A 57671-nucleotide genomic window follows, 5' to 3' on the forward strand; every position below is an offset into this window, starting at 1 on the left:
ACAGACGCATATCTTACTGATATACAGCGAAGCTTCCCTGAAAGCGGGTTGAATATTAGCGAGTAGAGGAAGCGCACGCAAGCGTAAAACCTGACTTTTTTGCGCTTTCGTGTTTGTTTGATGCTTTGGTGCACAAATTGGTGTGAGTTCAGCCGTTTAATCGCGTTTTATTGGTTTTGCTACGCAACGATTTGTGTCATTGACCGATCTGGATGCCGCATCTTTTAAACAAAGATTGCCAATACGCGACATGGTTTTTTACCGCGTTCTGAAAATCCTCGTAGCGTTTGCCTGAAAAGTAAGCATCGTTGTATTCAGAAAAAGCCGGGATGCCATCGAACCGCATATGTAAATTAGTGAGCGAGGGTTGCACGTCAAGATACAGACCATTGAGTTTTGACAGATAAGGTTGAACACCACCAATGAAGAACTTGTTAAATACGTTTTGAAGGTACTTGAAGCGTGTTGTGTTTCTGTTTGGGCCACAAATGATCAGCGCATTATCCCGCTCAAGTTGCTCTGTAGCGGCGTTGAGCCATCGCGTGCTTTCATCCATGGAATAGAAAAGGGCACCGAGGTATCGCTGCTTTTCAATGGGCTCCTGAAGTGCAACAACGTCATTGTCTGCTGATGTAGAAAGTAGGTTTGAAAAACTTTCAATGGCCAGCAATGCTTCGCTATGCGGGAAAGGGGCATCGGGCAATATCATGTTAGTTGATGACGCGTGAGCTGACTTCGCCATGCATCACTGCCTGCAAATGTATTCCAGTAGACCTTGTTAATTTCGGCGCGCTTTTGCGTTTGAATACGCGCCAACTCTTTTGTCAGAGACTCACTGGTTACGTCATCAAGGCACTGCTCCAAGGTATTAAGCAATGCTATTTCGTAGTTAAGCTGCCTGAAGGCATCCTGCACTTTGCCCAAAATTGAGTTTCTGTCAGCGATTAGCTGGAACAAACCACATTGGCGCAGCTCATATGCATCTAACAGCCCCATGCGCACATCTTCTATGGGCAAAATCAAATCACGCTTTCGAGGAAGTTTAATGGCGTTGGACTCGGGCGGGGTGACTGGCTCGGTTTCAACGACGTTAGCGAGGCGTTGAGAATAATCAGAGAATAGCCCAGCCGCTTTGTCGTTATCAAAGCAGCCCTGAAGTGTTCCCAAGCTAAATAGAGCGATCAGCAGAGGTTTAACTTTCAAGGTCATTCTCTTAGAAAAGGTTAATGTAGGTGTTACGAAGTATACGAAAAGGAAGATCGAAAAGAAAAAGCCCCGCAGTGGCGAGGCTTTAAGAGAAGTATTATTTTTCAGCCATTGCGAGCTGGAATTCGTCGGGTTGCTTGCGAATCCAATAGAGGCGCATGCCTAGCATGATGGCCGCAGATGTCAGGCCGATAATGATGCCGATCCAGAAACCATAAGCACCCATTGGCTCAACAATCCAATCTGTCATACCTAAGATGTAACCCATCGGCACACCCAAGATCCAGTACGCCACAAACGTGCGCTCAAAAATAGCGCGCATGTCTTTGTAACCGCGAAGTGCACCAGCTGCCACTACCTGAATCGAGTCGGTACATTGATATACCGCCGCCAGCAACATTAGATTTGCGGCAATGCCGACCACTTCAGGGTTCTTGTTGTACAAGTGAATGATTGGCTCACGGAAAATCACCGTCAGTGCAGCCGTGATAAATGCAGCAATCAGACCGATGATGATACCAAGCTTAGCGGCACGCGCCGCGCCCTCAGTAGACTTCTCGCCCAATTGGTGGCTGACGCGAATACTTACCGCGGTGGCCAAGCTCATTGGAAGCATGAAGATCATTGAAGAGAAGTTGATTGCGATTTGGTGCGCAGCAACAACGATAGAACCCAACGGAGCGATAAGCAGCGCAATTACAGCAAACAGCGTCACTTCAAAGAAGAGTGCTGCTGCAACAGGGAAGCCCATTTTGAATAGGCGAACTAGTGCTTTTACGTCTGGTTTGGAAAACTCTGAAAACGCTTTGATGCGGTTTAGACGCTTGTTAACCATCACATAGATAAACATTGCGATCAGCATTAGCCAATACACCAATGCCGTTGCGACACCACAACCTACGCCGCCAAGTGCAGGTGCGCCAAACTTCCCGTAAACAAAAATCCAGTTCAGAGGAATGTTGGCTGCAAGGCCGATGAAACCAATGATCATGGCAGGTGTTGTGAGCGACATGCCTTCAGAAAGGTTACGCAGCACTTGGAAAAGCAGGTAAGCAGGCACAGCCCAAAGTACAGCGTGAAGATAACCGACGGTTTTTTCTGCAAGCGCAGGCTCTACGTCCATGTGATAGACGATATAACCAGCGTTAAACAGCACAAGACCAATAGGAATGGACAGCAAGATTGCCATGTACGCACCTTGCTGAAACTGAAACGGGATCTTGTGCTGACGACCAGAGCCGTTTAGCTGAGCGATGATAGGTACCATCGCAATCAAAATGCCGATACCGAATAGAATAGAAGGCAACCAGATGCTGGATGCAACTGCGACGGCAGCCATGTCAGTGGCACTGACACCACCCGCCATGACGGTATCAACGAAACCCATCGACGTCTGGGCAAGTTGGGCCATAAATACTGGGATACCCAACTTAATAATGGATTTGGCTTCTAGGCGATAGTTTTGCACCTAAGTGACTCCAACAACAAAATGAGGCAAGAAAAAGGACAGCGCATTATACGCTCAAAGGTTGTGTGAACAATCCATGTATTGGAGAAAATACAAGATCTTAAAATAAGTGTCTGACTCAGATGCGTAACTGGCGAAAATCATTCTCTATATAAATGAAACTATGGACGTTTTTTAACGAGGCTTTAAACTGACGGAAAGAGTGTTAGCAACAAGCAGGAATAAGAATGTTCACCGGAATTGTGCAAGCGACAGCGACAGTCACCGACATCGTCAAAAAAACGGATTTCCAAAGCCATGCCGTGGCATTTCCAGACGAGATGCTATCTGGACTCAGTTTGGGCGCATCTGTCGCGCACAATGGTTGCTGCCTAACGGTGACAAAAGTTGACGGTAATATCGTTTGGTTTGATTTGATGCAAGCAACGTTAAAGCTGACCAATCTAGGGCTGCTTGTAGAAGGTGATAAAGTTAATTTGGAGCGCGCGGCGAAGTTTGGTGACGAGATCGGGGGCCACTCCATGTCCGGCCATATCATGTGTGTTGCGGATGTGGTGGACGTGATTGACTCCGAAAACAATCGTCAAGTTTGGATTGAAGTGCCAGCAAACATCACTAAGTACGTGTTCGATAAAGGCTACATTGGCATTGACGGGATCAGTTTGACCATTGGTGAAGTCAGAGAAAACCGCTTCTGTGTAAATCTCATTCCCGAAACGCTTCAACGCACGAACATGGGATGGCGCAAAGTCGGCGATAAGGTCAACATCGAAGTCGACCCACAGACGCAAGCGGTTGTTGATACCGTTGAACGTGTCCTCGCAGCTAAACAATAAGTACGTCGCCCAAAAATAGAAAAGCCAGCATAAGCTGGCTTTTTTCTTCTGGTTCCGGTCGGTTAAAAAATTTGTTCGTCGTCCGCATCCACAAACAGATTGATGGTTTTGTGTAATGAATCGATTTTCAGGTTTAGATGAATAGCGTTACAACACGCCGGGCAATCGTCGTAAAACTCCTGATCGCCACCGCTTGTATCCAAAGTAATGCGAATCCTGTGTCCACAATGAGGACAATCGATTCCTCTCTCAGTGAAGTTTTGCATGTTCTACTCCCTTTCTGAACTGCGAGCCAGCAACATGACGGTGCAAAGATAGCTGTTTCCTCAACCATTCATGTGTATTCATTGTAAGAACTCAAGAAGCTTCGCTCAGTGAAATAAGGGAAAAACTTGAGTTCAGACAAAAAAATGTTGGGAAACATTCCGTTTGCTGATGGCTTGCAACGAAATCATTTGTCTCGTAATCATCAATACGTAACAAATGATTTCAATGGGTTAGAAAATATACAATTAACGTGACCTTGCTTCAGGGAACGAAGAGAGTGTGGATAAATTATCCGGAAAACTGCACAAATTTCACGCTCAGGATGTTAAATCTTGGACACTTAATTCGTTTAGCGTTCTAAGTTTAACATCGCTAATCACCCATTGTGGTTTATCTGCCACTTGGTGTTCAGGGACGACAACCGTTCGCATTTGAGCTGATTTCGCCGCGAGTAAGCCTGCGAATGAATCTTCGAATGCAATACATTCTCTAGGGTCGACACCCAGGCCTTTAGCCGCGTTGAGGTAGACTTCTGGATGCGGCTTGCCGTATTTAAGGTGCTCTGCCGAATAGCGTTGTTCAAACCAGTCTTCGATATCTAATGCTTCAAGCGTTGCATTGATGAGTCGCATCGGCGATGAAGATGCTAACGCGATTCTAAATCCCGCTTCTTTGCATAGGCTTAATGCATGCATGACACCCGGCATAATTGGCTTTTTGATACCAACCAATTCAATCACCTTATCCAAAATCATTTCGCACACGTCATCACATGAAGGGCCTTCCCAGCCTTGTGTCTTGTGGTAGTGCTTGACGATCTGATCGATGCGAATACCGGTGGTGTTAATGGTGTCTTGGCGAGTGATGTTGACACCCAGTTCTTTGAATACCAGCAGTTGAGCATCTTGCCAGAACGGTTCAGAGTCGACGAGAAGACCGTCCATATCGAAAATTGCAGCTTTGATCATGAAGATTGCGTCCCTTACATGCGCAGACGAAAAAAGAAGGGATGCCGAAGCATCCCCTGTATTTTGATTAAATTGTCAGTATTCGGCAATTCACTTTGCTTAAGCCAATTCCAGTTTGTTGATCAACGCAGCGGTTTTTTCGATGTACTGTCCACCGAAAAGATTGCTGTGGTTAAGCAAATGATAAAGGTTGTAAATGTCTTTACGGTCTTCGTAACCTTCATCTAACGGCCAAACTTCGTTGTAGCCTTGTAGAACTCTTCTGGGAAACCGCCAAAAAGCTGTGTCATCGCCACATCGACTTCTCTATCTCCCCAGTAACTTGCAGGGTCATATACGATAGGGCCGTTAATGGTCATGGATGCATTACCACTCCAAAGGTCGCCATGGACAAGGCTAGCTTTCGGTTGATGGCCGTGGAGTCTGACTTTCACCGTGTCGACAATGGATTCAATATCCCCAAAAGACATGCCTTTTTCTTCTGCCAGTTTGAGCTGCCAACCAATGCGGTGATCGGCAAAGAAGGAAGCCCATTTGCGGTGCCAGCTGTTTCTTTGTTCTGTGGCACCAATAAAGTTATCAATGTCGAAACCATACTCGAGTTGTTCTCCCCACTTATGAAGACGAGCAAGCTCTTTACCCAATACATAGGCATTTTCTTCGTTGAGGGGCTTCATGGGTATGTAATCGAGGACAAGAACGGCTTTTTCTTTGATTACACCGATATAGATAACCTGTGGGACAGAAACTTCGCCACTATTTGCTAAATGCCTGAGGCTTTCAGCTTCAGCTTCATAGATTGGCAGAGATTCTTTGGAGTTTATCTTCACAAAGAAGCGAATATCCCCGCTGCTAATGGCATAGCATTCGTTGATATCACCGCCTTCAACCGGCATTTTTTCCTCAACCTCGAACTGCTGTCCAAGGACTAGGGAAAGTTGCACAGAAAGGGAGTGCACATAGGTTTACCTCGACAATCTGATCAGCAAAATTGGCGTTATAACAAAATAGTAGCGTAATCTGACGATTCTGAGATGTGTTGAACGCCACAATACCGAAAGCCACTCAAAAATATTTTGTTAATCACGCCGCGTTGTCAGTAAAGAAAGCTTTCTTATGTCCTAGCTACTTGGAAGCAGCTTCCTCGGCATAAACTTTGTGTGTGATGCTGATGCCAAGTGATTGACGGCTTTTTCGATGTCTGGCGCAAAGTATCTGTCCTTATCATAGAACGGCACATGCCCGCGAAGCTCTGCTTTTATCTGTTCAAGCTTGTTAGAGGTTTTGAGCGGTGCGCGAAAATCCAATCCCTGACAAGCCGCAAGCATTTCAACCGCGAGAATACCTCTTGTGTTTTCAGCCATTTCGGCGAGTCGTCTTCCAGCAAATGTCGCCATAGAGACATGGTCTTCCTGATTGGCTGACGTCGGAAGGCTGTCAACCGACGCGGGATGAGCGAGTGTTTTGTTTTCGCTGGCAAGGGCTGCGGAGGTCACTTGTGCGATCATAAAGCCACTGTTCACACCGCCGTTATCAACCAAAAATGGAGGCAATTTGCTCAGAGAGCTGTCGATCAGAAGTGCCATTCGTCTTTCTGAAAGACTACCTATTTCAGCTATCGCAAGTGCGAGGTTATCTGCCGCCATGGCGACGGGGCTCTGCGTGGAAATTTCCACCAGAGAGAATGTCACCATCCTCAAAGAAGACCAGCGGATTGTCGGATACCGCATTCACTTCCGTTTCTAACACTTCTGCAGCAGCGCGGATTTGTTGGAGGCAGGCTCCCATTACTTGAGGCTGACAACGCAGCGAGTAGGGGTCTTGAACCTTTTCACAAGACTGGTGACTGTCACCAATTTCACTTTGCGGTTGCAGTAATTCTCGGAATGCGGCTGCGGCATCACATTGCGCCTTATGTCCTCGAAGGGCATGGATGCGCTCATCAAACGGTTTACGACTGCCAAGGGCCGCTTCAACGGAAAGGGCACCGACGGACACGCCAGAGGCAAATAAGTCTTCTGCGTGGAAGAGGCCTTCAAGTGCAAAGGCGGTGGATGCCTGTGTTCCGTTGAGCAACGCTAAACCCTCTTTAGGACCCAGAGTGATAGGTTCTAGTCCCGCAATTTTTAATGCCATGCTCCGGAGATTACTTCGTTTTTGTGTCGAGCATATCCCTCGCCAAGAAGGAGCGTGCTCATGTGCGCAAGTGGTGCCAGATCGCCAGATGCGCCTACGGAGCCTTTTTTCGGAATACAGGGGTATACGTCAGCGTTGATGAGAGAAAGCAACGCGTCGACGACCTCAAACCGAATACCGGAATAGCCACGCGCTAAGCTGTTGATCTTCAGCGCCATCATCAAGCGAACGGTGTTATCCGCCATGTACTCACCAATGCCAGCAGCATGAGAAAGCACGATGGATCGTTGAAGCGTTTCTAGATCTTTAAGATCAATACGCGTGTTTGCGAGTAAACCAAAGCCAGTATTGATGCCATAAACCACGCGGCCTTCCGACAGCACGTCTCCAACGGTTTTGACGCTTTTTGCCATGATGTTTTCTGTGTCAGGCGGCAAATTCAGCTTTATTGCTGACTCGCTGATCTGACGAAGGTCAGAAAGTGTTAGCGCGCCGGGAGTAATTGTGAGTGTTTGCATGGCGTCCCCTTACTTCTTGACCGGTGTGTTTGGAAGATCGAGCAATGGCAAATCCAGTTGCTGCTCTTTGGCACAGTTAATCGCAATTCCGTAGCCGGCATCTGCGTGACGCATTACGCCAGTTGCCGGGTCATTATGCAGAACACGCGCAATCCGTTTATCGGCATCCTCGGAGCCATCACACACAATGACAACCCCCGAATGTTGAGAGAAACCCATACCCACGCCGCCGCCATGGTGCAGTGAGACCCAAGTCGCTCCCGATGCGGTATTGAGCAATGCATTTAGCAGTGGCCAATCAGACACGGCATCGGAACCGTCCATCATGCCTTCGGTTTCACGGTTGGGGCTTGCAACGGAGCCAGAATCGAGATGGTCTCGGCCAATCACCAAAGGGGCTTTGAGTTCGCCATTTCTGACCATTTCGTTAAAGGCGAGCCCAAGTCTTGCACGGTCTTTCAAGCCTACCCAGCAGATCCGGCTGGTAACCCTTGAAATTGAATACGTTCACGTGCCATATCCAGCCAATTGTGTAAGTGTGGATTGTCAGGGATTAGCTCTTTGACTTTTTGGTCGGTTTTATAAATATCTTCGGGGTCGCCGGAAAGCGCGGCCCAACGGAACGGACCAATGCCCTGACAAAACAGAGGGCGAATGTACGCAGGTACAAAGCAGGGAAATCGAAGGCATTTTCTACGCCTTTTTCGAGGGCCATTTGGCGAATGTTGTTGCCGTAATCGAGGGTTGCTGAACCTCTTTCCTGTAGCGTCAACATAGCTTGCACTTGTTGCGCCATGGAAAGCTTGGCGGAATCGACCACATTCGCTTCATCGATTTTACGCTGTTCAGCCGCTTGTTCCATTGTCCAACCCTGAGGCAGATAACCGTTTAACGGGTCGTGTGCCGATGTTTGATCCGTTACTACGTCTGGTGTAATCCCGCGCTCAACAAATTCGTTAAATATGTCCGCTGCATTACCCAGAAGGCCAATGGACGTAGGCGTGTTTTGGTCGATAGCGTCTTGAAGCAGGAACAAAGCATCGTCTAAATTCGTGGCTTTTTTGTCGACATATCCTGTTCTCAAGCGATAGTCGATTCGGCTCTCATCACATTCCACCGCAATCATTGAGAAGCCCGCCATGGTAGCTGCGAGTGGCTGTGCACCGCCCATGCCGCCAAGACCACCCGTGAGAATCCAACGACCTTTTGCTTCACCATTGAAATGCTTTTTCGCGACAGAAACGAAAGTTTCATAGGTGCCTTGAACGATGCCTTGGGAACCAATGTAAATCCAACTGCCTGCTGTCATTTGGCCATACATCATCAAGCTTGGCGATCGAGCTCGTTGAAATGTTCCCAGTTTGCCCAATGAGGAACAAGATTGGAGTTAGCAATTAGCACTCTTGGTGCATCTTTGTGTGTGGGAAATACGCCCACGGGTTTGCCTGACTGCACCAGCAAGGTTTGGTCATCATCTAAACGCTTTAATACATCAACGATCTTATCGAAGCACTGCCAATTTCTGGCTGCTCGCCCAATACCACCATATACCACCAGCGCATGAGGATGTTCTGCAACATCGGGATGTAAGTTGTTCATGAGCATGCGAAGAGGAGCTTCAGTTAGCCAAGATTTTGCAGTTAGCTCGGTACCTGTTGGTGCGATGATTGTTTGGTCTAAGTCCGTTCTTGAATCAGTCATGGCTATGTTCCTTTTTAAATCGTCATGTCTTTCAAAGAGGGTGATGATGGAGTCCATTGGCGATAGTCCAGACCAATCGCGCAGCGATTCTCGCGGTTTGACTATCAATGTCGTATCTCGGATTCAGCTCCGCTATGTCCGCCAGTATTAACTTGCGGCTCCCGTTGCTGGTTTTGGCGTAGATAACGTCTCGCACGAGTTGCTCCAATAACGGGTAAGGCACACCATGAGTGGCTGGGGCACTTACACCGGGCGCGGAGCTTGCCGACAATACGTCTAAATCGATGGTGAGGTAGAGATGATCTACTTGTTCAATAAAGGCACGCAGTTTTTCTCTTGCCTCGAAAGCTGAGTCGGCATGCAGCGAAATGTCTTCAATTGTCAGAACAGAAAGTGCGTCGGCTTTATTGAAGAGAGCTTGCGTGTTGCTTGTTCTGCTAACACCGATGCACGCATAGTGAAATGGCCACTTTCGGTTTTGGCAGAAGTTAGCAATTTGAGAAAAGGGGGTGCCGGAAGACCCTTGAATACTTAAACCATGTGGCGTTCTGAGGTCGAAATGCGCATCAAAATTAATGATGCCAATGCGAGGCGCATTTTGTTGGTTCTTCTGTAAAAAGTGATTGGCGAGACCTTGATATGATCCCCAAGCCACTTCGTGACCGCCTCCGAGCACAATCGGAGCGTGTTTTTGTCTCAATGCTTCACTAATTGTGTCGGCCAACTGCTTCTGCGCTTTGGCTAAGTCATGGTCGTCGCAACAAAGATTGCCGAAATCATAAAGATGCCCCGAGTGATGCCAAGGCAAGTTTGCAAGTGCTCGGCGAATTTCATTGGGTGCGGCATAGGCACCAACGCGTCCTTTGTTTCGAGATACGCCCTCATCACATGCAAATCCGATCAACATGGTACCGGGCTCGTGTGCAGACGCTGCTGACTCCACAACTTGATGAATACGATACCAAGTTCACCGTCTACTTCGTCGACGCGGCCTTGCCAAATGCTCATATCAACTGTCATGTGCAAGCTCTCCTTTGAGGTATCGTGCGTGGAGTGGTTGCATGCCAATCATGTAGCTGAGTTGCGAAGGTGACGTTAAGTCCCACACCGAAAAATCGGCATCAAATCCGGCCTGTATTTGTCCTTTTTGGCGAAGGCCAAGTGCTTTTGCCGCATAATTGGTTACGCCATAAAACGTTTCTTGAGCCGTGAGTCCAAACAAGGTCGAGGCCATGTTCATCATTAGCGTGAGGCTGGCAAAAGGCGAAGTGCCGGGATTGAAGTCAGTGGCGACTGCCATGGGAACGCCATGCTTACGAAGAAGATTAACAGGCGGCAGTTGTTTTTCTTTCAGCGCATAAAAAGCACCCGGCAGCAGAGTGGCAATGGTGCCGTTTTCTGCGAGTGCTTCTACCCCTGACAGATTGATGTACTCGATATGGTCGACAGACAGCGCGCCCATCTTGGCTGCGCACTCACTGCCGCCAGAGTTTGACAGTTGTTCTGTGTGTCCTTTGATTGACAGTCCGTGAGACAAAGCACAGTCAAAAACACGTTCCATTTGGGCGGTGTTAAACGCGATATGCTCGCAAAACACATCGACGGCATCGGCTAGAGCATTTTCAGCTACGTGAGGTATCAGTTCATTACAGATCATGTCGACGTATTGATCGGGGGATGACGAATATTCAGGCGGGACTGTGTGAGCGGCTAACAGGGTGGTTACGATGTTGACGGGTAATATGCTCTCAAGTGCCTTTGCCACACGAAGCATTTTAAGTTCGTCCTTGGCCGTCAGCCATATCCACTTTTGACTTCTATTGTTGTGACGCCGTCACGCATAAGAGCTTCAGCGCGAGGAATAGCAAGAGCGAGTAGCTCATCTTCATCGGCTTTTCGTGTGGCGTTAACCGTGGAAAGTATGCCACCACCGTTAGCGAGGATGTCCTGATAGGGCACACCGCTTAACCGTTGTGCCATTTCATGCGACCGGTCGCCGGCAAAGACTAAATGTGTGTGACTATCGATTAGTCCAGGCGTGACGAGTCGGTTTTGAAGCGAGATGCATTCAAAACCTTTCGTAGGGAGTGTTTGGCCAATAGCTGTTATCACGCCATTTTCGACAGCAATCATCATGCCGTGCTGCACGTCGAAGCCGCTTGATTGACTTGAGCAATCTTCTGCCGTCGCGAGAAGGCAGTCAGTGAACATCCGTTTCATCACTTACCTTAAGATTAAATGTCTATACAAATGTATAGACAAATAAATGTGGTGATGCAAAAACGTGCGGCGATTTTATGAACGGACGGGTGTAAATTTCGTGGGACAGTTGTTTGGGATAGTCCTAAAGATGGGCGATTGCGCTGAGCTTGTAGCGATCACCAGGGTGGTATAGCAACGCAGAGCTGATCAATTGATTATCGCTCCACGTGCGTCTGTGAAGCAAAAGGCAGGGTTGTGCCGTATCCATTTGGAGCAGGTGCGCGATGGGCTCAGATGGCAACATCGCTTCAACGGTATGTTCAACTGTGCTCACCGGACATGCGCTAACAAGGTATTGATTCGGAGTGATTTTTGAAAAGTTCTGTTCTAGGTATTCAGGCGCGAATCTAGGGTTAACCCACCGGATTTCATATTGGATGGGATTATCATCAGCGAAGTGAACAATTTCGCTTTTAAATACATCACTTCCTAGCCTCAACCCTAAGCGCATGGCGACGTCTTCAGACGCGTTAATCCGGGCAAGACTAACAATTTCGCTATGGTGAACTTGTCCTCTTGCACGCACTTCTTCGGCGATGTTGCGTACATCCATTAACGGACTTTCTGCTTTGCGTTCACAGACGAAAGTGCCAAGACGCGGGGTTCTTTCTAACCAGCCCTCATTCACCATGTCTCGCACTGCTTTATTTACGGTCATCCGGCTTACCGAAAACTGTTCGCAGAGCTCCGCTTCTGTAGGAATACGGGTTCCCACAGGCCATTTCTCGGATTCAATTTGTTGTTCCAGAAATTGTTTTATTTGTTGAAAGCGAGGTGCTTTAGACATGAATAGATGAAGACTCAATAATTGTGTATACAAATACTATGGTGGAGTGGTCAGATTAAATCAAGTTACGCGGACAACTTACGCGCTTGAGAGCGAAATTGTGAGGGTGTGATTTGGTTTCTTAATGCAAAGGCACGAAAGAACGAGCTCTGCGCTTTGTAGCCTAATAAAAACGCGACCTCCGCAATATCGTGGTTGGAATGTGTTAGATAATACTTGGCGAGGTCGTCACGTAATTCCGCCACGACCTGACTAAATTGGGTACTTTCATCTTGAAGTCTGCGTTGTAGCGTCCGAGAGCTAATGGCTAGGTGTTTCGCGGCGGTCTCCATCGAGGGCAATCCCGCACTCAAATGGCCAGTGAGATAGGTTCTGAGTGCGCAAGTCGTTGGCGGAAAGCCGTTTAGCAGCATCAGTTTTCCAATGCTCGTTTCCAACAACTTCAACATGTCGCTGTTCTCAGTGAGAAAGGGTTTGATCGTATCTGAACGTTCAAACCAGATGGTGTTCTGTTTGCCGGTTTTGACCTCAGTGCCGAAAAAGCGGTTGTAGATGTCGATGTCTTCAATCTGAGCGGAGGTTTCTACATATCTGGGTACGATGTTGTCTCGCGTGCCCATTCGAATTAGATGAGCAAAGAATACAAGCTCCATCTCAATCAGTTCTGTTGGCAGAGGTGGCTCATTGGCAAGGCCGTCGATAGTGACTTTGATAGTCATGCCATCATCGACGACGTTTAGCGTCATCGGGCCAATAAGCGACTTATAAGCTTGAATGCGTGAAAGTGCCTGAGAAAAATCTTTACTGCAGAGCGCGGCAAAGATTGGAGGGCTGAACATTTCTGGCCGAAAGGCAGAGACAACATCAATCGCAAATCCGGGCTTGTCGATGGCGTTTCGAAGCGATTTCCAAAAACGATAATACTGCTCGACGGTAAAATAATAGTTTTCGTCATACGCCTGCGTTGGCAGTTTTGCATCAAGAACGATTTTATCTGGCGCGATAGACAAATCTTTTAAAAGCAGTATCCAGTTTAGGTTCAGCTTAAAGTGTTTCACGACTGCACTCTGTGATGTAAAAACACGTTATTCAAGTAAAGGTGAAATCTCTTTTTCATGCCACCACCCCAAACAAAAAGCGGCGAGGGTGATGATTACGCTCGCCGTTGCTTGGTTTAGGCATGGCTCAACAGAAATGCAGCGAGTTTTTCACTCGCGGGTGCGACGCACTCTGGCTGCCAATACAAATCAAAATGACCTTTCCCTTCGAAAAGAAGCAATTCTTTAGGGTCTGAGGCTTGCTCAAAGAACGACAGACTGTTGTCAGCCGTATAGGCTTCGCTACCTAATGCCATAAATAGCGGGATGTCATCCATCAGCGAAATGACATTGAAAGCGGAAAATGTGAGGATGGATTCCGCATTATAGAGGTTAAGCTCATTTTTCCATTTGCCGCATTCTGCCCCGGGATGTCCCGGGAGATAGTACTGCGTCATGCCCGCAGCAATAGGAAGAACTGACGCCTCTGCCTCTTTGGTTTCTGGTACGGGTGAAAAGTATGTGTCGTCTCCCGTATCAAAATGAAGCTGCCGAGCAGCACTCGTGCCAGATAGGTAGTAATCACGCAGATTTTTCACATTGCCAAAAGCAGCGATATTTTGTTCTGCTGCATTCAGATAAGGCTGATCATGCCGACCGCTTTTACTCGTGCATCCAGTGCAGTGGCATAGTAGGCATAGCCCGCCCCCATGCATATCCCCACATTAAAGAGCTTGCTGCTATCCACAATCGCCAGTGAATTTAAAAAAGACGTGCAGTTTTTAATGTCTTCGACCACAGAATATGGGTTTTCGACTTGTTTGTGCTGACCTTCACTGTCACCAAACCCTTTTGCATCAAAAGCCAGCGTCACAAAGCCCAATTTACACAGTGCTTCAGCGTAAACCGCCGCGGTTTGCTCCTTAACGCCCGTTCCGGGACGAGCGATAACGATGCCTGGTTTTGGTTGCTCAGCATCCGCGTTTTCTGGAACGAAAAGCAGTGCTGATAGCTTGAAGCCATCACTCGTAACGCCTATTTCGTTCATTCCTGTTTTAAATGCGTGGTTTGTCATGGTAATTCACTCCTTCAGGTAGCCATGATTGATAGCTGTGCTATTCAAAGGAGTATGCAAACCAAAAGATGCCGTGAGTTGCACAGGACGCCAAATTAGTTTCATAAGATGCCAACCAGATCATTGACGTTCTCAGCCCTTACTATTTAGCCACATTGATTAAAAATGAGAATGGAGTGATGGCGGCGAAAGGCCTGAGGTTGTTGGAATAGAATAAAAATCTAACCGTAAAGTATTTGCAAACTGAGCGACATACATGCTGACCATACTCCAGCTTTCCCTCTCACAGTTAAAGGAAGAGAAGATGAAAGGCGTACTCGCAGTTTCCGCAGTGGTGATGTTGGCCTCACCCGTTCTGTATTCAATCGAGCATCTGCCGCTGATTCGGAGATAACACTGGGGCCTCGACCCATGTTTCTCGTAGAGGATATGGATGATGGCGCGCTAAAGAAGAAGCTTCAGAGCTGCTTTAATAACACGCCCCAAAAGAGCACGTTTTCTATTGGTCATCGCGGGGCAGCATTGATGTTCCCAGAACACACCAAAGAGTCATACATGGCTGCCGCACAAATGGGGGCCGGGATTGTCGAGTGTGATGTTACCTTCACAAAAGACAAAGTACTGGTTTGCCGCCATTCCCAAAACGACCTTCATACAACAACGGATGTCCTCGCTCACCCTGAACTTGCAGCGAAGTGCACAGTTCCTTTCACGCCCGCCAATCCAGCTTTGGGACAACCGGCCAACGTAGAATGCCGAACCAGTGATTTCACACTGGCGGAATTTAAGCAGCTAAAAGGAAAAATGGATGGTGCCAACAAGATGGCAACCACGCCAGAAGCCTATATGCAAGGCACACCTGACTGGCGTACCGATTTGTATTCAAGTCGTGGAACCTTGATGACACATGCTGAAAGCATCGAGCTGTTCAAGGCACTCGATGTAAAAATGACGCCAGAGCTTAAAGCACCCAAAGTCGATATGCCGTTTGATGGTTATAGCCAGCAAGACTATGCGCAAGCACTTATCGATGAATATAAAAAGGCTGGCGTAAAGCCTGAAGATGTTTACCCGCAATCTTTCAACATTGATGATGTGAAGTATTGGATAGACGCAGAGCCTGAGTTTGGAAAGCAAGCAGTATACCTTGATGCCCGAATGTATAACGACAGAAGCTGGAAGCCGACACTCTCTGACATGAAGGCGTTAAAATCATCGGGTGTAGAGATTGTTGCTCCGCCTTTGTTTGCGCTTGTCACATTAAGTAAAGACGGGGAAATTGTACCGTCCGACTATGCCAAGTTGGCAAAAGAAGCGGAGCTGGACATGATTGCATGGACGCTAGAACGTTCAGGCTCGCTGACGAATGGTGGGGGTTGGTATTACCAAACAGTAAAAGATGCGATTAACAACGACGGGGATACATTGGTGATGCTAGATGTCCTTGCGCAAGACGTGGGTGTAATCGGCGTGTTCTCTGACTGGCCCGCAACGACGACTTACTATGCTAATTGCATGAACATTGACTAGAAAAGCTCGCAGAATTAATCCGAAATTCGCACAATAAAAAAGAGGCCTCATTGGGACACTCCTAAGGCCTCAAGCTACAGCATTGCAACATCAGACATTATTACGCGGGTGATTTCGATTCGGTTCACATTAGATTTGAATTAGTGATTCTCGATTTCAGAAAGCTTCATGGCGTATTGAATGTATGCGCGTCGTTCTTCACTTGGAATCTGCGTATTCACCGCTAGAAACGCGATGATACCGTCCATGACGTCAAGCAGAGGAGAAGCATTAATTTGCTCGCAGTCGACGTAACGCGGCAGCAATTTTTTCATTTGTTCCAAAAGCCCTTTTTCCAAAACGACGACTTTGTCCATCTGCTCTGCCTCTTCTAACGCTAACGCAACCTTGTTAACCGACACTGAGGAAAGGTCTTTGGTGTTTTCGATAGCAGGGCAGTGGTTAGCAAGGAGTTCTTGATAAAAAAGCTGGTGTTCTTTGATGTTGTGCTCTGAATCAGCCACATGTGTAAGCGCACTGTTTGAAAAGCAGAACATAGATAGTGAAGCGAAGTAAAAATAACGCAGCATGACAAAGTCTCAATAACAGCAAGTAGTTAATGAATAAATAAACGGCCGTTCTTTGCGGCTGTGATTGAAGATAATGCTAATAGGAACCTCAAACGCCAAGCTTTGCTTTGTAAAAGTGTGTTGTAAGTGGTTTGTAACCGGTTTGAGTGGTCAGTTGTTAAGCGTTGCGGTCGCAACCTGACGCGTTAAACCAATGTTGTGCTGGTGCCTTTTCATGGTTGTACAAGGATTTGAACAGAAGTGGGGCGTGCGGCGTGAATGTTTAACGCCTCAGTACACGACGAAGTGTGAGGGTTTGGTAGTGGAAAGGTGCTGAACGCTCTTATGAACTAAGCCGACCCGCCAAGCTATACAATGAGGGGGAGGCAAAAAACAACACCACACAGAATAGTACGAGTAATAATCCTGACTTTTTGCTTTGCGGCTCTCCCCAGATAAACAGAGCAATTGCCAACAGCACAGATACGATAAATAGCAGCAATAGCAACAAGTAAAGATAGAGGACGATGACATCAGAGATCCCAACGGGTTCGCCAGGGGCGATATACATGTCATTGTAGATAAATGCTCGGAAAGCCAACTTACCGATCATAAGTACAGAGCAAATTGCCCCCATCCAGAGCGCTGCTTTCGTTCCTTTTGTTAACATGAGGTTTGACCGATCTTCCTAATTCTGACTTGGCTTCTTGTTCGAGTGCTCGTCTAGCAAAAAGTCGGCATAGCTTAAGAGAGTAGGGGGAAGTGGTGCAAAACTATAATGGAAAATCGAGAACCAAATCCGAGTGATTGCTTCTCGGAGCATGACTTGATGAAGCAGTATGAGCAGAACAATGCAATCAATGGCTATCAGAAACACATACTAGACCGAGGCCGAGACCTGATGAGAGCATACTGGCTAGCGACTAAACAAGCCGATACAGCGTTGATGCTGGATGTGAAGAAACAGATTATGAAGTTTAACGTTGCCCATCGCGGTATTGCGATTGATGCAAAAGTACTGCGTCGGTCTATGAAAGCTAGGCATCGAGCGCGCCAGAAGAATCAGAAAGGGATACGTGTGACGGAGATTTTGCGTGATTTAACGTAACAGAAAAAGAAAAGCGCCTAGAGCATTGCTGATTAGGCGCTAAACGAAAAGGTTAATCAGGATAGTCTTCTGGTGTTACTCTTTTCTTCACGGTATGTATCTGCCCCATATACATTATCTTTAAATAGATAGGGAGGCCGTCAGAACCGTAAACACTATAGGTGTATTTCCGACCAGCGCCGACAATTGTCGGTATATTGCTAACCCAAACTCCATCGACAAATTCAGTCAGCACAACCCCAGTTTTACCATCTTCTTCAAATGTACATTTGCCAATAGAAAATGTACAACTCTCAGAAAGATACTCTTTATATTTGCCATCCTTTAGATAGTATTTCACACCTTGATCATACTTATAATAACTTTGTGCTTTTTGTAATTCCCCTTCATTGTTATAAATGGAAAAGTAATACGCTGTATCCTCTCTGTCATCCAATACAAGCCAAGTGTCTGGTTTCTCAGTTAAATATAAGTCAATGAATTGAAATTTATATCCTATGCCATGTGCTGGAACTAGCGATAACCTGTTTTCTGGTGTCATTAGTTTACCTTTATTGGCTTTGGCGATGCTAAGGACATCTTCCGGAATGTTATCTTTATTTATCTTTAGATCTACCGCACCTAGAACAGCACATTCATCGAGCTTTTCTTTGTTATTTTGCATGACTGCTAACATTTCAGTCATATAGGAGTCATCTTTAATCAACAGTTTTGTTTTTGAAGATTCAGGGGTATTCTCCGACATCACTTTCACAAAGCAACTGCAGTATGTTGGTTGACCTGAGTATCGCAAACTACACGCAAGGTGATTAGCTGAGTCAAAAGGGTCTGAGTACTTAGGCCCTTTTGATTTGTATGAAGGTATTGAACACGATGACAGCAATAGTATCGCTGAAAGTAGCAGTAATATTTTCCCTAATTTCATTTTTTCACTTTCCTTTTTGACGTCAACTTAGAGTCGGACTAACTAAGCAATCGCACAAGTCGCATCCCTCTGTGAACAATTACACACCAAACTCGCTGTATCCTGATATTTTTTTGAGTAGTGCGAGAGTAAAGGTAACTTATTTAGTCAGGGATGCCCACATGAGATCGGCAACTAAGATCATTGCTCTACTTCTTTTCTCTAGCTTTGCTTCCGCTAATATCTAGTCTCCGTTTTTCCCATTAGGTTGCCCGGAAGTAAGAGGCGGGAACAACCTAGTCTTTACTCATATTTACGCACTCTCGCAAATCCCCACAACCAAGTTTGCAGACTGGGCGGCCTATGAAGTTGATGTCGTTAACTTTGGCCCAATCCCTGGTCGAAAATGGGCAATAATCCGTGATGGATTGGGTTATGGAGAATCACTGTTTGTTATAAACGGGTCGTTATATGAGAAGACTATGGCCAATATCCCAAGAGATAAAGACCATTCAGTACCGTCTGGTTTTTATAAGGTTGTATATGATAAAAAAGGAGAGCTGCAGCATTTCGTGCGGAGCAGGAGATACTGCGCACTGCAACATACTGCGATAAGCACGTGCCCCTTGATGAGTTAATAAAGCGTGTTGGCTATCGACTTGCAGAGTTCAAGATAAACGACTCTATGCTTAAGCGTCTAGGGTGTTAAGAGCAGGGTAAGAGCGAAATATTGAATGGGGTTGTCAGTGATAATGCGTGTGTGATCGTCCCAATATCATATGAAGAAAAATTACGGGCTCTTACAGTTTAACCTTTATTAAATTCTTCGATTTCATCAAGACGGTCTTCTTGTCCCCAAATGGCGTCGGCTTGCTCTATGGGCGAATGAAGTTTCTTAAGTGCTGCATCTAGCATGATATCAAGCGTATCAACGGTTTTTGCTCTGTGGAAAAAGATTAGCCAGTCAGAACGGCTTTTCAGCTGGATTGTTACACACATTCCATTTGCAAATTTACTTCTGATTATAGCTACTCGTGCTTTACCAAGTTAGTGACATTGAATGCCTATCTGTCTTTTATCTCCTTACTTATCCGCACTTTTTCATAGAAATTACAGCGATCGCTCCACTGACGTTCGCCCAAAATCTGCGATAAACGCTGACAGTCATTGAATATCATTTATGTAAAAAGAGGGGAGTTATCGAGTGGTTCCAAAGTCTGGATAAGACGCACGCTCATGAGTGTGCTGAATGCGTTGGAAGTCCCCAGTCAATAGCAGTCAGTATTAAGGGAAACCAGGTGAAATGGCTTTTTGGATTTCACACGCCATATCGGGGTCTGGCAATGTAGGTATTTTGCCTATCGTTAAATGCGTCTCAAATCGCTAGAACGCAGTAAAAACGTGAAAGTAACTATGACTGGTTGCGTTATTAAATGATGAGGTTACAATTCATTCCGGCTTGCGTACGTTCATTTTGATTTGTACCAAAAAATGTACCAAAAAGCCTAACTCACTCAAACCCTTTACCTTAACGTATTGTTTTGTAAGGGGTAAATTCCAAACAAGTGTTACTGCGTGTGTAACACCACTGTAAAATAGGACGAAATAATGCCTGTAATTACCCTTCCTGACGGTAGTCAGCGTTCGTATGACAACCCAGTTTCAACTTATGACGTAGCTTCGGACATTGGTCCTGGTCTAGCGAAAGCATGTATTGCTGGTCGCGTAGACGGCGTACGTGTTGACGCATGTGATCTGATTGAAAACGATGCGAAACTGGAAATCATCACTGCAAAAGATGAAGACGGTCTTGAGATCATCCGCCACTCTTGTGCTCACCTGCTGGGTCATGCAATCAAGCAACTATTCCCAGATGTGAAAATGGCGATCGGTCCGACCATCGACAACGGTTTCTACTACGACGTTGACCTAGATCGTTCTCTGAGCCAAGAAGACCTAGACGCTATTGAAAAGCGTATGCAGGAACTGGCGAAAACCAAATATCAGGTCATCAAGAAGAACGTAAGCTGGCAGGAAGCACGTGACACGTTTGAGTCACGTGGTGAAACTTACAAGATGGAAATCTTGGATGAAAACGTTTCTCGCGATGATCGTCCAGGTCTTTACCATCACGAAGAATACATCGACATGTGTCGTGGTCCGCACGTACCAAACATGAGCTTCTGTCAGAACTTCAAAATTCTGAACGTAGCGGGTGCGTACTGGCGTGGTAACAGCGACAATAAGATGCTGCAACGTATCTACGGCACCGCGTTTTACGACAAGAAAGAGCTGAAAGCTCACCTTGTTCGTCTAGAAGAAGCGGCGAAACGTGACCACCGTAAACTGGGTAAGCAACTTGACCTGTACCACATGCAGCAAGAAGCACCAGGCATGGTATTTTGGCACCACAACGGCTGGACAGTATTCCGTGAACTGGAAGTGTTTATCCGTTCTAAGCTGAACGAATATGACTACCAAGAAGTAAAAGGTCCGTTGATCATGGACCGTGTACTGTGGGAACGTTCAGGTCACTGGGAAAAATACGCAGATTACATGTTCACGACCCAATCAGAGAGCCGTGAATATGCACTGAAGCCAATGAACTGTCCTGGTCACGTTCAGATCTTTAACCAAGGTCTGAAGTCATACCGCGACCTGCCATTGCGTATGGCGGAATTCGGTAGCTGTCACCGTAACGAGCCATCAGGTGCACTGCACGGTCTGATGCGCGTTCGTGGCTTTACTCAAGATGATGCTCACATCTTCTGTACTCCTGAACAGGTTCAGAAAGAAGTAACATCTTGTATTGAGATGGTTTACGACACTTACAAGACCTTCGGCTTTGAAGAGATCGTTGTAAAACTGTCTACACGCCCTGAAATGCGTGTAGGTTCTGATGAAATGTGGGACCGCGCGGAAACTGCACTGGCAGAAGCACTGGATTCAATGAACATCAAGTTCGAGATCTTGGAAGGCGAGGGTGCATTCTACGGTCCTAAGATTGAATTTACTTTGCATGATTGTTTGGATCGTGCGTGGCAGTGTGGTACTGTTCAGCTCGATTTCGCTCTGCCTGAACGTTTGGGCGCGACTTACGTTGGCGAAGACAACGAACGCCACACGCCAGTTATGATTCACCGTGCGATTCTGGGTTCACTAGAACGTTTCATCGGTATTTTGATTGAAGAATACGCTGGTCATTTCCCAACCTGGTTGGCTCCGCAACAAGCGGTTGTGATGAATATCACCGACAATCAGGCAGAATATGTTCAGGAAGTAGCGAAAAAACTGCAAAAAGCAGGATTTAGAGCGTCAGCGGACTTGAGAAACGAGAAGATTGGCTTTAAAATCCGCGAACATACTTTGAAGCGCGTACCATATATGCTGGTTTGCGGCGACCAAGAAATGGAAGCTGGTGAAATCGCAGTACGTACTCGCAAAGGTAAAGATTTGGGTAAGTTTAAGATTGATGAATTCATTTCTCTGCTCGAGAATGAAGTTCGTGCCCGAACGCTCAATATTTTGGAGGAATAAGGTATTAAAGGCGCAAGAAAAGCCCCGGTTAAACAAAATGCTCATCGTTTGAACGACGAAATTCGCGGTATCAGCGAAGTTCGTTTGACTGGTCTTGACGGTGAGGCTGTTGGTATTGTTTCAATCCAAGAAGCTCTGAAAGCCGCTGAAGATGCGGGAGTAGACTTGGTTGAAATCAGCCTAATGCCGAGCCGCCAGTTTGTCGTGTGATGGACTACGGCAAATTCCTCTATGAAAAGAGCAAGGCTACGAAAGAGCAGAAGAAAAAACAAAAGGTTATTCAGGTTAAGGAAATCAAATTCCGTCCTGGCACCGATATTGGCGACTATCAGGTAAAACTACGCAACCTGGTTCGCTTTATTGAAGAGGGTAACAAGGTCAAGGTCACTATCCGTTTCCGTGGTCGCGAAATGGCGCACCAGGATATCGGTGTTGACGTTTTGAATCGTCTGAAGGAAGACACTGCTGAAATCTGTTTGGTAGAAAGCTTCCCGACGCGAATCGAAGGTCGTCAAATGATCATGGTTCTTGCCCCTAAGAAGAAGTAATTTCGGCATACAAGTAACACAAGAGGCTATGCCCTTGGGCATAGCCTCTTTGTTCGCCAAATTACACTGTTATTAATTGCATACAATGCGGAGTTATTCATCATGCCTAAGATGAAAGCAAACAAAGGTGCTGCTAAGCGTTTCAAGAAAACTGCTGGTGGTTTCAAGTTTAAGCGTGCTACTAAGCGTCACATCCTGACTAAGCGTTCTACTAAGAACAAACGTCAACTGCGTCCAAACTCACTTCTGCCTAAGTGCGAAGTGGCAGCAGTTGCTCGTATGCTTCCATACGCATAATTTTTCTTAGTATTTTTAACAATTTAGTTTAGGAGAGACATAATGCCTCGCGTAAAACGTGGTGTACAAGCTCGTGCACGTCATAAGAAAGTTCTAAAACAAGCTAAAGGTTACTACGGTGCACGTTCACGTGTTTACCGCGTAGCTTTCCAAGCAGTTACTAAAGCTGGTCAATACGCTTACCGTGACCGTCGTCAGAAAAAACGTCAATTCCGTCAACTGTGGATTGCTCGTATCAATGCTGCGGCTCGTCAAAACGGTATGTCTTACAGTCGTTTCATCAACGGTCTGAAGAAAGCGTCTATCGAAATCGATCGTAAGATCTTGGCTGATATCGCAGTATTCGACAAAGCAACATTTGCTGTACTTGTTGAGAAAGCGAAAGCTGCTCTGTAATTAATTACAGATTAGAATTTGAAAGTTAAAAGGGGAGCTCAGGCTCCCCTTTTTCGTGGATAAAACCTAAACCGCTCGAATTTTCAAAGGTGTCGGCTCTTCCATCCAATCGATGAGCGTTTTTAAGCTAACAAAGCGCACTTCAGGTTTTGACAATGCATACTTTATGAAGCGCATTAGGGCAATGCGTCTATCCTCTACCGAAGACTCAGGTGTTGTGAAAAATGGCTCGTAACCAAAATAAGCATAATGCTCTGAGTGCAGGCCCAATATTAATGGCGCTCTGTTGCCTTTCAGGCGTAAATCTAAGTTATGTGCATAGATAGCGAAAACATCCCGACCAGTTAAACCGCTGCCACCCTCCGCAGGACTGTTATACAAATTACAGTCAAAATTCTCGCCCTTGCCCGTTTCTGTATCGAACCAGTCAACTCTGTCGGCGATTTTTTCTCTCAATGAATAATTGATGCCAAATTTTTCAAGCTCTTGGTTCGGCGGAACAATAAGACAATGCGTGGGAGCTTCCCAAAGGCCGGGGTATTTAGATATTTTGGTTTTCCAGCCACTTTCTACAGCGATGTCGTGTTCCGGGCTGCCGTTGTCTAACGTGTACGGCCAGTAATTGTTAGTACCGTCATGAGAAGGCGTGTTGCCAGCAGGCAAACTCGAATCGTATTTCATCCCATTTTCTAATAACACTTGTAATAAATTGTCGTCATAACGCATAAATGGGGCTCTAAAGCCTGAGATTGTGCCATGGTTTACTCCTCCCTTTTCTAAAGGAAGAGTGAGGAAGTCATTACATAATCCAATTTGATACCGCCAGAAGTTTTGAGAAACATCGCCTTCAAAAGGATCCCAAAAACTATGTGCGTCTGTGTGATTCCCTAAGTCATGTCCATACTCATGTGCGTTACGCCAAAGAGTTAACATGTCTTCTCTTTCCCATGAAGGGCCACTTTGAACGAAGAATGTCGCTGATAAAGGCTTACTTGAAAATACATCATAACCGCAGGGATTTTGAAAGAGCTCTAGCATCTGAAGTACCCAACTGAGCCCATTTGCGTCGTAGTTATCATCAAAAGACAAACAGACAAACATGGGGGTGTCTTCCACAGCGAGTGGGGAGGTTTGCAATGGTAAACGAGTTGTATGGTTGTTAATGCACGACTTTGTTGACATAGAAATAATGCGCCGTTTGAAAATGAGAAAAGTGTCGCTGATTAATTTATTAGACAACTCTGCCCAAAAGGTAGGTAAAGTTAATTGTCTAATTGATAATTTAGACCGCCAACAAATCTTATAGCGGTTTCTCTTGTCCAAAAGTCGATTAAGAACAAAGCTATAGAACAAATTGTAAAAAAGGAAGCCGAAGCTTCCCCTGCGAGATTTGCTCAAATAGGGCTTACCGTACACGCCTCAATCTCTTCCCACGGAGAATTTTCGTAAAGCCCCGGTATTTGTTGTGTAGTCCACCATTTAGCGACGTAGTCCTTTCCTTGATAGCTCACGCTGTCGCCTTTTTGATAGGTTTTATACACATCCCATTCGCTGCTTGGGCAGAGAGTCATCGGCTCTGGCGAATGCATCCAATCGACCAGTTCGATATGACTTACAAATCTGACGTCAGGCTTTGACAACGCATATTCAATAAAACGTTCCAACGCCGCGCGCCGTGTCTCGACGGTTGAGCCTGGCATGCCAATGGGCTCTTGACCATTAACCAAACCATAAAACGCAGAGTGAAGGCCAAGCGCTAACGGTGCTTTGTTGCCTGAAAGTCTTAAGTCAAGGTTATAGGCGTAAATCGCGAACACATCATCGCCGGACAGACCTGCTGCACCCCATGCTGGCTCTGAGTAGAGGTTCCAATCAAAGTTATCGCCTTTGCCTGAGACAAAGTCGAACCATGGCACATTTTTCGCTATTTTGTCGCGAAGGGAGTAGGGCAGCCCATACTTTTCCATCAACGCATCCGGCGGAACAATGAGAGTATGCATCGGGATTTGCCACAGAGGAAAAGCTGAGATAGCGGGCTTCCAGCCTTGATTAACAGCTAAGTCGTGTTCAGGGCTACCGTTGTGCAGAGTGTGTGGCCAGAAATTGTTTGTTCCGTCATGTTCAGCGGTGATGCCTGCTGGGAAACTCGCATCATAACGAATGCCATTTGCCACTAGGGCGTTGAGCGTGTCGTCGTCATAGGTCAGAAAAGGGGCGCGAAAACCATTCACACTAGAAGCCCCAACTCCTCCGTCATCGACGGACGCTTTCAACAGTTCATTGCAATGGGAAACTTCCTCTTGCCATTGCTCTGCGGTCATCCAGCTTTCTAGCGGATTCCAATTCACCTTGTCATCTGGGTGTGTCTCTGTGTGGTTGCCAATGTCGTGACCTGCTTGCGCTGCTTGTCGCCAAAGTGTTAACACCTCAGCGTTTCCACGAGATAGCCCGCAGAGCATGAAAAATGAGGCGGAAAGCGGCTTATTAGCATGCTTGTCTGCACCTTTTGGGTTTTGGTATTGGCTCAATGTTTCCAATACCCATTTCAAGCCATCGGCATCGTTATTGTCGTCAAACCCTAAGCTAACAAACATGGGTGTTTCTGCGGTATTGATTGGGGAGTGCTGAGAGGGAGGCTGAGACTGGTCATCAGCAAATGTAGGAGAGGCGAGAAGGAGAGGGACTAAGCACATCGATTTTCTTAACTCTTTGTTGGTGAGGCATCCGAATTGCCAATCTAATATTCTCATTTTTATACCCTGATTTTTGTTGTTTGTGCGGAATGTGTGCAGTGGCACACCTTTATCACAGTAGACATGCGTGGCTAGAAATCTCGGCATAACCAGTTGTGAATTCGAAGAATTTAGACGGCCTACAAATAGCGCAATGCAAGTTTCAAATGTGACGGTTTTGGGTTCGGTTGAAGTTCTCAATTCTGGGTTTGAAGCACGCACAAAAATCGCTCAGAAAGTCAGGAAAAAAGACACCAACATCCCTTGATTCTGTTCAAATTTCTTCAGCGACAAAAATGTGCATAAAAAATGGTGAGGAATTAGTCATGACGGGCACTTAGGTGACATTTCAGTTTGGCATTACGCCTCGCTTTATTTACTATGTATCGTTACGTCTTTATGCCAATTTTTGTGATGTGTTTTGTTTGAGCGACAAGGTCGCGTCGTGAATAAAATGCATGACGAGAAAGGATAGATACCCAAACAACCTCAAGATGTAGTGGGATTGTTATCTGCATCTTTAGGTAGTTTGGGTATATTAATTTACTCCCGTAGGACACTGCCCAAATGGGTAGATGAGGAAACGATGCAACAACTAGAAGAGATTCTATCCAACGCAACGTCAGCCATTGAAGCAGCTGACTCTGTTGCGGCACTGGATGAGGTACGAGTTAAGTACCTGGGTAAGAAAGGTGAGCTGACGCTTCAACTTCAGCAACTGGGTAAACTTCCACCGGAAGAACGCCGTGAAGCTGGTGCAAGCATCAACAAAGCGAAGCAAGCAGTTCAGCAAGCGTTGGCAGAGCGTAAGAACGCACTGGAAAGCGCAGAGCTGGAAGCGAAACTGTCTGCAGAAACTATCGATGTTACTCTACCAGGTCGTCGTATCGAGAACGGCGGTATTCACCCAGTTACTCGCACTATCGAACGCATTGAAACTTTCTTTGGCGAGTTGGGCTTTGAAGTAAAAACTGGTCCAGAGATCGAAGATGCATTCCATAACTTCGATGCACTGAACATCGCAGAAGATCACCCAGCGCGTACTGATCACGATACCTTCTTCTTTAACCCTGATTTGATGCTGCGTACGCACACCTCTGGTGTTCAGATCCGCACCATGGAACAAAATCAGCCGCCACTGCGCTTTATTGCACCTGGCCGTGTTTACCGTAACGATTACGACCAAACACATACCCCAATGTTCCATCAGGTTGAAGGCATGCTGGTTGACGAGAACGTTAACTTTGCACAGCTGAAAGGCATCCTGCACGACTTCCTGTGCAACTTCTTTGAAGAAGATCTGGAAGTGCGTTTCCGTCCTTCATACTTCCCATTCACTGAGCCTTCAGCGGAAGTTGACGTTCGTCGTAAAGACGGCAAATGGCTGGAAATCCTGGGCTGCGGTATGGTTCACCCGAACGTACTGCGTGCAGTTGGCATCGACCCTGAGAAATACTCTGGTTTCGCCTTCGGTATGGGTGTTGAGCGTCTGACCATGTTGCGTTACGGCGTGAACGACCTGCGTGCGTTCTTCGAGAACGATCTGCGTTTCCTGAAACAATTCAAGTAAGCATTGGGGTAATTGATAAATGAAATTCAGTGAATCCTGGCTTCGCGAGTGGGTTAATCCTGCTGTAAACAGCGAAGAACTGGCACACCAAATCACCATGGCTGGTCTGGAAGTAGACGACGTTGAAGCCGTAGCAGGTGAGTTCACCGGCGTTGTTGTTGGTGAAGTGGTTGAGTGTGGTCAACACCCTGATGCTGACAAACTGCGTGTAACCAAAGTAAACGTAGGTGGCGAAGAGCTGCTGGATATCGTTTGTGGTGCAGCAAACTGCCGTCTTGGCCTGAAAGTGGCTGTAGCAACTGTTGGTGCAGTGCTGCCAGGTGACTTCAAAATCAAGAAAGCAAAACTACGCGGTCAGCCTTCACATGGCATGCTGTGTTCGTTCTCTGAGCTGGGTATTGATGTTGAATCAAACGGCATCATGGAACTGCCAGAAGACGCAGTGATCGGCACTGACTTCCGCGAGTTTCTGAAACTGAACGACGTAACCATTGATGTTGATCTGACTGCAAACCGTGCAGACTGTCTGAGCATCAAAGGTCTGGCGCGTGAAGTAGGCGTTCTGAACCGTGCTGAAGTTTGTCAGCCAGTTATCACGCCAGTAGCAGCAACGATTGAAGACAAAATCTCTGTTGCTATCGAAGCACCAGCAGCGTGTCCTCGCTACCTAGGCCGTGTCGTTCGCAACGTTAACGTTAAAGCGGCAACGCCACTGTGGATGCAAGAAAAACTGCGCCGTAGCGGTATTCGTTCTATCGACCCAATCGTAGACATCACTAACTACGTGATGCTGGAGCAAGGTCAGCCAATGCACGCATTTGATCTGGCGAAGATCGAAGGCGGTATCGTGGCTCGCATGGCGAAACAAGGTGAGAAACTTGTTCTGCTGGACGGCAACGAAGCAGAACTGAACGACAACACACTGGTTATTGCTGACCACAACAAAGCACTGGCAATCGCAGGTATCTTCGGTGGTCAGGACTCTGGTGTTAGCATCGAAAGCACCACTGACGTATTGCTGGAAGCTGCATTCTTTGCACCAGACGCAATTCGTGGCCGCGCACGTAGCTACGGTCTGCACACTGACTCATCACACCGCTTCGAGCGTGGTGTTGACTCATCACTGCAAACTCAAGCGATGGAGCGTGCAACTGAGCTGTTGCTGGCTATCTGTGGCGGTGAAGCGGGTGAAATCGTTGGTCAGGAGTCTGAAGAGCACCTGCCAAAAGCGAAAACTATTTCTCTGCGTCGCACCAAGCTGGACAAACTGCTGGGTCATGCGATTCCAGATGCGGACGTTGTTGAGATCCTGACGCGTCTAGGCTGTGAAGTTGAAGCTAACGAAGCTGGCTGGACAGCGAAAGCACCAGCGTGGCGTTTCGATATGGCGATTGAGGAAGACCTGGTTGAAGAAGTTGGCCGTATCTTCGGTTACGACAACATTCCAAACCAAGCTCCTGCAGCGTCACTGACCATGAACGAATACAAAGAAGCAAACCTGCCTCTGAAACGCGTTCGTGATCTTCTGGTTGATCGTGGTTACCACGAAGCAATCACCTACAGCTTTGTTGAGCCAAACCAACAAAAACTGATCGTGCCAGACGTTGAGCCTCTGGTTCTGCCAAACCCAATCTCTGCAGATATGTCAGCAATGCGTCTGAGCCTGTGGACGGGTCTGCTGAACACAGTAGCGTACAACCAAAAACGCCAACAGCCACGCGTTCGCCTGTTTGAAGCAGGTCTGCGTTTCATCCCTGAGCAAACTGCTGAAAACGGCATGCGTCAGGAAATGATGCTGGCAGGTGTGATTGCGGGTCCTCGCTCAGAAGAGCATTGGGACATCGCGACTAACACTGTTGACTTCTTTGACCTGAAAGGCGATTTGGAAGCGATTCTGGAACTGACTGCTAACGAACTGTTTTACAGCTTCAAAGCAGCAAAACATCCAGCACTGCACCCAGGTCAATCAGCAGCGATTGAAGTTGATGGCAAAGTAGTAGGTCACATCGGTACTGTACACCCAGAACTAGAGCGCAAGTTCGGTCTGAACGGCCGCACTATCGTGTTCGAAATCGAGTGGGATGCAATCAACCAACGTGTTATCCCAGAAGCGGTAGTGATTTCTAAGTTCCCTGCGAACCGTCGTGATATCGCTGTGATCGTTGCTGACGACGTTGCGTCTGAAGACGTAGTACGTGCATGTCTGGATACTGACAATGCTCTGATCACTGGTTCTAAGCTGTTTGACCTGTACAAAGGTAAAGGCGTAGAGGATGGTAACAAGAGCTTGGCGATCGCGCTGACACTGCAATCTACTGAACGCACACTGGAAGAAAGCGATATTTCTGAAGCAGTTGCTTCAGTCGTTGCGCTTCTTGGTGAGAAATTCGGTGCATCGCTACGCGATTAATCGACAGTCTCTAAGAAAAAAGCAGCCTTAAGGCTGCTTTTTTTATGTCTAAAAGTTCTAACACCTAGTGCTCTGATAAATCTATGTTTTATCGAGGTCCAATGTGAAAGTCGTTAGTGTTCGCATAAAAAATGAATAAAAACATCACGTAAAGATGGTATCTAACTGAGCGTGTCTCAATTTTTATGCACGTCTTAAACATGGAAAACTCATTAACAGAGCACTATTCCAAATAATGATAAGGAAAAAAGTTGGCGCAAATCAGCCAGTTGGCTTACACTGTTCGTAAGTTGCTGATTGGAAATATGCTGCCCGACGAAGGAGCATGTGAATATTTCCAATGCAACGTAAAATCGTGATGTAGATACGACGTATCACATTTGTGTTAAACATTTTCTTTGAGGGAATGACCTATGGCGCTCACCAAGGCCGATTTGGCTGAGAACCTGTTTGAAAACGTCGGGATGAGCAAGCGGGACGCCAAGGAAACTGTCGAAGCGTTTTTCGAAGAAGTTCGAAAAGCACTAGAAAGTGGCGAACAAGTTAAATTGTCAGGTTTCGGTAACTTTGATCTTCGCGAGAAGAATGAACGTCCTGGCCGTAACCCAAAAACCGGTGAAGATATTCCAATCACTGCTCGTAGAGTCGTTACGTTCCGACCGGGACAAAAACTAAAAGCTCGCGTTGAAAACGCAAAAGTCGACAAATAAGTTTGTTCGCAATGACTATAGAACCGTGGCCTTCGCTGCGGTTTTTTATTGCCAAAATTTAGTGCGTTAGCGGTCAATATGACCAATTAGCGTTCCTTCTTGTCGGTTAAGTCACTCTTTCTCGTTCGGAAATGTTCAGCACTTCGGTCTTTTTGTAGTATCTAAATAGAACGAAAACAAAGAATACGATCACTACAAAACGAAGGATTGTTAGAAGTGCAAAAACAACTTTTCGAAAGCTTCCTCAAACACACCCTGTATCCACCAAAAGATTTCCAACCACAAAGCATCACACTGTCTAATGGCACTTTGGTAACCCATAAAGACATCGGTGTATTAGAAGTCTCACCCAACAACGCAAAGAACCATGTGGTGATTTCTTCGGGTATTCATGGTGATGAAACAGCACCGATAGAGCTTGTTGAAGACATAGTTCATGATGTACTTAACGAGCGTGTGGCCCCGTCAGAGCGCGTACTTTTTATTATTGGTCACCCTGATGCCATTCACGCGCATACGCGTTTTATTGAGGAAAACCTTAATCGTCTGTTCGCCAAAGAAAACCCTGAGAGAAACAAAGAGTGCTTGATAGCGAATCGACTTCAAGCGCATGTATCTGAGTTCTTCCATTCAGCCAAAGAAGGCGAGCAAAGGTGGCATTTTGATCTTCACAGTGCCATTCGAGATTCTAAACACTACATGTTTGGTGTTGTTCCCGCATCGACCCCGGCAACCGACATTCGTCCTTTGGTGTCCTTTATTCAGGCGGCTAAAATGGATGCTATCATGCTTAGCCGAACGCCATCATCAACGTTTAGTTGGTGGAGTGCAGAAAATTTCAGCGCGTTGGCCGCAACGTTCGAAATGGGAAGAGTGGCCAAATTGTATGAAAATGATATGAGCGAGTTTGAGCCGCTTAAATCTGCCTTAGTCGCATTGATCGCCGCACAGCCATTGCCTCAGATTGACGATGAGCATCCATTCTCTATCTACAAAGTAACGCGCACGATTACCAAAACGGATGCAAACTTTTCATTCACGTTTAGTAATGATGCCGCGAACTTTACCTACTTCGCGTCTGGCGAAAAGTTAGCGCACGAGAACGAGGTGTCGTACTGGGCGATAGAGGGCGGGGAAGCTGTCGTATTCCCAAATGCAAACGTGGCAATTGGTCAAAGAGCGTGCTTATTGGTGCAACCTTATACACCTGATTTGTCTCTTCCTCTTTTTGTGAACGTAGACAGCGAGCCGGGGCCTGTTGCGGCCAGTTAGTGCTTTTCATTTTTTGCTGTTCTCTGTATGGTTGGCGGCTATTGCGATTAGAACTCAAAAAACCATGCACTTACTTCAACTTGTCCAACGCCGGACTCGGCGTTGGCACACAGCTCTCGGCTTAGCGATTGCGCTTCTTATCGCCTGTGTGATGTTGTCTCTTTCTGCAGGGGAAATTTGGATTTCTCCGTTTTCGGCATTTTCGCCTTTAGAGCAAACACTATTAATGGAATTGCGCGTACCGCGCGTGATTGCTGCCATTCTAATTGGTGCGTCCTTAGCCGTGTCTGGCGGCGTACTTCAAGTCCTTCTCGGTAACCCGCTTGCCGAGCCAGGCGTTCTCGGCATATCTGGCGGCTCCAGCCTCGCATTGGTCATCGTTCTCTTTATTTTCCCTTCGCTAGCCAGTCCCTACGGGTTGATGGCCGCCGCGATGATGGGGGCTCTCGTCTTTACGGGCATCTTGGTGTGGTTAGCCAGAAAGCACACTATGTCGACTGCTAGGTTGCTTCTTATCGGTGTTGCGCTGGGTATCTTGTCAGGGGCGGTTGTCACTTGGGCGTTTTACTTCAGCTCTGATTTAAACCTGCGTCAGTTGATGTACTGGCTAATGGGAAGCCTCTCTGGCGTGCATTGGACGCAGCTGACTCTCTCTGTGGTTGTTTTACCTGCTGTGCTTTGGCTATGTACTCAAGGTAAAAATCTAGATTTGATGATGCTAGGGGAAACTCATGCCAGACAGTTGGGTTTGAATATTCAAACCTTGCGTTGGCAGCTCATTCTAATGGTGAGCATCCTTGTGGGTGCTTCCGTGGCAATGGCAGGGGTCATTGGTTTCGTTGGCCTTGTTGTCCCGCATTTCCTGAGACTCTGGCTAGGCACGGAGAACAAGTTTTTGCTGCCGCTATCCGCTTTGGCAGGTGCTTCGTTGATGTTGCTTGCTGACACCATTGGACGTTTGGCGATAGCAGAAGCGGAGCTGCCTGTGGGAGCGGTAACAACGACCATCGGTGCACCTCTGTTTATTTGGATGTTGATGAGGCGCGTATGATTGAAGCCAAGAACATTGCCTTAGGTACACGCCTTCTGCCTTTAAATCTGCATGCAGCGAAGGGGGAAATCGTCCACTTACTGGGCGCAAATGGTAGCGGAAAAAGTACCATGCTAGAGCTGCTTTCTGGGTTAACTGAAGGGCAGGGATGTACTACGTTAGACGGCAAGGATATTGCCACAATGTCTAGCGGAAACCTTGCACGCCAACGCGCTTACCTTAGCCAGCAGCAGAAACCCGCATTTGCAATTGGTGTTTATCAATACCTAAGTTTGAGCCTGTTTCCTCTGAGCGATACAAACAAAGACGCGTTAGAAAAAGCGGTTTTGGATATTTGTAAACTGCTTGGTATCGAAGACAAGCTGAATCGCAATACTGAACAGCTATCTGGAGGTGAATGGCAACGCGTGAGACTCGCCGGCGTGTGCCTCCAGATTTGGCCCGATATTAATCCAGATGGGAAACTGCTTCTTCTTGATGAGCCGGCTACAGCATTAGACATTGCACAGCAAAGTGCGATGTACAAAATGATCCGTTGTCTGGCGGAGAAAGGCATCACAGTGATCATGTCAAATCATGACATAAACAGAACACTGACAGATGCAGATAGGGTGGTATTGCTGAAAAATGGCCACATCGTAGCTCAAGGTGTTCCTACTGAGGTCATGGATGTAGAGACCTTAGAAAAAGCATTTGATACTCAGCTAAAACGCATCAATGTGGAAGGTCAGCCATTAATCCTAGCGTTATAGCGTTTGAATCTAAAAAAGTGTCAGGATTGCCCTGACACTTCAATTTTCGCTTTAATGAAAAGCGCATGGTCGACATAGAGAAGCTCTGCCGTTTTTCGAATAACAGATTCTTCTAATGGGTCGATACGCCCGTCTGCAAACGCCACTTCCCACATTGCTTTGATGAGCTCATAACGCTGTGATTGCTCAAGCTGGCGAAGCTTATCGGTGTAGTCATAAAGAGAAACGGATTGTTTAGAGCTGACTTGAGCGTCCTGCACCAGAGAGGTCGCTTGCTCGGTATCAATATCTAGCAGAGCACTCAGCATCTTGATCTTGGCAGCTTCTTCGCGCTCATCCAGATCATGGTCGGCACTGGCGACTTCACAAAGCAAGCCTGCCATCGCGTTTTGGTAGAGCATTTCATTTGCAGCAGCGTTTCCACCTTCCTCATTGAAGACTTCACGAAGAATCGAAGACAACTTTGAAAACATCTATAAACCTAACTTTTCCTTTAGCATTTACCCAAGTGTAACGCCTGACACTGACTTTTAAAGGCCTGTTTTGAAATCCAAGATTTCAAAAGAAAAAAAGACGCACATAAAGTGCGCCAAAAAGGACAAATGAAACACGGATGTTTCGATGAAGTCTTTAATTACCGTTGTTTGAAAACGTCAGCGATAAAGCTTGGGAAAGAGTTGATGGCGTATTGGATTTGCCATGCTATGACATCGAGGGTGTCATCTGTCCAATCGATATAGAACAGTGAACGGATACCATCGATATCGTTATCAATACTGTCGTGATCCCAGATGTTATGCCTGTAGAAAGGTTCAGACAGGAACTGAAGCTCCTCTTTCAATGGAACGGTGAAATGCAACGTCAGAGGATTTTTAACCAAAGGCAACGGCATAAAACGAGCTGAAGAGAGGTAAAAAATGGTGCCGTATTGTTGTGCATCTACGCCTGCTGTATCCGCATCTTGTTGTAAATCCATGTCAGAGACAAATTCGCCCACCAAATTGTAATTGGTAATGCCTTTGGCGTTATTACGCCACGTTTTTCGCTTGTCTCCGTCGTTGTAAATTGCGCTTTTTATGGCTTGGAGCACGGCTTTATTCACGCCTGTTGCATCAAAGACAGTGGCAGATTTACCCGTACGGATGGCTGCTGCGGTCGCTAATCCGCCGCCCAAACTGTGGCCAGTGAAATGCACGTTATATTCACTGTATTTGTCAGCGAGATATTCCGACTCGCGAATAACGGTGGCGAACTGGGGTGGCACGAGTCCGGCGGACAGCAAACCATCATTTACCCAATCAGCCGTGCCTAATTCGCTGCCTCGAAAGGCAATCACAGCTTGACTGCCACTGGTGTAGACAGCGGAGTGAAAGCCAATGCTGGTATCTTGCACGATCTCTCGTAGCTGCCAACCGTTAGGTGCGCCGTTCGCTCGGTAGACATATTCAGATAGTTCTAGATAAGGCAAAGCCGCTTTAGCATGGTTGACTGAAGGTGGCTTGTCAGATGAATAGATGATGCTGGTGTCATTCGTTGTGTAGGTGTAGTTGGGTTTTAAAACGGCTTCGAGAAATGCGCCAATACTTCCGAGTTCTTCTGCAGTGGTTGCTGATGCAATTGGCGCGGAAAACCCAATGCAGATTGCGATGCTGTAAGCGATGTGCTTTTTCATCTCGTTACGTCCTTTGCTCAAATTGAGTATCAAATCCAAACTGACGATTGATGGCGTTGCGATGCTCTTATGTTGCAAAAAGGTTAATATCGAGAAGGTCGCAGTATCTGTCTCAATGTCGTGACATCATCCTAAAGTCGTACAGGTGTCAGTCATTGCGATTTTAGGAGTTCTCATAAAATCATGTAGATAGGAAGGGAGGGTTAATCACTTTAAGATTTGACTAACCCTATTAAGGAGATAAGACGCTGTAAAATTATGCCAACAGATGCATGGTTTTGGCATGCATCCGCTATTACTTGATGTGCTCAGAAAAGGAGGATACTTCCCCAAGTGATGAGCACTAGAATTAGCGCAACAAAAACAGCCGCTGAACCAATATCTTTTGCTCTGCCGCTGAGGACGTGATGCTCAGGGCCAATACGATCGACAACCGCCTCAATTGCCGAGTTAATGAGCTCGACTATCACAACAAGAAAAAGGCTCGCAATCATAATGAGTTGTTCTAAATGAGAAACGGGCAAGAAGAGTGTTACCGCACTCATCACAATCAAGAGCACAACTTCTTGTCGAAAGGCCGCTTCGTTTTGCCAAGCGGCTTTCAATCCCTTCAGAGAGTATTTACCTGCATTAAAAATCCGCGTTAGCCCTTTAGGCTGTGTTTTTTTCATCTGAAACTCTGTCTATTTTTTCTTTAAATAAAGCTTGGTGTAACGGGTATTTGTTCTTTACTGCTTCTCACACTGACTAAGCATATCTAGCGTAGGTTGGTAGACTTTCGTCGATACTGATGCCATTCCCAACAAAGTGTGGAACAGGTTGTCTTGAGAATAAGGAACCTGTTTTGCATTCTCTTTAAGGCATGCTTCATTCACATTGTGTCCCTGTTGAAATGCAGGCGACATCCACAGGATCATAGGCACGGACTTTTGCTCTTTCGGCGCAATGCCATATGGGAGCCCGTGCAGATAGATACCGTCTTCACCCAAAGATTCTCCATGATCAGAAAGATACAACATCGCGGTTTGGTGAGCGTTGTCGTTGCTTCGTAATATGTCGATGACTTGGCTTAGCACGTAGTCGGTATACACGATGGTATTGTCATACGTGTTCACCACTTGCTGACGCGTACAGTTTTGAATATCTGCGGTATCACATGTCGGTGTGAACACACGAAACTCTGGTGGATAGCGCTCAAAGTATGTTGGACCGTGGCTACCAATGAGATGCAATACAATCACAGTATCGCTTTGGGCATTTTTAACTCGATCAGCGAGACCGTTGAGCAGAACACTGTCATAACACGTGCCGTGGGCACACTCCTTCGGAAAGTCTTTGGCTTCAATGTTTACATGTTCGATGCGGTCACAAACGCCTTTACATCCACCATCATTATCAATCCAGCTAACATCCACGTTCGCATGTTTGAGTACATCCAATACGCCTTCTTGGTGTCTGGCCGTTGTCGCCTTGTACGTACCGTGAGTCATGATGGAGAACATGCAAGGCACAGAGACTGCGGTTGCAGTACCACATGACGTGACATGCTGAAAACTGATCACACCTTCTTTCGAAAGGTGAGGGTTGGTATCTCTTTGGTAGCCGTTTAGCGAGTAATTCATCGCGCGGGATGTTTCGCCAACAACCAAGACGATAACGTTAGGCTTGTCGCCCTTGCGTTCATCTGTGGCATCTGTGCCTAGAGATTGGAAAGGGATGTTTTTCTCATACAGTCGGTATTTGGCATAACGGAAAGACGCACTTAAGTAATTCGTCGGGTTGATGAGTGCTTTGATCTCGCTGTTATTTCTGACCAAAGAGGCATAATCCTTGTAATAAACAGAGGCGATGGCACCCACAACAGCAACGGACACAAACAGCATCAGCACTTTTTGCAGCAATAATCCGCGAAATGTTGAGGGGAAACGCAGCTTAACCAGTAAAACAAAAATGCTTGGAATGAAAAACAAGAAAAAGAGCCACAGAAAAACGGAAACAGAAAGGTAGCTGCTGGCTTCGCTGGAATTGGTCTCGAAGATGTTAACGATCATGCTGTAGTTAAAGTACTGCCCATAGGAGACCATGGCGTAGGTTGCTAGTGTCGAGCATGCCAACAGAGCAATGACAACGGGCTTGTAGATAATCGGCCAAACAAGCAATGTGAAAATAGCAAAACACAAGGCCAGGATAAGCACTGGCAACGTTGCAACAAAGCAACGTCGAAACGCTGTGACGCTGAGAGAATTTGCCAAAGATGTTGCCACAATGCGGTGTTTTGCACTGAGGCAAAAAACAAGGCGATGCAGAAAATGAAAAAAGCGGAAGAGAGTTGACGCTTCATAGGGGGAACCAAACCTTGGGTTACATCACAGGCGGCGTATTCTTGCATACCACCAGTCAGAATGTAACTAAATGTAAATGAGGTAAAATAAGTTACCAAATTCGTCGATGTACTCACGGCGAGTTTCTGAGAATAACGAAACGATGAAATACGATCTTTTTACAGCGTAGCTGTTCGCGAGGATCTGAAACCGACTAGGGGATGAGAAGTGCCACTTATGAGAGACGATAGGTGTTGATATGGACGGAGAGGCAGAGCGAGAAGGTTTATTTGAAAGGGAGGCATTGCAGTTTGAAGGAAAGGGGTAAGGTTCAACGCCATTCTTCATCAAAATAAAAAGAAGAATGGCGCCAATAACCAGTTGTTTAGAACTCTTTTGGTGCAAAACCGGTAACAACTTCAAGGCGTAGTTCTTTACCCAACTTTGTCAGTGGGTGAACAACAACCAGACCTTTAACCGACTTTTTCAGTTTGCCCATGTCAGCTTGTTCTTGCTTTGTGATTTCGCGAGAAAATGGCATATCCAACAGTGCTTTACGCTCTTTGTTTAGCGCAAAGTTTTGCTTATGGGTCAGTTGGCTGATTTTCTTGTTTATATCTTCGATATCGTTGGTGAATTTAGTCACCATTGCGTCGTCGCCACGAGACTTAGCGGCATCCAGTTTTAGCTGGCTTTTATTCAGACGGTTTTTTTGTTGTTGTAGCTCTTGTTTCATGCTCATGGCGATCGAATACTCTGATTTGTAAGGTCGGCGAGTATATCACAAGCTAGTTGTGATGATAATCACATTGAAGGGGAGAAGGTTCTGCATTCGCTGTCATGTTCGAGGTCCTGATTTATTTTCTTCAATGACAGGCTGACTAGTATCTTTCTCGTGACTGAATTCAACGTCTCTCTGAATCTATAGCGAATTCTTGTGGTAGAATCGTCGCAATTTTTCAGACGTTATTGAGCCAAGCCGTGTAGGGCACTCGTAACGTGAATGGATTTTCATCACTAAAAGCATTTCCGGATACAGAATTGACCGCTTCAATCCATCAAAACAACGCTAAGACACTATTCAGTGCGCTTGATGATTGTATGCTGAAAGACAAGTTCCGTCTCAGCAAACGCATCAAGGGTGCACAGCGCATCAAGAAAGACGAAGCCCGTCAGGCTGTCTTTGACGAAATCGCGCTGGATATTGCCAAATCCATGCAAGTGCGCATGGCTCGCCAGAGCGCAACACCAAACATTACTTACCCAGAACTGCTACCCGTTAGCCATAAGAAAGACGACATCGCAGAAGCGATCGCGAACAATCAGGTTGTGATTGTTGCGGGTGAGACGGGTTCGGGTAAAACCACTCAGCTTCCGAAAATTTGTATGGAGTTGGGGCTAGGCGTATCGGGTGTTATTGGCCATACACAGCCTCGTCGTCTTGCTGCACGTTCGGTGGCAACGCGTATCGCCGAAGAACTGGAAACCGAGCTGGGTAAAACCGTCGGCTACAAAGTTCGCTTTAACGATCAGGTATCAGAAGAATCGCGCGTTAAGCTGATGACAGACGGTATCTTGCTGGCAGAGATCCAACATGATCGCTACTTGAATCAGTATGACTGCATCATTATCGATGAAGCGCACGAACGCAGCCTGAACATCGACTTTATTCTGGGCTACCTGAAACAGCTTCTGCCGAAGCGTCCCGACCTTAAGTTGATCATTACGTCTGCAACCATCGATCCTGAGCGATTCTCGAACCACTTCCGTGGTGCGCCAATCATTGAAGTGTCAGGCCGCACCTATCCTGTGGAAGTGCGTTATCGCCCGCTGGTAGAAGACAGTGACGACACCGATCGCGACCAGCTACAAGCCATTTTCGATGCTGTCGATGAACTGCATGATGAAGGTCCGGGAGACATCCTGATCTTCATGAACGGTGAGCGTGAAATTCGCGACACCGCTGATGCGCTGAATAAGCGAAACCTGCGTGATACGGAAATTTTGCCGTTATACGCGCGTTTGTCATCTGCAGAGCAAAACCGCGTATTCCAAACCCATACTGGACGTCGCATTGTACTCGCAACCAACGTGGCCGAGACATCGCTGACAGTTCCGGGCATCAAGTACGTTATCGACCCAGGTACAGCGCGTATTTCTCGATACAGCTATCGTACTAAGGTGCAGCGTCTACCGATCGAGCCTGTTTCTCAGGCGAGTGCAAACCAGCGCAAAGGCCGTTGTGGTCGTGTGTCTGACGGTATTTGTATTCGCTTGTACTCGGAAGATGACTTCTTGTCGCGCCCAGAGTTTACCGACCCAGAAATCCTGCGTACCAACTTGGCGTCCGTTATCTTACAAATGACCGCGATTGGTTTGGGTGACATTGCCGCATTCCCATTCGTACAGCCGCCAGATAGCCGCAATATTTCTGATGGTGTCCGCCTGCTGGAAGAACTGGGCGCGATGAAAGAAGGGAAGTCGAAGGACGATCCTAAACGCTTGACCGATATTGGTCGTGCGCTTGCCCGTTTGCCTATTGACCCGCGTCTTGCGCGTATGGTGTTGGAATCGGCCAAACTTGGTGCATTGCATGAAGTGATGGTGATTGCCTCTGCGTTGTCGATTCAGGACCCGCGTGAGCGCCTTCGGATAAGCAACAGCAATCGGATGAGAAGCATCGTCGTTTCAATGACAAAGAATCTGACTTCCTGTCTTATGTGAATCTTTGGGAATACATCAAAGAGCAGCAAAAAGAATTGTCAGGCAATCAGTTCCGCAAACAGTGTAAGAAAGATTACCTGAACTACCTGCGTGTGCGTGAATGGCAAGATGTGCATTACCAAATCCGTCAGGTAGTGAATGAGTTGGGGTACAAGATCAACCAAGAGCCTGCCGATTACCAATCAGTACACGTTGCTCTGTTGGCTGGTTTGCTCTCTCACATTGGTCTAAAAGACCAAGAGAAGAATGAATACCAAGGTGCACGTAATGCGCGCTTTGGCATCTTCCCAGGCTCAGGCATATTCAAGAAACAGCCAAAATGGGTGATGGTTGCAGAGCTGGTGGAAACCGCCAAGCTTTGGGGTCGCGTCGCTGCGAAGATTCAACCTGAATGGGTTGAGCCGCTAGCCAAGCATCTAATCAAGCGCAGTTACAGCGAACCACACTGGGAGAAGAAGCAAGCCGCTGTCTTCGCCTATGAAAAAATCATGCTTTACGGGATTCCGATCGTTCCTAAGCGAAAAGTAAATTACGGCAACATTGACCCTGTAGTCAGCCGTGAGATTTTCGTACGTTCTGCGTTGGTAGAAGGGGATTGGGAGACCAAGCATAAGTTCTATCATCAAACCGTAAGCTGTTGGCTGAAGTTGAAGAGCTTGAGAAGAAGTCACGACGCCGCGATATTCTGGTAGATGACGATACCTTGTATGAGTTTTACGATCAGCGTATCGACCATACCGTTGTCTCTGGGCGTCATTTCGATACCTGGTGGAAGAAGGTCAGCGAGAAACACCTGACATTCTGAACTTCGAAAAAGCCATGCTGTTGGCGGGTGACGCGAGCCATGTGACAGAACTCGATTACCCGAACTTCTGGTATCAAGGTAACTTGAAGCTCAAGCTGAGCTATCAGTTCGAGCCGGGTGAAGATCATGACGGTGTGACGGTACACATTCCATTACCTGTTTTGAACCAAGTTGAGCCGGAAGGCTTTGATTGGCAAATTCCGGGCTTACGTCATGAGTTGGTGGTTGCGCTGATTAAATCCCTGCCAAAAACGTTACGTCGTAACTTTGTGCCTGCGCCTAACTATGCGACAGCTTTCCTTCAGCGTGTAAAACCAATGGAAGCGCCATTGCTGGATGCGTTGGAAAAAGAACTGAAGCGCATGACAGGCACTACCGTGCTGCGTGAAAACTGGCAATTAGACCAACTGCCAGAGCACTTGAAGATCACTTACCGCGCGGTCGACCATAAGAACCGCAAGTTGAACGAGAGCTTTGACTTGTACGAGCTGAAAGATGGCTTGAAAGAGAAGGTTCAAGAGACCTTGTCTCAAGTAGCAGATGATGACATCGAACAACAAGGTCTGACAACGTGGAGCTTTGGTTCGCTGCCACAGATGTACCAGCAAAAACGTGGTGGCTTTGAAGTTCGAGCGTTCCCAGCGATCGTCGATAACAAAGACTCAGTGGGCATCAAGCTGTTCGAAACGGAAGAAGAACAGAATCAAGCCATGCAACAAGGTCAACGCCGTTTGATTTTGTTGAATGTACCTTCGCCGATTAAGTACTTGCACGACAATCTGCCGAATAAGTCTAAGTTGGGTCTGTACTTTAACCCGTACGGCCGCGTGTTGGATTTGATTGATGACTGTATTGCATGTGGTGTTGATAAGCTCATCGAATCACAAGGCGGCCTGAAATGGCAGCCGGAAGAGTTTGAAGGCCTGAAAGAGTATGTGCGTGCGGAGCTTGGCGATACCGTTGTGGAGATCGCCAAACAAGTCGAGCAAATTTTGACAACCGCGTTCAACATCAACAAGAAGCTGAAGGGCAAAATAGACTTCACCATGGCGTTCGCGCTGTCAGACATTAAAGCGCAGGTTGAAGGCTTATCTTCAAAGGTTTTGCCACTGAGTGCGGTTACAAGCGTCTTCCAGATATTCAACGCTATCTGGTTGCTGTGGAACGTCGTTTGGAAAAACTACCAATTGATCCAAACAAAGACCGTTTGCACATGCTAAAGATCGAGTCAGTGACGAACGACTACAAAGAGCTGCTGAATAAAATTCCTAAAGGGCAGAAAGTGCCAGTAGCTGTGAAAGAAATCCGTTGGATGATTGAAGAACTTCGCGTCAGCTATTTCGCGCAGCAATTGGGCACGCCATACCCAATTTCTGATAAGCGGATCAAGAACGCGATAGACACAATCTAATCGTTTTTACAGCGGCGTTTCAAAACAGAAACACATCAACTTAAAAACCTAAAGCCAGCCAAAGTGCTGGCTTTTTATTTATAACCGCTATGGCAATATTGTTCAGAAGCGGCAAAGAAAAGCCGCTTCTTTTGCGCTAACACTCGGGAAAGTTCGCCTCTAGTGCGTATTTCGATGAGTAAGAAAAAACAACTTATTGATACACAACACTTCTTCGTGACGGAACGCCAACTGGCACGAAACTTGGTATGTCACTCAAGAAAAGCGGCGCTTTTAAAGCCCATTTTACGGTTTTGTTGAATTACGTACCTTTTAGGGGACAACGATGTTTAAGGCGATTAGAGCGATTATCGCGCTGTGCTTGCTTTGTGTTTCAAGCATGGCTTTTGCGGCGGGTTATCCCGGCGCACACGTGATGTATAAAGAACTCGGTTTGACGCATCAAGTGGCTTATGACAAGTTTGAGAAGGCTTACGACAACTTCAAAGCGCACCCAACCAAAAAGCCAATTTTTACCATCATTGACTATGGAAAACCGTCTTCTCAGAAGCGTTTCTGGGTGATTGATGCACAAAAACAAAAAGTGCTTTATTCCTCGTATGTATCTCACGGTAAGAACAGCGGCAGTTTGTACGCCACGAAATTTTCCAACCGAGTCAGTTCCCACAAAACATCCGTTGGTGTTTTCCGTGCAGCAGAAACTTATTACGGCAAACACGGCTATTCACTTCGACTCGACGGACTTTCTAAAGGGATCAACGACAATGCACGCAAGCGTGCTATCGTTATTCACGGTGCATCCTATGCAAACCCGAAAGTGATTTCTAAAACGGGACAGCTAGGGAGAAGTTGGGGTTGCCCGGCATTGCCAACCTATTTATCGAAAGAAGTGATAAACACCATTAAAGACGGCACGTACATTTATGCCTTTGCATAAATGGGCAGAACAATAAAAGCGCGACTTTACCCGTCGCGCTTTTTTATTGAATGTTCAATGAGTCAATTTCAACGCACTCTGTTTTTGTTCAAACCCTTGCCACTGAAAGTGGACGTCTAACTCTCTCGGCGTTATTTCTCTAGCTTCACTTTTCTAGGGAAATCCAATGAACCTATCTGCATTGCCGCTGGCGATTACGCTTGCTCTTTCTGCTACTGTAAGTGCCTCTGAAAAAGAAACGCGAGTCATTTATCCTCAACTCGCGAAAGAGTACCAACCCGCAAAACATCATAACTGGGAACGCTTTCTCTACAGTGAAAAGCTCGATGGAATACGTGCTATATGGAATGGCGAGTCACTCCTCACTCGTTCAGGTAACCCAATCGCCGCGCCAGCTTGGTTTTTGGCAGCGCTGCCTAATGTGCCGATTGAAGGCGAGCTTTGGTCAGGCAGAGGCCAGTTTGAGCATGTCATGTCAGTGGTGATGGATGACGAGCCAGACGAAAAGGCATGGCAAAGCATACGCTTTATGATTTTCGACTTACCTTTATCCCCAGAGCCGTTTGCTGATCGCTATAAGAAAGCTATTCAGCTAGTCGAAAACCTTTCCGTAGAGCATGTTGACTACATCCCGCATTTTGCCGTTGTTTCTGAAAGTCAATTGGATGAGAAACTGAAGGAGATTAACAATAAGGGAGGGGAAGGGATCATGCTTCGGCTTAAAGAGCGCCTCTACGTTTCAGGTCGCAGTGACGGCACACTGAAGATGACAGTCGCGCAGGATGCTGAAGCAGAGGTGATTGGTTATGTTGACGGGAAAGGAAAACACGAAGGGCGAATGGGAGCATTAATTGTAAAGATGGAGAACGGGCAGACGTTCAAAATAGGCACTGGCTTTACCGATCAAGAGAGAGAAAACCCGCCTAAGGAAGGAACCAAAGTCACCTATCGCTACAATGGCTACACGGAGAGAGGCATACCCAAGTTTGCACGATTTGTGCGTGTTGATGAGACAAAACAATAGCGTAAGTCACAAATTGCATAATACCGTTGGCGAACCGTCGAGTTTGTTAAAAACTTATGGGATAGATTACCTTAGCCAGATGAGCTCATGTATATGCAAAAAAACCGTCGCCCTACACTGCAAGATGTTGCCGAGCTAGTAGGCGTCACCAAGATGACCGTGAGCCGTTACCTACGTAACCCCGAGAGGGTGGCGAAAGAAACAGGTAAACGTATTCAATTGGCGGTTAATGATCTTGGCTATGTTCCTAACCGTGTCCCCGACATTCTTTCCAATGGTGCCAGCCGGACGATTGGTGTTGTTGTTCCTTCGATGAAACATCCCGTGTTTCAATATGTCATCGAGGGGATAGAAGCAGCCGCAGAAGCGTCAGGATATGAAGTCATGCTGGCACACAGTGGGTTTGAACTGGATTCAGAAGAGCAACGGATCCAGACCTTGCTTTCATTCAATGTTGATGGGCTGATTCTCGCTGAAAGTCACCATTCTCAGCGTTCCCTTAGAATGATCGAAACTGCAGGTATTCCCTTTATCGACGTCCTTGATGCTGAGGAAGGAGAGGAAAGTCCCCGTGTTGGCATAGACAACGAACTGGCCGCGTTGTCTATGGTGGCGCTGATGATAGAGCGGGGATACAAGAAGATCGTATGCCTGAGTGCCAGAAAAGGCATTCAAACGGACACCAAGATAAAAGGCTATATCGCCGCTATGGAAGAAGAGGGCTTGGTACCCAAAAGCCTATCGGCGAAATCTGAATCGTCAGTGTCATTAGCCCGCAAAATGATGCGAAAAGTGTTAGATCGTTATCCTGAAACGGATGCCGTGTTTTGTACGGATGATGAATTAGCGGCGGGCGTTTTGCTGGAATGCCAGAATCAGGATATTTCGGTGCCAGAAGAAATGGGAATTGCAGGTGTCCATGCTTTAGATATCGGTCAGTCAATGATGCCCAGAGTGGCTAGCATCGTCACGCCAGACAGAGAAACAGGTGAAAAGGCCACTTACGCGTTGTTGGAGATGATTCAAGGGAATACAACGCAAAGTCTCTCCCTGGACTTTGAAATCGATGAAGGAGAGACCTTGGTTTCGCCTTAACGACATGATAGGTGGGGTAGAACGCCCGACGTAATTAGTTTCCCTGTCCAAGCTATTTTGCTTTGGTTGGCCTTCATCTTGAAAAGCGCCAGCCAGGGTTAACCGAATAGTGTCGTGGGAGACGTCTAGTCTGGCCCTGTCTCTAGAACAACAGGCAGCGGTGAGACCGCAATAAGAGTCGCTCTATATGTGTTGGCCGTAAGCAACGACTTAATGGCGGAAATGACAGAACGAAGTAGACGGCTTTGTTGTTCGAAATTTTTGGCTGCTGACGCAGCCAAAAGAATGCGATTGCCAATTGACGAATCCATTCGTTTAATGAGTGATTTAGTCATCAGACGTAATCAACTTCTTACCATGCAAATCATGGAGAAAAACCGCCTTTAAATCTTACCCAAGCACCTTCATGTATCCATGAAGGCGGTGCTGACCGTATTTAAAAACCAGTTTTCCAATGTAGAAAGCAAAATCCACAAGCTCATAGAAGAGTCCGATGATTATCAGACCAAAAGACTCAGCGAGTCGTTTACAAAGTCACGACGAAGCGCAAACACAGTGATGTAATAGTCGATAATTTGTTGAACCGGGACTTCAATCCAGTTGCTCCTAATCAGGTTTAGGCGGTTGATTTTACTTATCTGAAAACAGGTAAAGGCTGGATGGAGTTAGCCATCGTCATGGACTTGTACTCGCGGCGAGTTGTTGGTAGGCATATTGATAGGCGAATGACCACCGACTTGTTTAGCAAGGCACTAATAAAGGCATATAAATTGAGGCAACTATGAAAGGGGCTCGCGTTCCACAGCGATAAGGCTCCCAGTATACGAGCAGACAATATCGCGAACAGCTACAGGGTTATGGCATGCGTGCGAGCGGTTCTTCGGAAGCTTAAAGCACGACTGGTCGTTTAGAGTGCACCAGCCAACCAGAGAGCATATGAAGGAAGATGTCTTAGCCTACATGAGGTATTACAACCTCGAAAGGTTGCATTCGGCGAACAATGATATGTCGTTAAGTATTTAAGAAAGGTCTCTAAAGAAAGTGTCAGGCTGGAGTTGACCAGAACAGGTGTTATAGGTATGAAAATCAGTACAGTCGTTATATGTTCGCGATCTTCTGGTCGGCATTTGGCTTAGATATATACGCAAGTCATCTATAATATAAGACTGATAACCAATTTTATAAACAGCTGATTAACCATCAAACCTCTAGCAGTATCCTCTTTAGTAGACTGGTGACGAATACGGGAGTGTTGCACGATTGGTCATGAGTAGTTTCAAGTTCTTTACCCAAATCGCTGACTTTTTTGGTATAAAGAATTTAATGTCACACCCACAGAAGATGTATTGAGCATTCAACTAACTAACGACTTCTACGTGAGTAATAGAGTGACATGTTAATTGACCACTTAGTTTGAATCAAGTCGCATATAACTTTAAATGCATAATTATTATCTTTTCATTAAACTCTACTCAAGTATATTTCCATAATAGTAGTGTGGTTATTGAAATTGAGGCTTGCATTTTGAATATTGTAATTTTGGGTTACTTTTACTTTGCTGACAATTATATCAGGGTAGCGCACAATAATGGGCACAAAGTAGTTGTAATAGAGAGTGACTGTGAAAAAGCTGAGAATGATTCTCGTGTAGATAGAGTTATTAATGTCAACTTAACTGGTGAAAATGCTTATAGAGAAATACTCGACTCACTTGATGGTATTCAGGTAGGTGCTATTCTTCCAGGGCATGTATTCCATGTGGCACTTGTGTCCAAAATCTGTGAAACCCTTTCACTTCCATCCATTTCATACGAGGCAGCTTTAAAATGTCTTAGTAAGATTGAAATGCGAAAGGAACTAAATAGACATAGCATTGATCAACCGGGATTTGTTGTATTTCAAGATGGCGTATCACTGGATAAATTATCCCAAGACCTGATAGTTAAACCCGAAAAAGGATTTGCCAGCATTGGCGTTGTTCGTGCTTATGATCATGAACAAGCGTTAGATTATGCGAAGAAAGCTAATGGTGCATTGTCTTATTCCTCTAATGTTAATTTTGATTCAGAAGTATTAATTGAAGAGTGCCTGACTGGAACGGAATACTCAGCGGAGGTTCTGTGTGAAGCGGGTACGATTACTGTATTAGGCATTACTGGAAAACACTTTAATAAAGAGGAATCTAGCTTCGAAACCGGATTTTTTATTCCGACGTCACTTTCAGAGGATGACAAAAAGAAGATCGGAGACTACATCCATTCCGTGTATGGTTGCCTCAATATCGATCATGGCCTCAGTCATTGCGAATTTGTTTTGACTGACAGTGGCCCAAAAGTGATTGAAATCAATCCGAGAATTGGTGGGGCCCACCTTTCGGACCTTTATGACCTTGCCACAGGTGTCGATTTGTTCGAAGTATCAATGAATAACGCTCTCGGACGTCCATCTGGCCTCAACTCGCTTTCACCAAAAGGCTATACTTCCACTGGGTGGCTACTCGGGGCGAAAGGAACAATCAAGAACGTCACGGTTCCAGAAATTAATGATGACAATGTTAGAATTTTTGTACGCAAAGATCAGGGTAGTGTTGTTCCAGGGTTGGGAGACAATCGCGATAGAGTGCTTAGCATTATTGCTACCGATACAACTAATGACCAAGTAACCCGAACGATCAACGATATTAAGAATCAGTGCACCGTTTTGTATTATGACTGAGTTAAGTTTTGGAAGTAGTTCCTTATCATTTTCGACTTTATCCCCGTTAAGTCTGTATATCAATAAGGATGAAACAGATGTCTTAACAAAAAGTGACTTAACGAGATGGCTTGACAATAACACGTTCGACAAATCTGTTGTGTGGTGGAAAACATCGGGAACGACGGGATTACCGGCAAACATCGCTTTCCCAGAAGATTATCACAAGATTCTGATTGAACGTTATTATCGTGAAATACTTGGTGTTGAAATTGATGATCTTATGTACTTGCATTTAGCATCGCCTTCACTGAGACCCAAAGGTATTGTTCTTGAAGATGACATAGAAGCAAGGAAGTTAAAAAATAATGAATATTTCTTATCGCCTCCTCGCTCCTGTGAACAGTGGTCAGAAGAAGACTTAAAACGTATATATAGAGAGCTGCACGACCTAAAGCCCGATATACTTAGAGTAGACCCATTCTATCTGCTGCGTTTTATTGTTTGGGCTGAAGAATTTGGATTGACTGTTCCTAAAATTGACGTCGTAGTCTGTTCTTATAGTTTGCTAATGAAAAATACGGCTCTACGAATTCAAAGTTTCTTTAACTGTAAAGTATATGAATTGTATGGAATGTCAGAAGTAGGCCCAGTTTGGCTTAGAGAATACGGCAGTAACAAGAAACCTACTTATTCCGATATTTACTTAGAGTTAAGGCCAATAGAAAGCTATGGGTCTTGTTATGAGGTTTTAGTGACGACTTCTAGGAACACACTTTATAATCTTTATCGTTATCAAAGCAACGATGTAGTAAAGGTTAAAGGTAGTGATATCGAATTTATCGGAAGAAGGTTTCATGGATTTGCATTCGATAACGGCACTACCTACAAGGAATTAATAAATGACCTCGAATCAAACTACAAAAACATATTGTGCAGTCAGATTGAAATAAATGACAATCGATATCTATTAAAACTTGTAGTTAGCGGAAAATTAATTAGAGGAAAATCCATACTTCGTTTTCTTAAGAAAAAGACAGGTTTGGATTTTGAAATTAGTATAGTTGACTGGTTAACACCTGAATCCTCAGGAAAGTTTTCTATTATTTCTTAGTTAAAAACTAAAATTTATTATTGCGTAATCCGATTAGGGAGAATAACGTGCGCCTTTCTGTTTCTACAAATATGGATAATAGTTTGATCGATGGTTTACAAGATACCAATGTAGTTCAAGTCTTTGGGAAGATGACGAACGATTGTATAGGGGGTGGACTTGAAAATCACTTGATCAGTAAAAATACTCAAAGTAGGGATGTTTTTGAACAACACGTCAAGCATGTCAGAGAGAAAGGCCTGACCTTTAATTATACCTTTAATGCACCTTCCTTAATGAATAAAGAATATACATTATCGGGTAAGCGAGAAATAAGGGAACTGCTTGACTATATTACAGAGGTGGGTGTCAACGAAGTCACAGTAGCAAATTATTTTCTGATTGATTCAATTAAAAAGCACTATCCCGAACTCGATGTAAAAATATCTGCGACCATGCAGGTTGATAATCTCTCTAAAGCCCGAAAGTTTGAGGACATGGGCGTAGACTGCATCGTACTTGATCCGATGCAGGTCAACCGCGATTTCGAGACTTTATCAGCGATTAGAGAAGGTACGGACTGCGATTTAGAACTGATAGTTAACAACAATTGCTTGTGGCAATGCCCTGTATTATCAGCCCACCAAACTTTCTTGGGTCATAGTTCTCAACTGGGCGAAAACAAGGAAGTTTCCCATGATTACATCTACATCAAAAGATGTGCTCAAGAGCGAATCTACAACAAAGAAGCCTGGATCATTGCCGATTGGATCAGGCCTGAAGACCTCCATTATTACGAAAAAATCGGTTATGACTTTTTCAAGATCATTGACAGAGCGACACCGCAAGATGTCATGATCAAGCGTGCCAAGGCTTACTCTGAGCGCCATTTTGACGGAAACCTATTGGAACTGATTCAGCATTGGGGATACAGAGATTTAGTCAAGCCAGAAGAATACTTAGATAACATCTACGTCGATAACCGGAAATTGGACAAATTCTTAAAATTTATTACTCGAATGAACTGCCGAGATATTGGTTGTGGAACCGAGTGTAAGCATTGTTTCAAGTTTGCCGAAAAGTCAGTTTCGATTAAACAGAAAATCGTAGATAAGTTTAGTGCCGCTCACTCGAGTGCAATTAAAGAAATTGAGTATCTTAATGTTGAATAGATAGGGGTTTAGTATGAGCAGTTTTCGTTTGGAGTTAAATAAGTGTCGAAAAGAAATTGATTTAATCGATAACCAAATTATCGAATTACTGAAAAACCGATTTGATGTTGTTAAAACTGTTGGTGAATTAAAAGTTAGCCATTCAGAACCTATGATGCAATCAAGTAGAGTGGAAGAAATACTAAATAAACGAGAGGTACTCTCTACCTCTATAGGTCTACCAGCTAATCTAGCCAAAGATATTTTCAAAGCCCTGATAGAGCATGCGTGCACTTATCAAACGAAGGTAATGGACGAAATTGAGTGCGAAGATGAAAACATCTAATTTAAATTGGGCTTCTGTTCAACAAGATGATCTGGTTGAAATCTCTACTTGGTTGACTTCACGGAGAAACGAAGATTTTACGTTCTTTTTGGATTCAAGTTATTCTGCAGACGGGAACGATCACCTATCAAGTAAGTGTCGATACAGCTATATAGGCATCAACCCGATATTCGGTCTGCTCGCCTATCGTGACCATGTTACGTTAATTAATGTAGCACTTGGAAATAAAGTTACTGTGCCCGTCGCCGGCCCTCAAGAAGCGCTAGAGCAACTAGAGGCCCTGTTTCAAGAGTACGAGCAAGCTTGTAACCCTCATTTCCCAGAGCGTGAACCTCAATGGTTTACGGGGTTTTCTTACGAGTTTGGTCGAAACATTGTTGGCAGTGGTGACGACAGTCCTCAAGGGAAGAAGCCGCTATTTTTTGCATGGTTGACCGCAGATCAGGTTGTGATTGATTGGCATCGGAAGCAATCGACTTACTGGTCTGTACATGCAGAAGGTAAAGCATTGAAAGAAAGGTATCGGCGACTGTTTGTTCATACCGAATGTAGCACTCACGATACTATCAACTCCTTTGATGCTAAGTATCTGGTTAGTAAAGATGACTTCATTTCATCGGTAGAAAAGATCCGAACTTCAATCTTTGAAGGGGATGTATATCTGACTAACATGACACACCCGTTTTATTTCAAATCAAACGAGAACAAAGTCGACATCTACCAGAAGTTACGTCGTAAAAACCCAGCGCCCTTTGGAGCCATGGTGATCACACCGGATGTCTCGATTCTGTCGTCTTCTCCAGAACGATTCATTTATGTCAATGACGGTTCAATTTCTACAGAGCCGATCAAAGGGACTCGGCCAAGAGGTGTTACGCCGGAACAGGACAAGAAAAACTACCTTGATCTGCTCGACTCAGTAAAAGAGATGGCCGAACACACCATGGTTGTCGACTTGCTGCGAAACGAAATTGGCAAAATCTGTAAGTATGGTAGCGTCAATGTTGAAGAGTCATTTTATATCGAAAAATACAAGACGGTTTTTCAACTGGTGTCGCGAGTGGCAGGAAAATTATTACCAGAGACCAGACTTAAGGACATTATTGTCGAAACGTTTCCGGGTGGTTCGATTACGGGGTCGCCCAAGTATAGCGCGATGAACATTATCGATTCACTTGAAGGCTATAACCGTGAGTACTACACAGGGTGTTTGGGCAGGCGGAGTGTCAGTGGTGAGAGTATTGACTTGTCAATTCTAATTCGCTCGATTTTCTTTGATGGGAATGACGCATGATTGGTGTAGGTGGCGGTATTGTCGCTGACTCTGTCCCTGCCGAGGAATATCAAGAAACTTTGGATAAGGGAAAGGGCATCGTATCGCTGTTTAATAGCGAGTTAAGTCAGGTCTTTCTCACTGAGGAGGAAATGTCATGATTGTTATCATCGATAATTACGATTCATACGTTCATAATTTAGCGCAAGCGTTTGGTATTCACTGCGACTCTATTAAGATTTTCAAAAACGACCAAGTCTCGATTGAAGAGCTAGAACAATTGCCAATCAAGCTGCTCGTTATCTCCCCAGGGCCTGGAAAGCCTGAGGATGCCGGTATTTCTTTAGATTTAGTTCAACATTTTTCCGGTAAGCTGCCCATTTTTGGCGTCTGTTTAGGGTTGCAATGCATCGGCGTTTCCCATGGCGGATTACTAACACACGCAAAAAGACCCATGCACGGGAAGTTGAGCCGGATAGTACATAACGCTAAAGGAGTCTTTGAAAAACTCAAGAATGAGTTGTTCGTCGTTAGATATAACTCTCTAATCATATCGAATGACATTGATGCACAGCCAGATATTGATGTGACTGCGGTGTCGGACGATGGTGAAGTGATGGCTATTAGTGTCGTCGGTCAACCCACGCATGCTGTTCAGTTCCACCCTGAGTCGTTTAATACCGAGGCCGGCAAGCAACTTATCGATAATATGTACCAAATAACCAAGGCGTTTTGGACTCAGCATGCTGACTGAACAGGGCTGCTGTTTGTGCGGGTTGTGCGTCGGAATGTGTGGTCAAATATCCGCTTACCAAGACCAAATTGCAGTGACAGGTGGATGTAAACGTCAAGGTGGCTTTTGTCAGACACTTTGTCCGAAAATCACACCCGATGCCGGCCGAGAGCATGCGACGATTTTGACTTATCGGTACGACTCTGGACAACGTCAGCTAAAGTCCCTGTTGCAAACGATCGCCCGACATCTGCTCAGTTCTCCAGACGACAAGTTGGTGGCCGCAATATCCACTGAGGACGCGCTAACGCCAATGTCCACTACATTGGATAATGACTCTGACATTGAAGGGTTGAGGTTTACTCACCCTTGCCGAAGTCCGACCCTAGCAAGTGTGTTTTCGCTACTGAAAAGCAACAGCACTATCCACTTGATAGGTACGCCCTGCGAAGCACTCGCGTTAAAGGGTGAGCGCCGCAAGTATGGCCCAATTTCAGCCAAGCTTGGTCTGACAGTCTCCGTGGCGTGTGATGTCATTCTCGACCGAAATCAGTTACTTCGCTGGATGCGAGAAATGGGCGTTTCTCGTCCAATAAAAAACGCTCGATATCAGGGCGGCGAATGGAGCTTCAAAGATGCAAAGGACAAACACATCTGCCTAGATTATCAACAGGCAAAGAATATGGCCTTTCCTAGTTGCGTAGCGTGTGAATTTGATTCTCAGTACTGTGAAGACATAAAGATACGTCGAATTACACCTTATGAATATGAAGTCTCCGGACGAACAGACGCAGGAGCAAGTTTTCTATCCAGAAATCACCACTCCCTCGGTTTATCAGTTTAATCCTATTTCAAAAATCAAATAACAGGTTTGTATATAATGAGTTTGCGTGAAGAAAGGCGCTTCGATGTGGAGAAGTTTAGGCAGGAGTTTCCAATTTTAAATGGCGAACAGCCGATACTGTATTTCGATAATGCAGCAACGAGTCTGAAGCCTGAGGTTGTTGTTAGAACGGTTTGTGATTTTTACCATTCTCACACCGCTAATATCCATCGCGGGGCACATTCGCTCTCCGAAATCACTTCGAGCAAGTATGAAGACGTCCGTTCCACAATTGCTCGCTACTACGACGTTTTGCCGAAAGAAATTGTCTTCACCTATGGCGTTACCCACGGTGCGAACTTGCTGGCAAAATCATTACATCTCACCAAAAACGATACTGTCATCGCCAGTGAACTTGAACATCACTCCAATATCCTGCCTTGGACAGACGCTGAGGTCGTTCTATGCCCAATAGACGATAACGGGTTGATTGATTTGAATAAACTGAGAGACCTATTGCAAAAAAAACGGGTCAGGCTCGTGGCAATTCAACAAGCGTCAAATGTCACTGGTGTGGTGCAACCGATCAAGCAAATTTCAGAACTTGTGCATGAATACAATGCGCTATTGGTGATTGACGCAGCCCAATCCGCGCCCCACTTACTTCCTGGTCCAGGCGATATTGATTGTGATGTATACCTTGTCTCGGGACACAAGATGCTGGCCCCTAGTGGTACTGGTTTTATGTTTATTAAACAATCAGTTATAGAAAACCTTGATGTCGGGTACCTTGGGGGCGGAGCCATTAACCGAGTCAATGGTGTTAACTATGAACTGCGCCCAGCCCCTTGGCGATTCGAGTCAGGGACACCGAACATCGAGGGCGTTTTAGGTTTGGGGGCTGCGTTTAACATGCTTACTGAGATAAAAGACTCCGGCAAGTTATATCTGGAGCAACTCGGGGGCTACTTGGAAGAGAAACTGTCGGCCATTCCGGGTGTCATTCCAATTGGCATTGATAATCCAGATCGAATCAAAACGATATTCAGTTTTACTTTGGCTAAAGATACGGTCGATATCGATCAATTTGCCAAGTTATTAAGCACCACAGAAAGCATCATGTGTCGCTCTGGATCGCTTTGCGCTCACCCTTTTTTCGACAAAGTAGATTCGAAAGGGGCAATCAGAATTTCTGCCTATCTCTACAACACGAAAGCCGAGATAGACATCATGGCACGCGTTATTAAAAGACTGTCCACTTTTCTTATGGGCTAATGAGGGAATATTATGAAACTAAGATACGCAGGGACGGACACGAAAAAGCCGATTGTTCACTTTGTTAATTGCATTGGTAAAGATGTCGGCTCTCTTATTGTTTCACATCTGTCTGCATCTTTTCCTGACTATCAATTTGTCGATATCAATGCGCATGAAGGGATCGACGTAGAAGGGTACTTTTCTGAAATCGAGGATTTCGGATCTCCGCTTGCTGTAATTATCTCTGGCAGCATGTCTTCTGTGAATGATGATGAACACTGGATCGCCGCTGTCAAAGAGCTGGCAAGAACTGCGATGGATCCTAGTCATTTTGTCCCTTTACTTGGTGTTTGTTTTGGTCATCAGATCATTGCACAAGTTGCTGGGGCAAAAGTTGAGTCAGATAGTCGCCACCATGAAGGAATGGTAACGTTAGAGTTACAGCAAGACATAGAGGGACTGGCACCAAAAGCCGCCAAGATTGCATGTTACGCATATCATCAAGATATTGTCCTCGGTTGTCCAAGTTCGTTCCATACATTATTGAGCGGCGATGGTGTCATCAATCAAGGAATGACTCATAACACCTTGCCGATTATGACCCATCAGGCCACCCTGAAGTTAGCCTAAACATCGTGAACTTGTTTAATTCATCGATTACTGACGCTCAGTTCAGTGACGACGGCATGAAGTTTGTGGGAAGTTTCATCAAGCAAGCGCAAGATTTTTGGAGTCAATCGTGATCGAAGGTAAACATTTGCAGACCTTTTTTGAAGCTAACTTCGAAAAACTAAACAAGGCGATCAAGGATACGCCGATATATATGAACTATCCGAACTGCCAACCAAGTGAGGATAAGGTTTCATGGTTCAACTCACTGCCACTGTTAGATAAAACACAGATTATTGAAAAGTTTCCATTTAACTTTTTCTCTGAAGACTCTGATGCGATCTTTGATCCCAGTCAGAATGAAATCGTCGAATCATCAGGCACTTCTGAGCATAAGATACAAGTCATTCGACCGTTAGACTTTAAGAAAATCTGGACTTCAGCCGCACATCGTTATCATAAGGTTTATGAGTCACCTGACGTCAAAGAAGCGATTTTAACCACCTTAAATTGCTCTCGCTCCCAGTGCAATCTTCCTTTTTCGGATTACGAGGAGCGTATCCAAGGACATCGTTTACTTCTCAATCGTTCCATCTCTCCTGTGCATTGGAATGATGAAGAATGCCAGCGAATGTTAGATGAACTTGTGCGTTTCAAACCGACAGTCTTGACGGCGCATCCTCTCTACTTCATTCATTTTGACCGTTGGTTGCAACGAAATGGGAAGTCGGCACCTCATGTCCCGGTGATATTCTTCTCTTATGATTTTGTCTCTGATATCTGTATAGACCGAGCAAAACATTGGGATGCCGACGATATAAGTGTCCAATATGGATTAACGGAGGTATTTACCGCGTTCACCCGATGCTCTCAAGGGCACTATCACCTTATTGAGGAAGGCCTCTATGCTGAAGTATTGAATGACGGACAGCCGACATTACCAGGTGAAGTAGGTGAGTTGGTTCTAACTTCGGTACGAAATCCGCTGATGCCATTAGTGCGCTACCGAACCGGAGATTTAGTCAAGGTTTCTAATCAGGGTTTATGCAGTTGCGACTTTAGTTCATTTCATATCGAAAGCCTTGAAGGACGCCAGCGTGAACGCATCGTTGGAAAGGAAGAGGCTCTTTCACTACGCACTTTAGACCGGTTGCTCAGTCAATATCCGGAGGTAGATTATTACCAATTGGATCAAACTGATAACTCAAGGCCGAAACTGTTGTTGGTCTGTCCAAGCGATGAGAAAGAATCCTTGCCCGAGATTATTGATGCGAAAGTCTCGGCATTAATCGGATTGCCAGTGGAGGTGCTGGTAGTCCGAGAGATACCCATGCAACGGAATGGTAAATACGCTTATGTGATTGGGCAGGCCGTTGATACATTGGCACCCCCTGCAGAGATTGCCATGCAATGAAGACCGTCCCCAAATTGATTTCCGGTGCAGAGCGAGTAGCGAATGCTCTGCACTGTGCTCGCACAGTCTGTGCTCGTGCTTACCCAGGTACTCCAGCTACCGCTATTTTTGAATCGTTCCGATCTATGGCTTCAGAGGTATTAGATGTCGAATGGGCGATTAATGAAAAAGTAGCTTTAGAGGAAGCGGGCGCGTCAGCAATGCTCGGTTTACGCTCAGTCTGTGTCATGAAACATTATGGGTTAAATGTCTGTGCTGACTTCTTAGCGGCGATTGCGTTAACCGACTACTTACCAGGGGGGCTATTAATCTTAGTTGGAGATGACCCATCAGGCACTCCTCTCGAAGCGAGCAGGACTCTCGCCACTATGGTGCATTGTTTGGGGTTCCTGTCATAGAACTTTCCCTAGACGCTAATTTCCACGACGTAATTGAGAGCGCTTTTAAGCTTTCATCGAATTTTTCGCTGCCGGTGATTATCCGCACTACAACTCGGCTATTGCAAAGCTATTACGCTTCAACTCCACAGAACACAGTCGAACTAGGTGATGTTAAAGTTGAAAAAGCCGCTCCAAAGCTAACCCCTCTTCCAGGAAAGATATTCTCATCACCCGCTGACCAATATCATTTGAAGCAAAAAGAAAAACTGGGCCAAATCGAAAG

The 57671-nt window shown here is 45.8% G+C and carries 49 protein-coding genes and 10 pseudogenes (1 of these 59 running past the window's edge); 34 read left to right on the top strand and 25 right to left on the bottom strand.

Annotated elements, in window-relative coordinates; all coding sequences use genetic code 11:
* Nucleotides 1-196: 196 nt before the first annotated feature.
* From ATN88_RS28355 to ATN88_RS17960, 3 genes are all read right to left on the bottom strand, one after another.
* The gene (locus tag ATN88_RS28355; protein WP_269748191.1) at nucleotides 197-742 is read right to left on the bottom strand and encodes a DUF3080 family protein; all 546 of its coding nucleotides are present in this window, start codon (nucleotides 740-742) and stop codon (nucleotides 197-199) included.
* Nucleotides 706-1203, bottom strand: a complete 498-nt coding sequence (locus tag ATN88_RS28360) for a DUF3080 family protein (protein ID WP_269748192.1) — start codon at nucleotides 1201-1203, stop codon at nucleotides 706-708. The genes ATN88_RS28355 and ATN88_RS28360 overlap by 37 nt, the downstream gene beginning before the upstream one ends.
* Nucleotides 1204-1303: 100 nt before the next feature.
* Nucleotides 1304-2674 (bottom strand): MATE family efflux transporter, encoded by a 1371-nt coding sequence (locus ATN88_RS17960; RefSeq protein WP_067418943.1) that lies wholly within the window; start codon nucleotides 2672-2674, stop codon nucleotides 1304-1306.
* A 227-nt stretch (nucleotides 2675-2901) separates the two neighbouring features.
* Between ATN88_RS17960 and ATN88_RS17965 the strand changes: the two genes are divergently transcribed.
* Nucleotides 2902-3510 (top strand): riboflavin synthase, encoded by a 609-nt coding sequence (locus ATN88_RS17965; protein WP_067418946.1) that lies wholly within the window; start codon nucleotides 2902-2904, stop codon nucleotides 3508-3510.
* Between the two features lie 62 nt (nucleotides 3511-3572).
* On the opposite strand, the gene ATN88_RS17970 is transcribed toward ATN88_RS17965, so the two are convergent.
* From ATN88_RS17970 to ATN88_RS18020, 11 genes and pseudogenes are all read right to left on the bottom strand, one after another.
* Nucleotides 3573-3776 (bottom strand): CPXCG motif-containing cysteine-rich protein, encoded by a 204-nt coding sequence (locus tag ATN88_RS17970; RefSeq protein ID WP_067418948.1) that lies wholly within the window; start codon nucleotides 3774-3776, stop codon nucleotides 3573-3575.
* A 318-nt stretch (nucleotides 3777-4094) separates the two neighbouring features.
* Nucleotides 4095-4745, bottom strand: a complete 651-nt coding sequence (gene hxpB / locus ATN88_RS17975) for a hexitol phosphatase HxpB (protein ID WP_067418952.1) — start codon at nucleotides 4743-4745, stop codon at nucleotides 4095-4097.
* 99 nt (nucleotides 4746-4844) lie between these two features.
* Nucleotides 4845-5704: pseudogene (locus ATN88_RS17980) on the bottom strand (fructosamine kinase family protein).
* A gap of 162 nt (nucleotides 5705-5866) precedes the next feature.
* Nucleotides 5867-7399, bottom strand: a pseudogene (gene hutH, locus ATN88_RS17985) (histidine ammonia-lyase).
* A gap of 9 nt (nucleotides 7400-7408) precedes the next feature.
* Nucleotides 7409-9100: pseudogene (gene hutU / locus ATN88_RS17990) on the bottom strand (urocanate hydratase).
* Nucleotides 9101-9131: 31 nt separating this feature from the next.
* Nucleotides 9132-10120 (bottom strand): annotated as a pseudogene (hutG, locus tag ATN88_RS17995) (formimidoylglutamase).
* Nucleotides 10110-11320 (bottom strand): annotated as a pseudogene (gene hutI, locus ATN88_RS18000) (imidazolonepropionase). The pseudogenes hutG and hutI overlap by 11 nt, the downstream one beginning before the upstream one ends.
* 124 nt (nucleotides 11321-11444) lie before the next feature.
* Nucleotides 11445-12149, bottom strand: a complete 705-nt coding sequence (gene hutC / locus ATN88_RS18005) for a histidine utilization repressor (protein ID WP_067418956.1) — start codon at nucleotides 12147-12149, stop codon at nucleotides 11445-11447.
* Between the two features lie 65 nt (nucleotides 12150-12214).
* Nucleotides 12215-13207 carry an AraC family transcriptional regulator gene (locus tag ATN88_RS18010; RefSeq protein ID WP_067418958.1) on the bottom strand — a complete coding sequence of 331 codons (993 nt, stop codon included), beginning with the start codon at nucleotides 13205-13207 and terminating at the stop codon, nucleotides 12215-12217.
* A gap of 116 nt (nucleotides 13208-13323) precedes the next feature.
* On the bottom strand, nucleotides 13324-13785 hold the full coding sequence (locus ATN88_RS18015; RefSeq protein WP_067418960.1) for an alpha/beta hydrolase family protein: 462 nt from the start codon (nucleotides 13783-13785) through the stop codon (nucleotides 13324-13326).
* A gap of 35 nt (nucleotides 13786-13820) precedes the next feature.
* Entirely contained in the window at nucleotides 13821-14261 is a 441-nt protein-coding gene (locus ATN88_RS18020; protein ID WP_067418963.1) for an alpha/beta hydrolase, read from the bottom strand.
* A gap of 369 nt (nucleotides 14262-14630) precedes the next feature.
* On the opposite strand from ATN88_RS18020, the pseudogene ATN88_RS18025 reads away from it, so the two are divergent.
* A pseudogene (locus ATN88_RS18025) lies at nucleotides 14631-15791 on the top strand (glycerophosphodiester phosphodiesterase family protein); the annotation flags it as partial.
* Between the two features lie 140 nt (nucleotides 15792-15931).
* Here the strand turns inward: ATN88_RS18025 and ATN88_RS18030 are convergent.
* The gene (locus tag ATN88_RS18030) at nucleotides 15932-16360 is read right to left on the bottom strand and encodes a hypothetical protein (RefSeq protein WP_067418965.1); all 429 of its coding nucleotides are present in this window, start codon (nucleotides 16358-16360) and stop codon (nucleotides 15932-15934) included.
* Nucleotides 16361-16574: 214 nt separating this feature from the next.
* Here ATN88_RS18030 and ATN88_RS25600 point away from each other — a divergent pair, with 214 nt between their 5' ends.
* A complete protein-coding gene (locus ATN88_RS25600) occupies nucleotides 16575-16676 on the top strand; it encodes a DUF4113 domain-containing protein (protein WP_232313379.1) in 102 nt (33 codons plus the stop codon).
* A 6-nt stretch (nucleotides 16677-16682) separates the two neighbouring features.
* Here the strand turns inward: ATN88_RS25600 and ATN88_RS18035 are convergent, their stop codons facing one another.
* The gene (locus ATN88_RS18035) at nucleotides 16683-16976 is read right to left on the bottom strand and encodes a hypothetical protein (protein WP_232313380.1); all 294 of its coding nucleotides are present in this window, start codon (nucleotides 16974-16976) and stop codon (nucleotides 16683-16685) included.
* 141 nt (nucleotides 16977-17117) lie between these two features.
* Here ATN88_RS18035 and ATN88_RS18040 point away from each other — a divergent pair, with 141 nt between their 5' ends.
* Nucleotides 17118-17447, top strand: a complete 330-nt coding sequence (locus tag ATN88_RS18040; RefSeq protein WP_157490761.1) for a hypothetical protein — start codon at nucleotides 17118-17120, stop codon at nucleotides 17445-17447.
* A gap of 52 nt (nucleotides 17448-17499) precedes the next feature.
* Here ATN88_RS18040 and ATN88_RS18045 read toward each other — a convergent pair whose 3' ends face one another.
* The gene (locus ATN88_RS18045) at nucleotides 17500-18201 is read right to left on the bottom strand and encodes a hypothetical protein (protein ID WP_157490762.1); all 702 of its coding nucleotides are present in this window, start codon (nucleotides 18199-18201) and stop codon (nucleotides 17500-17502) included.
* A 957-nt stretch (nucleotides 18202-19158) separates the two neighbouring features.
* Nucleotides 19159-19350 (bottom strand): hypothetical protein, encoded by a 192-nt coding sequence (locus ATN88_RS18050; protein ID WP_067418977.1) that lies wholly within the window; start codon nucleotides 19348-19350, stop codon nucleotides 19159-19161.
* A gap of 609 nt (nucleotides 19351-19959) precedes the next feature.
* Between ATN88_RS18050 and thrS the strand changes: the two genes are divergently transcribed.
* The 5 genes and pseudogenes from thrS (at nucleotide 19960) to rplT (ending at nucleotide 23129) form a co-directional block, all read left to right on the top strand.
* Nucleotides 19960-21888 carry a threonine--tRNA ligase gene (gene thrS / locus ATN88_RS18055; protein WP_067418978.1) on the top strand — a complete coding sequence of 643 codons (1929 nt, stop codon included), beginning with the start codon at nucleotides 19960-19962 and terminating at the stop codon, nucleotides 21886-21888.
* Nucleotides 21889-21972: 84 nt separating this feature from the next.
* Nucleotides 21973-22088, top strand: a pseudogene (locus tag ATN88_RS29095) (translation initiation factor IF-3); the annotation flags it as partial.
* A 9-nt stretch (nucleotides 22089-22097) separates the two neighbouring features.
* A complete protein-coding gene (gene infC / locus ATN88_RS29100; RefSeq protein ID WP_067418979.1) occupies nucleotides 22098-22436 on the top strand; it encodes a translation initiation factor IF-3 in 339 nt (112 codons plus the stop codon).
* Between the two features lie 102 nt (nucleotides 22437-22538).
* Nucleotides 22539-22733, top strand: coding sequence for a 50S ribosomal protein L35 (gene rpmI, locus ATN88_RS18065; protein ID WP_067418980.1), 195 nt, complete (start codon nucleotides 22539-22541; stop codon nucleotides 22731-22733).
* Between the two features lie 42 nt (nucleotides 22734-22775).
* Nucleotides 22776-23129: a 50S ribosomal protein L20 gene (rplT, locus tag ATN88_RS18070; protein WP_067418982.1), complete on the top strand. Its 354-nt coding sequence runs from the start codon at nucleotides 22776-22778 to the stop codon at nucleotides 23127-23129.
* 66 nt (nucleotides 23130-23195) lie between these two features.
* On the opposite strand, the gene ATN88_RS18075 is transcribed toward rplT, so the two are convergent.
* Nucleotides 23196-24545, bottom strand: coding sequence for a polysaccharide deacetylase family protein (locus ATN88_RS18075; RefSeq protein WP_157490763.1), 1350 nt, complete (start codon nucleotides 24543-24545; stop codon nucleotides 23196-23198).
* Nucleotides 24524-25822, bottom strand: a complete 1299-nt coding sequence (locus ATN88_RS18085; protein WP_157490770.1) for a polysaccharide deacetylase family protein — start codon at nucleotides 25820-25822, stop codon at nucleotides 24524-24526. The genes ATN88_RS18075 and ATN88_RS18085 overlap by 22 nt, the downstream gene beginning before the upstream one ends.
* Nucleotides 25823-26447: 625 nt before the next feature.
* On the opposite strand from ATN88_RS18085, the gene pheS reads away from it, so the two are divergent.
* The 6 genes from pheS (at nucleotide 26448) to btuD (ending at nucleotide 33626) form a co-directional block, all read left to right on the top strand.
* On the top strand, nucleotides 26448-27431 hold the full coding sequence (pheS, locus tag ATN88_RS18090; protein WP_067418988.1) for a phenylalanine--tRNA ligase subunit alpha: 984 nt from the start codon (nucleotides 26448-26450) through the stop codon (nucleotides 27429-27431).
* Between the two features lie 19 nt (nucleotides 27432-27450).
* Nucleotides 27451-29841, top strand: a complete 2391-nt coding sequence (gene pheT / locus ATN88_RS18095) for a phenylalanine--tRNA ligase subunit beta (protein WP_067418990.1) — start codon at nucleotides 27451-27453, stop codon at nucleotides 29839-29841.
* A 413-nt stretch (nucleotides 29842-30254) separates the two neighbouring features.
* Complete coding sequence (ihfA, locus tag ATN88_RS18100) at nucleotides 30255-30551, top strand: integration host factor subunit alpha (RefSeq protein WP_067418991.1); 297 nt, start codon at nucleotides 30255-30257, stop codon at nucleotides 30549-30551.
* A 216-nt stretch (nucleotides 30552-30767) separates the two neighbouring features.
* The gene (locus ATN88_RS18105) at nucleotides 30768-31823 is read left to right on the top strand and encodes a succinylglutamate desuccinylase (protein ID WP_083539522.1); all 1056 of its coding nucleotides are present in this window, start codon (nucleotides 30768-30770) and stop codon (nucleotides 31821-31823) included.
* Nucleotides 31824-31887: 64 nt separating this feature from the next.
* Nucleotides 31888-32874 carry a vitamin B12 ABC transporter permease BtuC gene (gene btuC, locus ATN88_RS18110; protein WP_067419297.1) on the top strand — a complete coding sequence of 329 codons (987 nt, stop codon included), beginning with the start codon at nucleotides 31888-31890 and terminating at the stop codon, nucleotides 32872-32874.
* Nucleotides 32871-33626, top strand: a complete 756-nt coding sequence (gene btuD, locus ATN88_RS18115) for a vitamin B12 ABC transporter ATP-binding protein BtuD (RefSeq protein WP_067418993.1) — start codon at nucleotides 32871-32873, stop codon at nucleotides 33624-33626. Before btuC ends, btuD begins: the two co-directional genes overlap by 4 nt.
* A 20-nt stretch (nucleotides 33627-33646) precedes the next feature.
* On the opposite strand, the gene ATN88_RS18120 is transcribed toward btuD, so the two are convergent.
* The 5 genes from ATN88_RS18120 to ATN88_RS18140 form a co-directional block, all read right to left on the bottom strand.
* On the bottom strand, nucleotides 33647-34099 hold the full coding sequence (locus tag ATN88_RS18120) for a tellurite resistance TerB family protein (protein WP_067418996.1): 453 nt from the start codon (nucleotides 34097-34099) through the stop codon (nucleotides 33647-33649).
* Between the two features lie 161 nt (nucleotides 34100-34260).
* Complete coding sequence (locus ATN88_RS25610) at nucleotides 34261-35298, bottom strand: lipase family protein (protein WP_083539523.1); 1038 nt, start codon at nucleotides 35296-35298, stop codon at nucleotides 34261-34263.
* A 308-nt stretch (nucleotides 35299-35606) separates the two neighbouring features.
* Nucleotides 35607-35969: a diacylglycerol kinase gene (locus tag ATN88_RS18130; protein WP_067418998.1), complete on the bottom strand. Its 363-nt coding sequence runs from the start codon at nucleotides 35967-35969 to the stop codon at nucleotides 35607-35609.
* Nucleotides 35970-36026: 57 nt separating this feature from the next.
* Nucleotides 36027-37550, bottom strand: a complete 1524-nt coding sequence (locus ATN88_RS18135; RefSeq protein ID WP_232313381.1) for a phosphoethanolamine transferase — start codon at nucleotides 37548-37550, stop codon at nucleotides 36027-36029.
* Nucleotides 37551-38004: 454 nt separating this feature from the next.
* On the bottom strand, nucleotides 38005-38361 hold the full coding sequence (locus ATN88_RS18140; RefSeq protein WP_067419001.1) for a YibL family ribosome-associated protein: 357 nt from the start codon (nucleotides 38359-38361) through the stop codon (nucleotides 38005-38007).
* 299 nt (nucleotides 38362-38660) lie between these two features.
* Here ATN88_RS18140 and hrpA (ATN88_RS27635) point away from each other — a divergent pair, with 299 nt between their 5' ends.
* The 19 genes and pseudogenes from hrpA (ATN88_RS27635) to ATN88_RS18220 all read left to right on the top strand — a co-directional run.
* Nucleotides 38661-40343, top strand: coding sequence for an ATP-dependent RNA helicase HrpA (hrpA, locus tag ATN88_RS27635; protein ID WP_232313382.1), 1683 nt, complete (start codon nucleotides 38661-38663; stop codon nucleotides 40341-40343).
* A gap of 134 nt (nucleotides 40344-40477) precedes the next feature.
* Nucleotides 40478-42559, top strand: a pseudogene (hrpA, locus tag ATN88_RS27640) (ATP-dependent RNA helicase HrpA).
* A gap of 325 nt (nucleotides 42560-42884) precedes the next feature.
* A complete protein-coding gene (locus ATN88_RS18150) occupies nucleotides 42885-43496 on the top strand; it encodes a murein L,D-transpeptidase catalytic domain family protein (RefSeq protein WP_067419004.1) in 612 nt (203 codons plus the stop codon).
* Nucleotides 43497-43662: 166 nt separating this feature from the next.
* The gene (locus ATN88_RS18155; RefSeq protein ID WP_067419007.1) at nucleotides 43663-44520 is read left to right on the top strand and encodes a DNA ligase; all 858 of its coding nucleotides are present in this window, start codon (nucleotides 43663-43665) and stop codon (nucleotides 44518-44520) included.
* Between the two features lie 87 nt (nucleotides 44521-44607).
* Entirely contained in the window at nucleotides 44608-45615 is a 1008-nt protein-coding gene (locus ATN88_RS18160) for a substrate-binding domain-containing protein (protein WP_232313383.1), read from the top strand.
* A 303-nt stretch (nucleotides 45616-45918) separates the two neighbouring features.
* A pseudogene (locus tag ATN88_RS27645) lies at nucleotides 45919-46125 on the top strand (IS110 family transposase); the annotation flags it as partial.
* 2 nt (nucleotides 46126-46127) lie between these two features.
* Nucleotides 46128-46638, top strand: a pseudogene (locus ATN88_RS25615) (DDE-type integrase/transposase/recombinase); the annotation flags it as partial.
* A 501-nt stretch (nucleotides 46639-47139) separates the two neighbouring features.
* Nucleotides 47140-48330 (top strand): ATP-grasp domain-containing protein, encoded by a 1191-nt coding sequence (locus ATN88_RS18165; RefSeq protein ID WP_157490764.1) that lies wholly within the window; start codon nucleotides 47140-47142, stop codon nucleotides 48328-48330.
* Nucleotides 48323-49423 (top strand): phenylacetate--CoA ligase family protein, encoded by a 1101-nt coding sequence (locus ATN88_RS18170; RefSeq protein ID WP_067419012.1) that lies wholly within the window; start codon nucleotides 48323-48325, stop codon nucleotides 49421-49423. The genes ATN88_RS18165 and ATN88_RS18170 overlap by 8 nt, the downstream gene beginning before the upstream one ends.
* 47 nt (nucleotides 49424-49470) lie before the next feature.
* Nucleotides 49471-50574, top strand: a complete 1104-nt coding sequence (locus tag ATN88_RS18175; protein ID WP_157490765.1) for a U32 family peptidase — start codon at nucleotides 49471-49473, stop codon at nucleotides 50572-50574.
* Nucleotides 50575-50587: 13 nt separating this feature from the next.
* Nucleotides 50588-50899 (top strand): chorismate mutase, encoded by a 312-nt coding sequence (locus ATN88_RS18180; protein ID WP_067419016.1) that lies wholly within the window; start codon nucleotides 50588-50590, stop codon nucleotides 50897-50899.
* On the top strand, nucleotides 50886-52193 hold the full coding sequence (locus ATN88_RS18185; RefSeq protein WP_067419018.1) for an anthranilate synthase component I family protein: 1308 nt from the start codon (nucleotides 50886-50888) through the stop codon (nucleotides 52191-52193). Before ATN88_RS18180 ends, ATN88_RS18185 begins: the two co-directional genes overlap by 14 nt.
* On the top strand, nucleotides 52190-52333 hold the full coding sequence (locus ATN88_RS28365; protein WP_157490766.1) for a chorismate-binding protein: 144 nt from the start codon (nucleotides 52190-52192) through the stop codon (nucleotides 52331-52333). Before ATN88_RS18185 ends, ATN88_RS28365 begins: the two co-directional genes overlap by 4 nt.
* Nucleotides 52330-52926 carry an anthranilate synthase component II gene (locus ATN88_RS18190; RefSeq protein WP_067419020.1) on the top strand — a complete coding sequence of 199 codons (597 nt, stop codon included), beginning with the start codon at nucleotides 52330-52332 and terminating at the stop codon, nucleotides 52924-52926. The genes ATN88_RS28365 and ATN88_RS18190 overlap by 4 nt, the downstream gene beginning before the upstream one ends.
* A complete protein-coding gene (locus tag ATN88_RS18195; protein WP_067419026.1) occupies nucleotides 52916-53749 on the top strand; it encodes a Coenzyme F420 hydrogenase/dehydrogenase, beta subunit C-terminal domain in 834 nt (277 codons plus the stop codon). The genes ATN88_RS18190 and ATN88_RS18195 overlap by 11 nt, the downstream gene beginning before the upstream one ends.
* A 36-nt stretch (nucleotides 53750-53785) precedes the next feature.
* A complete protein-coding gene (locus ATN88_RS18200; protein ID WP_083539524.1) occupies nucleotides 53786-55003 on the top strand; it encodes an aminotransferase class V-fold PLP-dependent enzyme in 1218 nt (405 codons plus the stop codon).
* A gap of 12 nt (nucleotides 55004-55015) precedes the next feature.
* Nucleotides 55016-55615, top strand: a complete 600-nt coding sequence (locus ATN88_RS18205; RefSeq protein WP_067419030.1) for a type 1 glutamine amidotransferase — start codon at nucleotides 55016-55018, stop codon at nucleotides 55613-55615.
* A gap of 109 nt (nucleotides 55616-55724) precedes the next feature.
* A complete protein-coding gene (locus ATN88_RS18210) occupies nucleotides 55725-57008 on the top strand; it encodes a phenylacetate--CoA ligase family protein (RefSeq protein WP_067419031.1) in 1284 nt (427 codons plus the stop codon).
* 376 nt (nucleotides 57009-57384) lie between these two features.
* Nucleotides 57385-57671 carry the start of a thiamine pyrophosphate-dependent enzyme gene (locus tag ATN88_RS18220; protein WP_067419034.1) on the top strand. It continues 1228 nt past the right edge of the window, so only the first 287 of its 1515 coding nucleotides appear in the window; the start codon lies at nucleotides 57385-57387; the stop codon falls past the right edge of the window.

This window comes from Enterovibrio coralii, from assembly GCF_001559595.1.
Classification (GTDB): Bacteria; Pseudomonadota; Gammaproteobacteria; order Enterobacterales; family Vibrionaceae; genus Enterovibrio; species Enterovibrio coralii.

What these genes read in the sequence shown, in the direction of transcription:
- ATN88_RS28355 (WP_269748191.1), bottom strand. Translation starts at nt 742, where the DNA reads ATGGCGAAGTCAGCTCACGCGTCATCAACTAACATGATATTGCCCGAT.
- ATN88_RS17965 (WP_067418946.1), top strand. Translation starts at nt 2,902, where the DNA reads ATGTTCACCGGAATTGTGCAAGCGACAGCGACAGTCACCGACATCGTC.
- ATN88_RS17970 (WP_067418948.1), bottom strand. Translation starts at nt 3,776, where the DNA reads ATGCAAAACTTCACTGAGAGAGGAATCGATTGTCCTCATTGTGGACAC.
- hxpB (WP_067418952.1), bottom strand. Translation starts at nt 4,745, where the DNA reads ATGATCAAAGCTGCAATTTTCGATATGGACGGTCTTCTCGTCGACTCT.
- hutC (WP_067418956.1), bottom strand. Translation starts at nt 12,149, where the DNA reads ATGTCTAAAGCACCTCGCTTTCAACAAATAAAACAATTTCTGGAACAA.
- ATN88_RS18020 (WP_067418963.1), bottom strand. Translation starts at nt 14,261, where the DNA reads ATGACAAACCACGCATTTAAAACAGGAATGAACGAAATAGGCGTTACG.
- ATN88_RS18030 (WP_067418965.1), bottom strand. Translation starts at nt 16,360, where the DNA reads ATGCTGCGTTATTTTTACTTCGCTTCACTATCTATGTTCTGCTTTTCA.
- ATN88_RS25600 (WP_232313379.1), top strand. Translation starts at nt 16,575, where the DNA reads ATGGTTGTACAAGGATTTGAACAGAAGTGGGGCGTGCGGCGTGAATGT.
- ATN88_RS18035 (WP_232313380.1), bottom strand. Translation starts at nt 16,976, where the DNA reads ATGGGGGCAATTTGCTCTGTACTTATGATCGGTAAGTTGGCTTTCCGA.
- ATN88_RS18040 (WP_157490761.1), top strand. Translation starts at nt 17,118, where the DNA reads ATGGAAAATCGAGAACCAAATCCGAGTGATTGCTTCTCGGAGCATGAC.
- ATN88_RS18050 (WP_067418977.1), bottom strand. Translation starts at nt 19,350, where the DNA reads ATGTGTGTAACAATCCAGCTGAAAAGCCGTTCTGACTGGCTAATCTTT.
- thrS (WP_067418978.1), top strand. Translation starts at nt 19,960, where the DNA reads ATGCCTGTAATTACCCTTCCTGACGGTAGTCAGCGTTCGTATGACAAC.
- infC (WP_067418979.1), top strand. Translation starts at nt 22,098, where the DNA reads ATGGACTACGGCAAATTCCTCTATGAAAAGAGCAAGGCTACGAAAGAG.
- rpmI (WP_067418980.1), top strand. Translation starts at nt 22,539, where the DNA reads ATGCCTAAGATGAAAGCAAACAAAGGTGCTGCTAAGCGTTTCAAGAAA.
- rplT (WP_067418982.1), top strand. Translation starts at nt 22,776, where the DNA reads ATGCCTCGCGTAAAACGTGGTGTACAAGCTCGTGCACGTCATAAGAAA.
- ATN88_RS18085 (WP_157490770.1), bottom strand. Translation starts at nt 25,822, where the DNA reads ATGTGCTTAGTCCCTCTCCTTCTCGCCTCTCCTACATTTGCTGATGAC.
- pheS (WP_067418988.1), top strand. Translation starts at nt 26,448, where the DNA reads ATGCAACAACTAGAAGAGATTCTATCCAACGCAACGTCAGCCATTGAA.
- pheT (WP_067418990.1), top strand. Translation starts at nt 27,451, where the DNA reads ATGAAATTCAGTGAATCCTGGCTTCGCGAGTGGGTTAATCCTGCTGTA.
- ihfA (WP_067418991.1), top strand. Translation starts at nt 30,255, where the DNA reads ATGGCGCTCACCAAGGCCGATTTGGCTGAGAACCTGTTTGAAAACGTC.
- btuC (WP_067419297.1), top strand. Translation starts at nt 31,888, where the DNA reads ATGCACTTACTTCAACTTGTCCAACGCCGGACTCGGCGTTGGCACACA.
- btuD (WP_067418993.1), top strand. Translation starts at nt 32,871, where the DNA reads ATGATTGAAGCCAAGAACATTGCCTTAGGTACACGCCTTCTGCCTTTA.
- ATN88_RS18120 (WP_067418996.1), bottom strand. Translation starts at nt 34,099, where the DNA reads ATGTTTTCAAAGTTGTCTTCGATTCTTCGTGAAGTCTTCAATGAGGAA.
- ATN88_RS25610 (WP_083539523.1), bottom strand. Translation starts at nt 35,298, where the DNA reads ATGAAAAAGCACATCGCTTACAGCATCGCAATCTGCATTGGGTTTTCC.
- ATN88_RS18130 (WP_067418998.1), bottom strand. Translation starts at nt 35,969, where the DNA reads ATGAAAAAAACACAGCCTAAAGGGCTAACGCGGATTTTTAATGCAGGT.
- ATN88_RS18140 (WP_067419001.1), bottom strand. Translation starts at nt 38,361, where the DNA reads ATGAGCATGAAACAAGAGCTACAACAACAAAAAAACCGTCTGAATAAA.
- ATN88_RS18150 (WP_067419004.1), top strand. Translation starts at nt 42,885, where the DNA reads ATGTTTAAGGCGATTAGAGCGATTATCGCGCTGTGCTTGCTTTGTGTT.
- ATN88_RS18155 (WP_067419007.1), top strand. Translation starts at nt 43,663, where the DNA reads ATGAACCTATCTGCATTGCCGCTGGCGATTACGCTTGCTCTTTCTGCT.
- ATN88_RS18160 (WP_232313383.1), top strand. Translation starts at nt 44,608, where the DNA reads ATGTATATGCAAAAAAACCGTCGCCCTACACTGCAAGATGTTGCCGAG.
- ATN88_RS18170 (WP_067419012.1), top strand. Translation starts at nt 48,323, where the DNA reads ATGACTGAGTTAAGTTTTGGAAGTAGTTCCTTATCATTTTCGACTTTA.
- ATN88_RS18180 (WP_067419016.1), top strand. Translation starts at nt 50,588, where the DNA reads ATGAGCAGTTTTCGTTTGGAGTTAAATAAGTGTCGAAAAGAAATTGAT.
- ATN88_RS18185 (WP_067419018.1), top strand. Translation starts at nt 50,886, where the DNA reads ATGAAAACATCTAATTTAAATTGGGCTTCTGTTCAACAAGATGATCTG.
- ATN88_RS28365 (WP_157490766.1), top strand. Translation starts at nt 52,190, where the DNA reads ATGATTGGTGTAGGTGGCGGTATTGTCGCTGACTCTGTCCCTGCCGAG.
- ATN88_RS18190 (WP_067419020.1), top strand. Translation starts at nt 52,330, where the DNA reads ATGATTGTTATCATCGATAATTACGATTCATACGTTCATAATTTAGCG.
- ATN88_RS18195 (WP_067419026.1), top strand. Translation starts at nt 52,916, where the DNA reads ATGCTGACTGAACAGGGCTGCTGTTTGTGCGGGTTGTGCGTCGGAATG.
- ATN88_RS18200 (WP_083539524.1), top strand. Translation starts at nt 53,786, where the DNA reads ATGAGTTTGCGTGAAGAAAGGCGCTTCGATGTGGAGAAGTTTAGGCAG.
- ATN88_RS18205 (WP_067419030.1), top strand. Translation starts at nt 55,016, where the DNA reads ATGAAACTAAGATACGCAGGGACGGACACGAAAAAGCCGATTGTTCAC.